The organism is Pseudidiomarina homiensis, assembly GCF_003987225.1.
Lineage (GTDB): Bacteria > Pseudomonadota > Gammaproteobacteria > Enterobacterales > Alteromonadaceae > Pseudidiomarina > Pseudidiomarina homiensis.
This window is the reverse complement of record NZ_PIPX01000001.1, coordinates 1,492,804-1,549,284: the sequence shown is the minus strand read 5'-3', so window position 1 is coordinate 1,549,284 and position 56,481 is coordinate 1,492,804. Positions and strand designations below refer to the sequence as shown.

General features: G+C 50.1%; 56 protein-coding genes (2 of these 56 cut by a window edge). 22 read left to right on the top strand and 34 right to left on the bottom strand.

Annotated features, from left to right (window positions below):
• Positions 1–233: the 3' portion of a YkgJ family cysteine cluster protein gene (locus CWI70_RS07415; RefSeq protein ID WP_126771907.1), read on the top strand. Its footprint begins 19 nt before the window's first position; only the last 233 of its 252 coding nucleotides appear in the window; the start codon falls outside the window, past its left edge; its stop codon occupies positions 231–233.
• Here the strand turns inward: CWI70_RS07415 and CWI70_RS07410 are convergent, their stop codons facing one another.
• The 3 genes from CWI70_RS07410 to gpmI are packed head-to-tail and all read right to left on the bottom strand — an operon-like array spanning position 234 to position 3,676.
• Positions 234–986, bottom strand: coding sequence for a divergent polysaccharide deacetylase family protein (locus CWI70_RS07410; RefSeq protein ID WP_126771905.1), 753 nt, complete (start codon positions 984–986; stop codon positions 234–236).
• Positions 987–2,147 (bottom strand): murein hydrolase activator EnvC family protein, encoded by a 1,161-nt coding sequence (locus tag CWI70_RS07405; RefSeq protein ID WP_126771903.1) that lies wholly within the window; start codon positions 2,145–2,147, stop codon positions 987–989.
• Entirely contained in the window at positions 2,144–3,676 is a 1,533-nt protein-coding gene (gene gpmI, locus CWI70_RS07400) for a 2,3-bisphosphoglycerate-independent phosphoglycerate mutase (protein ID WP_126771901.1), read from the bottom strand. Before gpmI ends, CWI70_RS07405 begins: the two co-directional genes overlap by 4 nt.
• Before the next feature lie 176 nt (positions 3,677–3,852).
• Here gpmI and CWI70_RS07395 point away from each other — a divergent pair, with 176 nt between their 5' ends.
• Genes CWI70_RS07395 through gpsA form a run of 3 tightly spaced genes read left to right on the top strand, consistent with a single transcriptional unit; the run spans position 3,853 to position 5,840 of the window.
• On the top strand, positions 3,853–4,281 hold the full coding sequence (locus CWI70_RS07395; RefSeq protein WP_126771899.1) for a rhodanese-like domain-containing protein: 429 nt from the start codon (positions 3,853–3,855) through the stop codon (positions 4,279–4,281).
• 35 nt (positions 4,282–4,316) lie between these two features.
• Positions 4,317–4,814: a protein-export chaperone SecB gene (secB, locus tag CWI70_RS07390; RefSeq protein ID WP_126771898.1), complete on the top strand. Its 498-nt coding sequence runs from the start codon at positions 4,317–4,319 to the stop codon at positions 4,812–4,814.
• A gap of 24 nt (positions 4,815–4,838) precedes the next feature.
• The gene (gpsA, locus tag CWI70_RS07385; protein WP_126771896.1) at positions 4,839–5,840 is read left to right on the top strand and encodes an NAD(P)H-dependent glycerol-3-phosphate dehydrogenase; all 1,002 of its coding nucleotides are present in this window, start codon (positions 4,839–4,841) and stop codon (positions 5,838–5,840) included.
• Here gpsA and slmA read toward each other — a convergent pair.
• Both slmA and coaBC read right to left on the bottom strand, forming a co-directional pair.
• Positions 5,832–6,413, bottom strand: a complete 582-nt coding sequence (gene slmA / locus CWI70_RS07380) for a nucleoid occlusion factor SlmA (protein ID WP_126771894.1) — start codon at positions 6,411–6,413, stop codon at positions 5,832–5,834. The two genes, gpsA and slmA, sit on opposite strands and share 9 nt — an antisense overlap.
• On the bottom strand, positions 6,413–7,654 hold the full coding sequence (coaBC, locus tag CWI70_RS07375) for a bifunctional phosphopantothenoylcysteine decarboxylase/phosphopantothenate--cysteine ligase CoaBC (protein ID WP_126771892.1): 1,242 nt from the start codon (positions 7,652–7,654) through the stop codon (positions 6,413–6,415). Before coaBC ends, slmA begins: the two co-directional genes overlap by 1 nt.
• Positions 7,655–7,790: 136 nt before the next feature.
• Here coaBC and CWI70_RS07370 point away from each other — a divergent pair, with 136 nt between their 5' ends.
• The 4 genes from CWI70_RS07370 to rpmG all read left to right on the top strand — a co-directional run bounded on the left by CWI70_RS07370 (position 7,791) and on the right by rpmG (position 9,417).
• The gene (locus tag CWI70_RS07370; protein ID WP_126771891.1) at positions 7,791–8,072 is read left to right on the top strand and encodes a putative periplasmic lipoprotein; all 282 of its coding nucleotides are present in this window, start codon (positions 7,791–7,793) and stop codon (positions 8,070–8,072) included.
• Between the two features lie 104 nt (positions 8,073–8,176).
• The gene (gene radC, locus CWI70_RS07365; protein WP_258239763.1) at positions 8,177–8,854 is read left to right on the top strand and encodes a RadC family protein; all 678 of its coding nucleotides are present in this window, start codon (positions 8,177–8,179) and stop codon (positions 8,852–8,854) included.
• 159 nt (positions 8,855–9,013) lie between these two features.
• Positions 9,014–9,250: a 50S ribosomal protein L28 gene (gene rpmB / locus CWI70_RS07360; RefSeq protein WP_126771889.1), complete on the top strand. Its 237-nt coding sequence runs from the start codon at positions 9,014–9,016 to the stop codon at positions 9,248–9,250.
• Between the two features lie 11 nt (positions 9,251–9,261).
• Positions 9,262–9,417: a 50S ribosomal protein L33 gene (gene rpmG / locus CWI70_RS07355; protein ID WP_126771887.1), complete on the top strand. Its 156-nt coding sequence runs from the start codon at positions 9,262–9,264 to the stop codon at positions 9,415–9,417.
• Positions 9,418–9,487: 70 nt separating this feature from the next.
• On the opposite strand, the gene CWI70_RS07350 is transcribed toward rpmG, so the two are convergent.
• A complete protein-coding gene (locus CWI70_RS07350) occupies positions 9,488–10,144 on the bottom strand; it encodes a 2OG-Fe(II) oxygenase (RefSeq protein WP_126771885.1) in 657 nt (218 codons plus the stop codon).
• Between the two features lie 67 nt (positions 10,145–10,211).
• Between CWI70_RS07350 and mutM the strand changes: the two genes are divergently transcribed.
• Positions 10,212–11,027, top strand: coding sequence for a bifunctional DNA-formamidopyrimidine glycosylase/DNA-(apurinic or apyrimidinic site) lyase (gene mutM, locus CWI70_RS07345; RefSeq protein WP_126771883.1), 816 nt, complete (start codon positions 10,212–10,214; stop codon positions 11,025–11,027).
• Here the strand turns inward: mutM and bioH are convergent.
• Positions 11,018–11,806: a pimeloyl-ACP methyl ester esterase BioH gene (bioH, locus tag CWI70_RS07340; protein WP_126771881.1), complete on the bottom strand. Its 789-nt coding sequence runs from the start codon at positions 11,804–11,806 to the stop codon at positions 11,018–11,020. The genes mutM and bioH overlap by 10 nt on opposite strands.
• Positions 11,807–11,837: 31 nt before the next feature.
• Between bioH and CWI70_RS07335 the strand changes: the two genes are divergently transcribed.
• Positions 11,838–12,536 (top strand): ComF family protein, encoded by a 699-nt coding sequence (locus tag CWI70_RS07335; protein WP_126771879.1) that lies wholly within the window; start codon positions 11,838–11,840, stop codon positions 12,534–12,536.
• Here the strand turns inward: CWI70_RS07335 and CWI70_RS07330 are convergent.
• Positions 12,533–15,145 (bottom strand): M14 family zinc carboxypeptidase, encoded by a 2,613-nt coding sequence (locus CWI70_RS07330; protein WP_126771877.1) that lies wholly within the window; start codon positions 15,143–15,145, stop codon positions 12,533–12,535. The two genes, CWI70_RS07335 and CWI70_RS07330, sit on opposite strands and share 4 nt — an antisense overlap.
• 144 nt (positions 15,146–15,289) lie before the next feature.
• Between CWI70_RS07330 and nfuA the strand changes: the two genes are divergently transcribed.
• Both nfuA and CWI70_RS07320 read left to right on the top strand, forming a co-directional pair.
• The gene (nfuA, locus tag CWI70_RS07325; protein ID WP_126771875.1) at positions 15,290–15,868 is read left to right on the top strand and encodes a Fe-S biogenesis protein NfuA; all 579 of its coding nucleotides are present in this window, start codon (positions 15,290–15,292) and stop codon (positions 15,866–15,868) included.
• Between the two features lie 78 nt (positions 15,869–15,946).
• Positions 15,947–17,341 (top strand): DUF4397 domain-containing protein, encoded by a 1,395-nt coding sequence (locus tag CWI70_RS07320; protein WP_126771873.1) that lies wholly within the window; start codon positions 15,947–15,949, stop codon positions 17,339–17,341.
• Here CWI70_RS07320 and CWI70_RS07315 read toward each other — a convergent pair.
• Complete coding sequence (locus CWI70_RS07315) at positions 17,309–18,676, bottom strand: MATE family efflux transporter (RefSeq protein WP_241967837.1); 1,368 nt, start codon at positions 18,674–18,676, stop codon at positions 17,309–17,311. The two genes, CWI70_RS07320 and CWI70_RS07315, sit on opposite strands and share 33 nt — an antisense overlap.
• On the opposite strand from CWI70_RS07315, the gene CWI70_RS07310 reads away from it, so the two are divergent.
• Positions 18,642–19,712 (top strand): polysaccharide deacetylase family protein, encoded by a 1,071-nt coding sequence (locus CWI70_RS07310; RefSeq protein WP_126771871.1) that lies wholly within the window; start codon positions 18,642–18,644, stop codon positions 19,710–19,712. The genes CWI70_RS07315 and CWI70_RS07310 overlap by 35 nt on opposite strands.
• Here CWI70_RS07310 and CWI70_RS07305 read toward each other — a convergent pair.
• The 5 genes from CWI70_RS07305 to CWI70_RS07285 are packed head-to-tail and all read right to left on the bottom strand — an operon-like array spanning position 19,709 to position 23,554.
• Positions 19,709–20,332, bottom strand: a complete 624-nt coding sequence (locus tag CWI70_RS07305; RefSeq protein ID WP_126771869.1) for an SCO family protein — start codon at positions 20,330–20,332, stop codon at positions 19,709–19,711. The genes CWI70_RS07310 and CWI70_RS07305 overlap by 4 nt on opposite strands.
• 23 nt (positions 20,333–20,355) lie before the next feature.
• Complete coding sequence (cyoE, locus tag CWI70_RS07300; RefSeq protein ID WP_126771867.1) at positions 20,356–21,264, bottom strand: heme o synthase; 909 nt, start codon at positions 21,262–21,264, stop codon at positions 20,356–20,358.
• 34 nt (positions 21,265–21,298) lie between these two features.
• Positions 21,299–22,282 carry a COX15/CtaA family protein gene (locus CWI70_RS07295; protein ID WP_126771865.1) on the bottom strand — a complete coding sequence of 328 codons (984 nt, stop codon included), beginning with the start codon at positions 22,280–22,282 and terminating at the stop codon, positions 21,299–21,301.
• A 4-nt stretch (positions 22,283–22,286) separates the two neighbouring features.
• Positions 22,287–22,832, bottom strand: a complete 546-nt coding sequence (locus CWI70_RS07290) for a hypothetical protein (RefSeq protein WP_126771863.1) — start codon at positions 22,830–22,832, stop codon at positions 22,287–22,289.
• Positions 22,829–23,554, bottom strand: a complete 726-nt coding sequence (locus tag CWI70_RS07285) for an SURF1 family protein (protein ID WP_126771861.1) — start codon at positions 23,552–23,554, stop codon at positions 22,829–22,831. Before CWI70_RS07285 ends, CWI70_RS07290 begins: the two co-directional genes overlap by 4 nt.
• 27 nt (positions 23,555–23,581) lie before the next feature.
• Here CWI70_RS07285 and CWI70_RS07280 point away from each other — a divergent pair, with 27 nt between their 5' ends.
• Positions 23,582–23,797 carry a DUF2909 domain-containing protein gene (locus CWI70_RS07280; RefSeq protein WP_126771859.1) on the top strand — a complete coding sequence of 72 codons (216 nt, stop codon included), beginning with the start codon at positions 23,582–23,584 and terminating at the stop codon, positions 23,795–23,797.
• Positions 23,798–23,829: 32 nt separating this feature from the next.
• Here CWI70_RS07280 and CWI70_RS07275 read toward each other — a convergent pair whose 3' ends face one another.
• From CWI70_RS07275 to lexA, 6 genes are all read right to left on the bottom strand, one after another.
• A complete protein-coding gene (locus CWI70_RS07275) occupies positions 23,830–24,711 on the bottom strand; it encodes a cytochrome c oxidase subunit 3 (RefSeq protein ID WP_126771857.1) in 882 nt (293 codons plus the stop codon).
• Positions 24,712–24,721: 10 nt separating this feature from the next.
• Positions 24,722–25,300, bottom strand: coding sequence for a cytochrome c oxidase assembly protein (locus tag CWI70_RS07270; RefSeq protein WP_126771856.1), 579 nt, complete (start codon positions 25,298–25,300; stop codon positions 24,722–24,724).
• Between the two features lies 1 nt (position 25,301).
• The gene (gene ctaD, locus CWI70_RS07265) at positions 25,302–26,891 is read right to left on the bottom strand and encodes a cytochrome c oxidase subunit I (protein WP_126771854.1); all 1,590 of its coding nucleotides are present in this window, start codon (positions 26,889–26,891) and stop codon (positions 25,302–25,304) included.
• Between the two features lie 13 nt (positions 26,892–26,904).
• Complete coding sequence (coxB, locus tag CWI70_RS07260) at positions 26,905–27,993, bottom strand: cytochrome c oxidase subunit II (protein WP_126772809.1); 1,089 nt, start codon at positions 27,991–27,993, stop codon at positions 26,905–26,907.
• Positions 27,994–28,322: 329 nt separating this feature from the next.
• Positions 28,323–28,739, bottom strand: a complete 417-nt coding sequence (locus tag CWI70_RS07255; protein ID WP_126771852.1) for an SOS-response cell division inhibitor — start codon at positions 28,737–28,739, stop codon at positions 28,323–28,325.
• Complete coding sequence (lexA, locus tag CWI70_RS07250; protein ID WP_126771850.1) at positions 28,736–29,356, bottom strand: transcriptional repressor LexA; 621 nt, start codon at positions 29,354–29,356, stop codon at positions 28,736–28,738. Before lexA ends, CWI70_RS07255 begins: the two co-directional genes overlap by 4 nt.
• Before the next feature lie 145 nt (positions 29,357–29,501).
• Between lexA and plsB the strand changes: the two genes are divergently transcribed.
• Entirely contained in the window at positions 29,502–31,949 is a 2,448-nt protein-coding gene (gene plsB / locus CWI70_RS07245; RefSeq protein WP_126771848.1) for a glycerol-3-phosphate 1-O-acyltransferase PlsB, read from the top strand.
• A 2-nt stretch (positions 31,950–31,951) separates the two neighbouring features.
• On the opposite strand, the gene ubiA is transcribed toward plsB, so the two are convergent.
• From ubiA to kbl, 6 genes are read right to left on the bottom strand one after another with little or no spacing between them, the layout of a single operon-like run.
• Complete coding sequence (gene ubiA / locus CWI70_RS07240) at positions 31,952–32,797, bottom strand: 4-hydroxybenzoate octaprenyltransferase (protein ID WP_126771846.1); 846 nt, start codon at positions 32,795–32,797, stop codon at positions 31,952–31,954.
• Positions 32,790–33,374: a chorismate--pyruvate lyase family protein gene (locus tag CWI70_RS07235; RefSeq protein ID WP_126771844.1), complete on the bottom strand. Its 585-nt coding sequence runs from the start codon at positions 33,372–33,374 to the stop codon at positions 32,790–32,792. The genes ubiA and CWI70_RS07235 overlap by 8 nt, the downstream gene beginning before the upstream one ends.
• Complete coding sequence (locus CWI70_RS07230; protein WP_126771842.1) at positions 33,374–34,222, bottom strand: rhomboid family intramembrane serine protease; 849 nt, start codon at positions 34,220–34,222, stop codon at positions 33,374–33,376. Before CWI70_RS07230 ends, CWI70_RS07235 begins: the two co-directional genes overlap by 1 nt.
• 2 nt (positions 34,223–34,224) lie before the next feature.
• Positions 34,225–34,548 (bottom strand): thiosulfate sulfurtransferase GlpE, encoded by a 324-nt coding sequence (glpE, locus tag CWI70_RS07225; RefSeq protein ID WP_126771840.1) that lies wholly within the window; start codon positions 34,546–34,548, stop codon positions 34,225–34,227.
• Positions 34,545–35,576 (bottom strand): L-threonine 3-dehydrogenase, encoded by a 1,032-nt coding sequence (gene tdh, locus CWI70_RS07220; protein WP_126771838.1) that lies wholly within the window; start codon positions 35,574–35,576, stop codon positions 34,545–34,547. The genes glpE and tdh overlap by 4 nt, the downstream gene beginning before the upstream one ends.
• A gap of 30 nt (positions 35,577–35,606) precedes the next feature.
• The gene (gene kbl, locus CWI70_RS07215; protein WP_126771836.1) at positions 35,607–36,800 is read right to left on the bottom strand and encodes a glycine C-acetyltransferase; all 1,194 of its coding nucleotides are present in this window, start codon (positions 36,798–36,800) and stop codon (positions 35,607–35,609) included.
• A gap of 115 nt (positions 36,801–36,915) precedes the next feature.
• On the opposite strand from kbl, the gene coaD reads away from it, so the two are divergent.
• Both coaD and pckA read left to right on the top strand, forming a co-directional pair.
• On the top strand, positions 36,916–37,410 hold the full coding sequence (gene coaD, locus CWI70_RS07210; protein WP_126771834.1) for a pantetheine-phosphate adenylyltransferase: 495 nt from the start codon (positions 36,916–36,918) through the stop codon (positions 37,408–37,410).
• Positions 37,411–37,536: 126 nt separating this feature from the next.
• Positions 37,537–39,138, top strand: a complete 1,602-nt coding sequence (gene pckA, locus CWI70_RS07205) for a phosphoenolpyruvate carboxykinase (ATP) (RefSeq protein WP_126771832.1) — start codon at positions 37,537–37,539, stop codon at positions 39,136–39,138.
• A gap of 32 nt (positions 39,139–39,170) precedes the next feature.
• Here the strand turns inward: pckA and CWI70_RS07200 are convergent, their stop codons facing one another.
• Positions 39,171–40,250, bottom strand: coding sequence for a diguanylate cyclase domain-containing protein (locus CWI70_RS07200; protein ID WP_157980882.1), 1,080 nt, complete (start codon positions 40,248–40,250; stop codon positions 39,171–39,173).
• The gene (locus tag CWI70_RS07195; RefSeq protein WP_126771828.1) at positions 40,231–42,243 is read right to left on the bottom strand and encodes a S9 family peptidase; all 2,013 of its coding nucleotides are present in this window, start codon (positions 42,241–42,243) and stop codon (positions 40,231–40,233) included. Before CWI70_RS07195 ends, CWI70_RS07200 begins: the two co-directional genes overlap by 20 nt.
• A gap of 110 nt (positions 42,244–42,353) precedes the next feature.
• On the opposite strand from CWI70_RS07195, the gene CWI70_RS07190 reads away from it, so the two are divergent.
• Positions 42,354–44,132: an SLC13 family permease gene (locus CWI70_RS07190; protein ID WP_126771826.1), complete on the top strand. Its 1,779-nt coding sequence runs from the start codon at positions 42,354–42,356 to the stop codon at positions 44,130–44,132.
• Here CWI70_RS07190 and fabR read toward each other — a convergent pair.
• The gene (gene fabR, locus CWI70_RS07185) at positions 44,098–44,721 is read right to left on the bottom strand and encodes an HTH-type transcriptional repressor FabR (protein ID WP_126771824.1); all 624 of its coding nucleotides are present in this window, start codon (positions 44,719–44,721) and stop codon (positions 44,098–44,100) included. The two genes, CWI70_RS07190 and fabR, sit on opposite strands and share 35 nt — an antisense overlap.
• A gap of 195 nt (positions 44,722–44,916) precedes the next feature.
• Between fabR and CWI70_RS07180 the strand changes: the two genes are divergently transcribed.
• A complete protein-coding gene (locus tag CWI70_RS07180; protein ID WP_126771822.1) occupies positions 44,917–46,059 on the top strand; it encodes an acyl-CoA desaturase in 1,143 nt (380 codons plus the stop codon).
• A gap of 67 nt (positions 46,060–46,126) precedes the next feature.
• Here CWI70_RS07180 and CWI70_RS07175 read toward each other — a convergent pair whose 3' ends face one another.
• The 5 genes from CWI70_RS07175 to CWI70_RS07155 all read right to left on the bottom strand — a co-directional run bounded on the left by CWI70_RS07175 (position 46,127) and on the right by CWI70_RS07155 (position 53,156).
• Positions 46,127–48,460 (bottom strand): Tex family protein, encoded by a 2,334-nt coding sequence (locus CWI70_RS07175; RefSeq protein ID WP_126771821.1) that lies wholly within the window; start codon positions 48,458–48,460, stop codon positions 46,127–46,129.
• A 50-nt stretch (positions 48,461–48,510) separates the two neighbouring features.
• Complete coding sequence (locus CWI70_RS07170; protein ID WP_241967836.1) at positions 48,511–50,430, bottom strand: LTA synthase family protein; 1,920 nt, start codon at positions 50,428–50,430, stop codon at positions 48,511–48,513.
• A gap of 164 nt (positions 50,431–50,594) precedes the next feature.
• Positions 50,595–51,083: a transcription elongation factor GreB gene (greB, locus tag CWI70_RS07165; protein ID WP_126771819.1), complete on the bottom strand. Its 489-nt coding sequence runs from the start codon at positions 51,081–51,083 to the stop codon at positions 50,595–50,597.
• Between the two features lie 13 nt (positions 51,084–51,096).
• Positions 51,097–52,482, bottom strand: a complete 1,386-nt coding sequence (locus CWI70_RS07160) for an ATP-binding protein (RefSeq protein ID WP_126771817.1) — start codon at positions 52,480–52,482, stop codon at positions 51,097–51,099.
• On the bottom strand, positions 52,479–53,156 hold the full coding sequence (locus tag CWI70_RS07155) for a response regulator (protein ID WP_126771815.1): 678 nt from the start codon (positions 53,154–53,156) through the stop codon (positions 52,479–52,481). Before CWI70_RS07155 ends, CWI70_RS07160 begins: the two co-directional genes overlap by 4 nt.
• Before the next feature lie 125 nt (positions 53,157–53,281).
• On the opposite strand from CWI70_RS07155, the gene CWI70_RS07150 reads away from it, so the two are divergent.
• The 3 genes from CWI70_RS07150 to envZ all read left to right on the top strand — a co-directional run.
• Complete coding sequence (locus tag CWI70_RS07150) at positions 53,282–54,952, top strand: isovaleryl-CoA dehydrogenase (RefSeq protein WP_126771813.1); 1,671 nt, start codon at positions 53,282–53,284, stop codon at positions 54,950–54,952.
• A gap of 194 nt (positions 54,953–55,146) precedes the next feature.
• On the top strand, positions 55,147–55,872 hold the full coding sequence (gene ompR, locus CWI70_RS07145) for an osmolarity response regulator transcription factor OmpR (protein ID WP_126771811.1): 726 nt from the start codon (positions 55,147–55,149) through the stop codon (positions 55,870–55,872).
• Between the two features lie 3 nt (positions 55,873–55,875).
• Positions 55,876–56,481 carry the 5' portion of a two-component system sensor histidine kinase EnvZ gene (gene envZ, locus CWI70_RS07140; protein ID WP_126771809.1) on the top strand. Its footprint extends 729 nt past the window's final position, so 606 of the gene's 1,335 nt are visible here — the first part of the coding sequence; it begins with the start codon at positions 55,876–55,878; the stop codon falls past the right edge of the window.

Sequence of the window (56,481 nt, the reverse complement as noted above, 5' to 3'; positions counted from 1 at the left end):
GCGGAGCATGTTGCATTGCACCGTCGATTAGCTCGCCAATACCAGGAATGCCAGCCGGGAAACCAGCTGGCATTCGTTGTATTCACCTGACCGAAAATAACCTCTGTGGTATCTTTCATCACCCCGATCGGCCAAAGGTTTGCGCGGACTTTACTGCGGAACGTTCGGTATGCGGTTCGACTCGCAAAGACGCACTGATCTTACTAACCCAGCTCGAACAAGAAACCTCTTAGTTATTCCTGCAGTAATTCTGAAAAGTAAACAAGTTCGAAGTTATCTACGTGCTGGTCTTTGAGCTGCTGTAAAAATGCCAAAGTGCTGGGATAGGGGTGGCCAATGACAATAGCATAGCCTTGTTTTTGGGCGATGTTTTCGGCCTGAAGCCACTGCTCGGTGATGGCTGCGGGGCTAGGGTCATTGTCTAAAAAAACATGGCGCCGATTACTTGGCACACCAAGTTTGCGCGCAGTAGCTTCGGCAACAGTTGCCACACTCGTGCGGCTGTCGAGAAAGTACATTTGTCGCTGCTTAAGCTCATGCATAAGCCAAGACATTTGTTCTTCTTCGGCAGTCATCAGGCTACCTTGATGATTGTTCAGCCCACTAGCTTGCGGAAGACGTGAAAACGCAGCACTGAGGGTAGCAATGAATTGTGCTTTAGTGTCCTGAATATCGAGAACTTCTTGGGTTTGCTCAGGCAAAGATTCGGGCTGCATGGGCATGTGGATCATAACTTCATGCCCCGCTTTGGTTGCCGCTGCGGCTAATTCCTCGGCCTTACGACTAAACGGCATGATGGCAAGTGTTAATGGGTACTTTAGCGCAACAAATGCGTGGTTGTCGGCGTGGTGGCCTAAGTCATCGATGACGATTGCAATTCGCGGTTTTGCCTGTGGAGAATCTACTGGTGGCGTCGCTGTTGTCGCTTCTTTAGCGGTTGCCACGGACAAGTTCAACAGCAGCAAAATGACAAGACAACGGTTCATTTAACGCATCCATTGGGTTGGGTTAACAGGGTCACCTTTGACACGGATTTCAAAGTACAAAGCTGGGCTTTCGCGGCCACCACTTTGCCCGACGCGAGCAATTTCCTCACCGCGGCGAACCACCTCACCAACGTTAGGTAATATCGTCTGATTATGGCCGTACAAACTCATATAGCCGTCCCCGTGATCGAGGACCAAGAGCAGACCAAAACCACGCATCCAATTGGCATAAATGACGCGGCCGTCGGCGATAGCTTTAACTGGGGTACCCTCGCTTGCGTCAATAAGAATACCTTTCCATTTCACACCACCACTTCGGGAGCGACCAAAAATGCGTTGTACGTTTCCTTGTGCCGGCCAGCTCAGTTGTCCCTTTAACCGTGTTAAACCGTTCAGTTGCGGTTCGTCTCGCAACGCCGCAATGATCGCCGTAAGGACTTCTTCTAGCTCACGTTGATCTTGCTCAAGTTGGGCGACGCGACTTTGATCTTGGCGCTGTTCTTGGTTGAGCTGTCTTACCAGCTTTTGTTGTTCAGCCTTTTGCGCTTCGAGTTGTTTACGTTGTTGTTCCTGCGTTGCTTTCTGCTGTGCAAGCGCCTGTTGCTCGCTGGTGACCTGTGCCGTGACTTGCGCCAGTTCACGCTGGGTCGTTTTAAGTGCATCAAGCTTTGCTAAGCGTGCTCGATTAAAGTAGCCGTAATAGCCGTGTAAACGCTCGAATTCGGCAGGTTCTTCTTGGTTGAGAATAAGCTTTAATAAATCATGCTCACCGATGCGGTAGGCCATATCGACTTGCTTTGCAAGCCACTGTTGTTGCTCCGCTTGTTCGTCAAGAAGTTGCCTTTGTTGTTGCTCTAAATCGTTTATGCGTTGCTGAGTGCGCCGCAAAGCGTCGTCGAGTTCGGCAAGTTTACTGGCAACAGCGGCAATTTTTTTATCAAGCTGTTGCACTTGTCGCTCGGTTGTACTGAGCTCACGGGCACGCTGTTGCATCGCCGCTTGGCGTCGTTCGAGTTCGCGCGCGATAGCGTCAATACGCGCCTGTGTTTCAGCCGCGCTCTCTTGACTGGAATCTTGGCTGGAATTCTGCCATGCATGGCTCGCTACCGCGGGAAGCAGCAGTAACACAATGAGCAACGCACGCATGGCTAGCTTCATCATTTCAGCGTGACGATGGGTGTACCGGTCATTTCTTCCGGCTGTTCAATACCAAGCAGGTGCAACATGGTTGGCGCCACATCTGAGAGCGTGCCACCATCACGAGCATTCGCATCGCGTCCAACATAAATAAACGGCACCAATTCGCTGGTGTGAGCTGTGTGTGATTGGCCTGTGTTGTGGTCTTGCATTTGCTCAGCGTTGCCGTGATCGGCAGTAATCAAGCATTCACCGCCAACCTTGCGGAGCGCTTCAACGACCCGTCCAATCGAGCGGTCGACAGCCTCAACGGCTTTCACCGCAGCGTCAAAATTACCAGTATGGCCGACCATATCACCGTTCGGGTAGTTGCAAATAATTACCTCTTGCTGGCCGCTTTCTATCGCCGCAACGAGTTTGTCGGTCAGCTCCTCGCTACTCATTTCTGGCTGCAAGTCATAGGTAGCCACTTGCGGTGACGGGACGAGCACGCGTGTTTCACCGTCAAATTCTTGTTCACGACCACCGCTGAAGAAAAAGGTCACATGCGCATACTTCTCGGTTTCTGAAATACGGAGTTGCGTATAACCTTGCTTCGCAAGCCACTCGCCAAGCACGTTATTCAACTCTTCTGGCGGAAAAGCGACTTGGCTGTGGATATCTTTCGCGTACTCGGTCAAGGACACAAAAGCCGAAAGCTGTGGCCGCCGGGATTGGGTAAAACCGTCGAAGCCTTCCGTTATAAAAGCATGGCTTAGCTCGCGTGCGCGGTCGGCACGAAAATTCATGAATACCACACTGTCACCGTCTTGAATTGGCGCAGCATCACCAATGCGCGTAGGCTTCACAAATTCATCACTTTCATCGCGTTCGTAAGCTTGTGCTAGGCCAGCTCCTGCGCTATCCGCTTGAAAAGCGGCTTGGCCTTCAACAATCACTTGCCAAGCCTGTTCGACACGATCCCAGCGTTTATCACGATCCATGGCGTAATAACGGCCACATAGGCTCGCAAAACGACCCACACCGAGCTTACTGAACAATTGTTCGAAGCGCTCGATGGTCGGTTTAGCCGAACGTGGCGGGGTGTCACGACCATCTAAAAAGGCGTGCACGTAGATGCGCTTCACGCCGCATTGCGCAGCGAGCTCGACCATTGCCAGCAGGTGGTCCTCGTGGCTGTGCACGCCACCGGGCGAGAGCAGTCCCATAATGTGAACTGCGCCATCATTCGTACGCGCGGCATCGACAGCATCGGTGAGTACATGATTTGTAAAAAAATCACCATCGGCGATGGCTTTGCTGATGCGAGTGAAATCTTGATACACAACGCGGCCTGCTCCAAGGTTAACATGGCCCACTTCCGAGTTTCCCATCTGTCCGTCGGGTAACCCTACCGCCATACCGGAACCATCCACCAAGGTGTGTGGATAACGCTGCCATAAGGCATCCATATTCGGTGTGTTAGCGGCAGCGATCGCATTGTCCGCTGCAGCTTCACGGTGGCCCCAACCGTCAAGAATTAAAAGGGCTAAGGGAGTATGCGGCTTCGCCATGAAACATCCTCGAAGTTGCTTGCTTTTAGGTTGTGCTTGATAAGTCGTTAGTTTATGCGATTTTCTGCCGCAACGCACCCGCTGTCGGTCGAAATGCCGCCAAATTTTACTGGTAACTGACATTTCAGACGGTATACTCTTGTGCTTGATTTTTTCAGTAGGAGTAGTGAATAACCATGGATCAACTTCTTGCTTTTGCCGCCGACCATTATTTGATGAGTATCTTATGGGTGGTTTTGTTGATTGCGATTATTGTCTCTTATGTTTCTGCAGCCACTTCGAAAGTGAAAGCATTGTCAGCACAGGAAGCGACGTTGTTAGTGAATCGTAATGACGGCGTGTTTGTCGATATCCGCTCGGTAGACGAGTATCGTAAAGCTCACATCCATGGTGCCATTAATCTACCTGCTGAGCGGATCCGGAAAAATGACACGGCTGCACTTGATAAATATAAATCCGCCCCCATCGTGGTGGTATGTGCAACCGGCATGACCGCAAAAGCAGCTGCTCAGCAGCTCACCAAAGCGGGCTATGAAAACGTTGCCTTATTACAAGGTGGAATCTCTGCCTGGCAGGGCGCAAGTTTTCCGCTCGTTAAAAAATAATTTGTCTTTTCGTATAGTTAATAGGAAGTAAAACCATGGCTGATGAACAGCAAGTAAACGGCGCCGCTCAAGACGAAGCGCAACAGCAACAAGCATTTGCAATCCAACGTATCTACACTAAAGACGTTTCTTTTGAATCGCCAAATGCACCAGATATTTTCCGTAAAGAATGGCAGCCAGAGCTGAACCTTGATCTGAACGTGAAAAACAACAAGCTTGAAGATAATACGTATGAAGTTGTGTTGAAAATCACTGCAACCAACAAGGTTGGTGATGATGTTGCATTCTTGGCAGAAGTTCATCAAGCGGGTATTTTCACCATCGCCGATTCGATCGAAGAAGCTCAGCGTGCTCAGCTGTTAGGTGCTTTCTGCCCGAACATCTTGTTCCCGTATGCACGTGAGTGCTTGTCGAGCCTAGTAAGCCGTGCAACGTTCCCACAATTGAACCTTGCTCCGGTAAACTTTGACGCAGTGTTTGCACAACACATGCAACAGCGTCAGCAGCAAGCAGCTGAACAAGCAGACGCGTAAGTTAGTTGGTTATTTAAGCCACTAATGAAAAATACTCAAGTTACAGTGCTAGGCGCCGGTTCTTATGGAACCGCCCTAGCACTTTGTTTTGCGCGCAAAGGCAGCCCAGTATGTTTGTGGGGGCGCGACGCTGAACAAGTTCAGTTGATGGCGACGGAACGCGAAAATCAACGTTATTTGCCCGGTATCAAGCTCCCCGAGGCTTTGCAGGTGACCAGTGACCTTGCAACTGCGGTCGAAGATGCACGTAACATTGTCGTGGTTGTGCCTAGTGGTGGTTTTGCCGAGGTATTACAAGAGATCAAGCCTCTGATACGCAGCGATGCGCGAGTAGCTTGGGCGACCAAGGGCCTAGAGCCTGGCACAGGCCGCTTGCTGTTCGAAGTTGCAGAGGAAATTTTAGGCCACGAGCACGCGCTAGCAGTTCTCTCCGGACCGACCTTTGCAATGGAAATGGCAAAGGGCTTGCCCACTGCAATTTCAATGTCGTCGACAGACCCTGCATTTGTCCAAGAGCTTTCAGACCTATTGCATTGCGATCGTAGCTTCAGGGTGTATACCAATGACGACTTTATTGGTGTGCAGCTCGGCGGGGTTGTCAAGAATGTCATCGCCATCGGAGCGGGAATGGCCGATGGTATTGGCTTTGGGGCCAATGCGCGGACAGCATTGATCACTCGAGGTCTTGCTGAGCTGACGCGGCTGGGTTTGAAGCTTGGCGCGAAGCCGGAAACCTTTACCGGTATGGCTGGCCTTGGTGACCTGATTTTAACCTGTACGGACAATCAATCGCGTAACCGGCGCTTCGGCTTAGCGCTTGGGCAGGGCAAGAGTGTCGATGAAGCAATGAAGTCGATCGGTCAAGCGGTTGAGGGCTATCGTAATACCAAAGAAGTTGTCATGTTGGCGCAGCGCAATGACGTGGAAATGCCTATTTGCGAGCAGATCTATGATGTTCTTTATGGGGATACCACGCCACAGCAGGCTGCGATGAACCTGCTGAGTCGGGCGAAAACGTCAGAGTAATTGGTGTGCAATGGTTTGCCATTGCGCATCAAATTCAAGCGTTGGTTTGAGCTTAAATTCCGAACGAACGAACTGCGCGATTTTACCATCGGCATAAGCCATCAGTAGGTTTGCAAGAACCGCCTCATCAAGTCGGCTTTGTACGTTCTCACGCATACGACGCTCACGTAGCGCCTGCTTTATGTTTGATTCAATTTTAGTGAACAAGTTTTGCACGCGTGAACGCAAGCGCTCGTGTTCGCCCATCAATGCATCGCCGGTCAATACCCGTGTAATTCCTGGATTCCGTTCGATAAAGGTGAGCACCACACGCAGCATCATTTCACAGCGTACCAAGGTGTCTTTTTCGACCTCCATGACCTGATTGATGCGGCTCAAAACAGCCTCTTCAGTGAATTCAATCAAGCCTTCAAACATACGGGCTTTAGAGGGGAAGTGGCGATACAATGCTGCTTCTGATACCCCCAGTTCGGCGGCTAAACTTTTGGTGGTGATACGCTGGCCAGGACTCGTTTCTAACATGTGCGCTAGAGTCGCGAGGATCTGCTCTTTGCGATTCGGTTTGGTGGTCATTAGTGTTTTCTCTCTCCGTATAATTCACTCACTTTACGCAAGATGGCTTCCGCTATTCTTAGTTTTGGTGCGCGCGTGAGTTCTTGTTGTTGTAGCGTGCCTTGAGTGTCTTGCCAAAACAGCGTCATCGCATTGTTGTCACTATTAAAGCCGATGCTGCGGTCACTCACATCATTGGCCGCAATTAAGGCGAGCTTTTTGCGCTTAAGCTTGTCCGCTGCATAGTGAGCGACATCGTTGGTTTCGGCGGCAAAGCCCACGCACATTGGGGGATGATCACGCGCTGCAATGGTGGCCAAGATGTCGGGATTCTTAACCAGCTCGAGTTGCATGTTGTCCTTCTTTTTCTTGATCTTGTCTGGCGCAACTGCGGCAAGTCGATAATCAGCGACGGCCGCACAGGCAATAAAAATTTCGGCATCAGCGACGCGTTGCTCAACCGCTTCTAGCATCTCTTGCGCACTTTCGACGGACACTAAGGTTACCCCTGGCGGTGCTGACAGTTGGGTTGGCCCGCTGACCAACGTCACTTTTGCGCCTAGTCGTCGTGCCTGTGCTGCGAGGGCATAACCCATCTTGCCGGAACTGTGATTACTCAAATAGCGAACCGGGTCGATGGCTTCGCGTGTTGGTCCGGCCGTTAACAGTAGCTGCAGCCCTTGCAACGGCGCATCGGCGGGCGCCAGAAGGTCAACGACGGCATCGCGCAATGCCAACGGCTCGGGCATACGCCCCGCACCTACGTCACCGCAGGCTTGTGAACCGCTGTCGGGCTCAACCACGTGGATCCCGAGAGCATGTAATCGATTCATGTTGTCTTGGACTGCTGGAGCGGACCACATTTGTTGATTCATTGCCGGAGCAACCATGATAGGAGCGGTCGTCGCTAAGCAAAGTGTGCTTAATAAGTCGTCGGCGAGTCCGTGCGCCAAACGCGCTAAAGTATTGGCACTTGCTGGTGCAATTAAAATAACATCGGCCCATTTTGCCAGCTCGATATGCCCCATGGCGGCTTCTGCCGCAGGGTCAAGCAAGTCATCATGCACCGGGTGACCCGAAACTGCCTGCAAGCTCAAAGGCGTGATGAAGGCATGTGCGCCTTTGGTCATCACGACTCGCACAATAGCACCTACTTCACGCAGGCGACGCACAAGGTCGGGACTTTTGTAGGCAGCGATGCCTCCGCTCACAGCCACCAGTACATGGCGACCAGATAGCGCTGTAGAAAGGCTTTCAGTCATAGTGAGTCCTTACGTAATCTTTACGCGTAACAATACCACGAGCCTCTTAAAATATGCGAATGAAATTGAATGTAAAGAACTTGTTTCCTTTTTGCAGCGGTGCTAGTGTCGGTGTCTTGATACTCTGGAGATAATTATGAAAAAGTATTTACTAACAATTTTTGCTGCGTTGTTGATTGCGGGTTGTGCATCAAACGGTGAGTCTGAAGTTCAAGCGAGCGCCGAAGAGGTGGGTACAGCTGAGGAAGTTATGGCTGGCGAGAAGAAATATTTTTGCAGTTCAGAACATGTGGTTGGTACCAATTTTAAACGTCGACGCTGCCGGACTAAGGCACAAATCGAAGAAGAGCGTGAGGTTGCACAAAAAGAGCTCTCTAGCATGCAACGCAGTGGCATGACTGCGCCGGTTGATAATTAAAATGAATTAGTGCAAAACGCACAAAAAGAGATGATTGCCATCGCAAAGAGCCACCGTTAGAGTGGCTTTTTTGTTTTCAGGACATAGAAGTTCAAGGAGGAACTGTGGCGACGGTGAAACAGTGGCCGGTGGGCGAACGCCCGCGCGAGAAGCTGGCGGAAATGGGTGTCACTGCTTTGAGTGATGCTGAATTATTAGCGATTCTGTTGGGTACTGGTGTGCGTGGTAAAGATGTTGTCACCTATGCCCGCGACTTGATGGCCGAATACGACGGGATTGGTGGCTTGCTTGCAGCCCCCGCCGAGAACCTTCTACAACAACAAGGCATGGGCCCAGCCAGGGTCATGCAGTTGCAGGTCGTCATGGAAATATCGCGTCGCTACCTTGCTTGGCAGCTGCGCCGCGACGATGGTTTTACGCAGCCGTCGATGGTGCGCGATTACTTAACCTCGCAACTGCGACACCAGCAGCGAGAAGTCTTCGTGGTATTGCTATTAGATAGTCAGCACCGATTATTGAAATACGTCGAGTTATTCCATGGCACAATCAATGCGGCGCCGGTGTACCCACGTGAAATTATAAAACTAGTCATGCAATTTAACGCGGCAGCGGTGATTTTAGCCCACAACCATCCTTCGGGAGTGGCAGAACCTAGCCAAGCAGATCAAAGAGTCACTGAACGGTTAAAAAAAGCACTTTCAATGATCGACGTGGCGCTGTTGGATCACTTTGTAATAGGCAGCGGGCAGCCAGTTTCGTTTGCCGAACGCGGGCTGTTGTAGTAAAGTAGCGCCACCATCCGAACGATCAGAAAAGATCAAAAAAAAGCGTCGATCACTTGATTACCGAGCCGGTTTACTGTATAAAATGCGCCCTCGGATTCAAGGCAAGGCCGCGATGGGCGACAGGCGAGCTTGAAGCAATTTTTGGAGTAAAAAACGATGTCACGAGTATGTCAAGTTACAGGAAAGCGTCCGGTTACCGGTAATAACCGTTCTCACGCGCGCAATGCGACCAAGCGTCGTTTCCTGCCGAACCTACAATCTCACCGCTTCTGGGTAGAATCAGAAAAGCGTTGGGTGAAACTGCGTATCTCTACTAAGGGTATGCGTATTATCGATAAAAACGGTATCGACACTGTGCTTGCAGAATTGCGCGCACGTGGCGAGAAAGTGTAAGGAGCTGAACCATGCGCGATAAGATCCGTCTAGTTTCTTCTGCCGGTACTGGTTTCTTCTACACTACCGACAAAAACAAACGCAACATGCCAGAAAAATTCGAGATCAAAAAGTTTGATCCAGTGATTCGTAAGCATGTCATGTTCAAAGAAGCGAAGATCAAGTAATTCGTTGTTTGAACAGAACGCGTTAAAAACCCAGCTTCGGCTGGGTTTTTTGTTTGTGCATAATGCTTCATTACGAGGTGGGGTCGACGAGGCCACCGATACTTGCGTTTAAACGGTACCAGCCGGTAATACTAAAACGGTCCCGCGTGCCTTTGAGCACTTCATGTATAAACACATCACTGAGAAAAACGACTAACTTACCAGCCTCGGGTAATACAGTTTCAAGAACCTGCCCTTCGTCGCCATAAATAACTAACTGCCCGCCATCAGCGTCATGCCATTCGGGATTTAAATAAAACACCGTGGTAAGAATTCGGTTGCTACGCCCTTTAAACGCATCAAGATGCTTACGGTAAAATGCGCCGGGGGGATAGTGCGCAAGGTGGCACTCATAATCAAATAAGCCCATGAACAATTCTCGGTTTAGCTGCGCACGAAGCTGATCCATCATCGTTAGGTACGCGTTCTCAAGTGGCTGCTGCGCACTTAACCAACGTATCTTATCCTGCCGAACTTCGGTGTTGGTTGTGTAGTTATCAGCACGCCCGATGCCAGCTTGTTGCCATGCCTGTTGAGGTAATTGCTGGGCGTACTGAAACAGCTCTAAACATTGGGAGCGTGGGAGAAAATTCGATACAATCACGTAACCCTGCGCTGCCAAGCGGTCGATATCAATTGCTTCGGTGGCGAAGTCATCGGCCTCAAGTTGAGCATCATGTTGGGTCATGGGTGTGGAGCCTCTGAAATTTCGGCGGAATATAATGAACCTCGAGCATAAATACAAGAGAAATTAAATGCCAGAACTACCGGAAGTTGAAGTCAGTCGAATGGGCATTGCCCCCCATTTAGAGGGGCAGCAAATAGCCCAAGCAGTGGTGCGCGATAAACGCCTGCGGTGGCCTATTCCAGATGCGGTTGTCAATTTCGCGGGGGCTTTCATCAAGCAAGTGGAACGCCGCGCCAAGTACCTTATTTTGCACACCGACAAAGGCTATCTTATTTTGCATTTGGGAATGTCTGGTAAGCTTCGCGTGGTACCGAGCGAAAGTTTGGTGGTGAAGCATGATCATTTCGACCTCCAACTGACCAACGGTCAATGTCTGCGTTTTAACGACCCACGCCGTTTCGGCTGTGTACTCATGAGTGCGACACACCCTGGCGTTGACCACCCACTGTTACGCGACCTAGGGCCTGAACCACTGACCGAAAGTTTTACCGCTGACTACCTTCACCGTCAATCGCGAGGTAAGCAACAATCGATTAAAACCTTCATTATGGATAACCACGTGGTCGTCGGTGTTGGCAATATTTACGCGAATGAATCGCTGTTCAAGGCTGGTATTCACCCAAAGCGCGCCGCCGGGAAAGTAAGCTTGGCCCGTTATCAAAAACTCGTGCCAATTATTAAGGAAATTCTAACCGCTGCGATTGCGCAAGGCGGCACAACCTTGCAAGACTTCACCCAAGCAGATGGCAGCCCCGGCTACTTTAAACAGCACCTGAATGTTTATGGTCGTGGCGGCAAGCAGTGTATGGTCTGCAAAAGCCTACTCAAGGAAATCCGCTTAGGCCAGCGCAGCACGGTTTATTGTACTACTTGTCAACGTTGACCGACGGTGCTGAAAAAAGCTAGCCAAGCCGCCATAAAGCCTTCCGGATCGCTGATGAACGGCGCATGGCTACAATGCGGGGCGCAATAGCTCTGACTGTTTGGAGCAAGTTGTGATACTTGCTCGTCAACGCGGGCAGGCACCAACGCATCAAGACGGCCATACATGCGAAAGTAGGGCATATTGATGTGCCGAACTTGCGATCGTAGATCAACCTGAGCCAGCATATCCAATCCCGCATCTAACACGTCAACATTCGCCATGGGTTTACTAAATAGCCACTCTTTGATGGCTTTAACATCGGCTTTGGCATGCGGACTCCCCAGCGATTGCAGGGCTAAAAAGCGCTCCACGGTACGCCGGAAGTCTTTGCTCAGTTGCTTACCAAATTGCTGCAAAATGTTGGGTTCGATGCCTGGCCAATCGGGATCTTCAGCTGGAAAATAAGGGGATGACGCGACGGTTGTTAAGCTGTGGAAACGCTCAGGGGCTTGGAGTGCAAGCTCGGTTGCCACTAAACCACCGAGCGACCAGCCGATGAGGTGCGAGCGTTCGGGCAGTGCTGCAAGGGTTAGCTCGCACAGTTTGGTGAAAGTAATCGCTTGGCCTGCTGGCCAAGGCGATTCACCGTAACCCGGCAGGTCTAGTCGTGTTAAGCGGCCGTGCTGACTAAGCTGCGATACGATGGGCGTCCAGATATTCGCATTCAAGCCCCAGCCATGAAGTACAACAATATCTTCTCCGGTCCCACAGACGTCACGCCAAACCTGATCTACCATTACCTGTCCTAACTCGCTCAAGGAGGAGCTAATGGTAACTTTCCGTAACCTTTTTGCCAAGCTACCCGTCGGTGGTTGCTGGCTGTGTTTGATGCCATTGAAGGCCACTGAGCACCATGGCTTTTGTCGTGCATGCTTCACTGACTTACCACGGTTACCTCCCGCTTGTTTGCATTGGCGTGGCGACCGTCGAGCGCAAAGCTATGGGCGACATTGGTTTGCGGCATTAGCCTGGCGAGCGGAGAGTAAACGATTAGTGCAGCAGTTTAAGTTTCAACGTGCACCAGAGTTAGTACGTTGGTTAGCACCATTAATGTCCGCTCACCTGATCGCATGCTACCAGAAGTATCAGTTACCATGGCCGGATCTGGTCGTGGCCATGCCGATGACGCGCAAGCGCTGGCAACACCGCGGTTATAATCAAGCTGGACTCTTGGCACGTGCCATAGGCACCCAATTGCAGATACCCTATGGTGTCGGGTTGTTAAAGCGTCTGCGCGATGAAGCTAAGCAACACAAGTTAAGTCGTCAGCGGCGCTGGCAGAGTATGCAAAATGCGATGCATTGTACGCGCGATGTGAGCGGTTTAACCGTAGCTGTGGTTGATGACGTTCTGACCAGCGGCGCTTCGGTCACCGCCGCCGCTGCGGCATTGCAGCGGCGTGGTGCAAAGACGGTTGACGCATGGACGCTATGTTATACCGAGCCCCATGCGGCAGGTCGTCTTTAATGACTTTCTTCTTCGGCCTCCGCTGCAGCTGCAGCAGCGTCTTCATCACTTTGCGCATAGGCTTCAATCGCTGGCGCTAGGTAGATGGCGTTGCTCAGTAACTTGGCGGTGCCCCAGAAAAACGCGCGGAAGTTCATGTCATCAGCAAAACCAATCACACGACCACCACCAAAGCGGTGTGCCACGATAGCGGCTTTCTGGCTGATGACTTCACGGTTTTCTTTGGCAGCATAACCGCTGAGTAGTGGCTCTTCCTGATAGCGGGCCACGGTAATGAATGGCGACTCCGGGATCTCCATTGCATTTAGACTGTCTTTGAATACAGGTAATTTAGTGCGTGGGAAGCCGAATGTTAACGGATGACTTAAGTCGAGTTCAGCACCAAAAATGGCACCAGCGACTCGGCGTTTACCGTAGTAACTATCGCGATCAGCATAGCTTAGGCTGCTACTATCAAATTTTTCGTCGAAAGCATCGCTAGCAACGAATTTCGCCGCTAACAGTTCTTTTTCAGCAAGCCATTTTGCGCCGCCTTGTTGACCGATAACGGTACCACCGGCACGAACCCAATCACGCAGACGTGAAACACTTCTGTCATTCAATGAACGGTAGCTACCGTCGACTAGTAAGATATGAGTGTAGCGTTTTAGGTCTACACGGTTGAAGCGGTCAGTGTCGATCATTGATACCGGAATATTGACGTGACGGTCAAGGTAATACCACGCCTCGCCGTTCTCATACATATTGGCACCATCGCCGACCAACATCATAACGCTTACCGGCTCGACAGGACGCAGATTGCGGCTGCCTAAGTCCATACCGTTAGGCGTTAGGCCAGAGCTGATACTGTGCAGCGTAATACCATTGCGGGTCGCAATTTCTAACAGCTGTTGTTGAACCTCTTGCCATGGCTGTTCTTGATAAGCTTTGGTGATCACCACAGCACCTGGTGCGAATTGGTGCTGGCCTTCGCTTACCTTAGCGGTGAAACCTTGGGCTGCTTGGCGTACGTGAATGTCTGCAGCTAAAAGCTCTTGCAATGCCCGTGGGGCAAAGTAGCTATGCCAATCAAAGCCATAAGCATAAGCATCGGCGGCTAAGTTGATTGCTGGCGCGTCGGCCGCTTGCCAAGTTTGGTCACTGTAACGCACACGGCTATCGGTAGCAGCAAATTCGACATTGAACGCTAACGGTAGGGTCCAACCTGAAACATCATAGAAGGTGTTGTCGAGGAAGCTCTGTTGGGTACTAAAAATGGCCCGAATTAAGCGGTATTGGGGTTGCTCAAGTGGCACGTAATAGCTTGAACCTGGTTTAAACGTTACACCGTTTTCTTTGACGTCAGAGGTGAGCGGATAAACTTGAATCTCGTGCTGCGCTAGAATTTCCAGCATTCCTTCGAGACGCGCAGGGTCAGTGCTATCACCAAAGACATAGCCATTAAAGTCAGCGTCATCGGCGAGCTCTAAACCACTATCGAAAAAGCGTTGCTGGTAATCTAGAAACGCGGCTTTGTTGGCGTGCGCGCCATACATAGTGGTCAGTGAGGTCGTGAACTGGTTTTGGATCGTGAACGGGAATTCAACGAGGCCATTGATCGAGTCTTGTGCATGACCCCGACTGGATGCCTGCTCAAATAGAATTCCAACGGCTCCTTGAACGTCAGGATAGGTTGAACCTTTACCTACGTAAAAATCATCGAAGGCTTCTTCGGTAAAGTACAAGCGGCCTTGTTCATCAAGCGCAGCGGCATGCCCTTCGGCAAGCTTAGCCGTTAGCGTCACATTTTCTTCTGGGGTATTTGGATTACGCCGTGTTGGAATCCCTGGCTGGAAGAAAAAGGTGCTATTCGTGCCCATCTCGTGGAAGTCAGTGAGTACATTTGGCTTCCATTTTTGAAAGTTCGCGATACGTGCACGTGACTCTGGGTGTTGTAGCAACAACCAATCACGGTTTAAGTCAAACCAGTAGTGGTTAACGCGCCCGCGTGGCGTACCTTGCACATGTTCGCGATGTTGTGGGTCGCTGACTAGGTTTTGACTGCGATGTTGATTGGCCCATTGGGCGAAACGTGCAAGGCCATCAGGGTTTAAGCTTGGATCAAGCAAAATGATAGTATCACGCAACACGGCTTCAATTTTTTCACCTTGCGCTGCAGCAAGATAGTACGCGTACAGGAGCGCCGCATTACTACCACTCGGTTCATCACCATGGATGCTATAACCCATGTAAAGCACAAGTGGTGCTGTTTCAGGATCACCTTGACGGGCGGGGTCAGCAATCGCAGTGTGTGCATCGCGCAAGGTATCGATGTTGGCATGATTTTCTGGAGTGGTGACGGTCAGTAACAGTAATGGCCGTTGTTCGTGGGTACGACCGGTGACCTCGATACTGAAGCGATCGCTTTTTTCTGCGAGAACTTCCATGTAACGAACGAGTTGGTCATGGCGAACATGCCACTCGCCGACTTCATAACCTAAGATTTCCTTTGGCGTCGGAATCGCTGGGTCGTAAGTTACATCGGTTGGCAGGTAATCTTTTAACGCGGCACCAAAGGCGCTTGTAGACGTAAAAAGTAGCACTGCTGCAAACATCTTGAGCAATCGCATAATTCTTTCCTAAATGATTGAAACACCGCTCTAAGCTAGCAAAAGACGTGCTGTAGCCCAAGCTGCTTACTATGCAATGACCGATTTTTGCGATAAGATATACCTTACTAAAACACTCAAGTATAGCAGTGAGGTGGTAACCCCATGATTCGTATTACTGAAAGCGCCCAAGCGCATTTTCGCAAATTGCTTGCCGAACAACCGGATAACACCAATATCCGCGTGTTTGTGGTGAACCCGGGGACGCCGTCAGCCGAATGTGGCGTTTCCTATTGCCCGCCTGACTCCGTTGAGCCAGATGATGAGACCTTGCCGTTTAGCGGCTTTGATGCGGTCGTAGACTCAGGTAGCGCACCGTTTTTACAAGACGCAGTCATTGACTTTGAAGAGCAAGAGCTAGGTTCACAACTAACGTTGAAAGCGCCGAATGCGAAAGCGCGTAAGGTTGATGACGATGCGCCATTGATTGAACGTGTCGAATATGTGATTCAAGCTGAGATCAATCCGCAACTTGCAAGTCACGGTGGTCGTGTCGCCATTAATCAAATCACTGATGAAGGTTACGCAATACTGCAGTTTGGCGGTGGTTGTAACGGTTGCAGCATGGTAGATGTGACCCTCAAGGAGGGTATTGAAAAAGAGCTTCTACAGCGCTTCCCAGAAGAGTTAAAAGGTGTGAAAGACGTCACTGAACACCAACATGGTGAACACTCTTATTATTAACATCTGATGAAAAAGTGATCCCAATCATTTTATTCCTGCGTATGTGGAATTTGCCTATAACACAACGAGGAACAAACTATGAATGGGATCACAAAATATAGTATACCCGCCGTCGCGGTGTTCATGCTAGCAGCTTGTGGCAGTGATAGTAGCGACCCTGATCCGGTTGTTGATATTCCAACGCCACCCCCTCAATCTACTTACGTCCGCGTTCACCATAGTGTTGCGGACGCCCCAGATGTAAATGTTTTGGTTGATGGCAATGCAGCGCTGGAAGGCGTTCCGTTTGGTGCATCTTCTGGTGTGCTGGAACTTGATGAAGGTTCCTACAGCCTGCAAGTCGACGGCATTCTTGCCGATGGTTCAACCGCTACCGTCATCGGTCCAGCTGATGTCAATCTAGGTGAGAACCTACGTTACGAAGTTTTCGCTGTCGGTAAAGTAGGTGACGGCTCGATTGAACCACTGATTTTCGCCAATGAGTTCGGTGACGTTACTGCGGGTAATGCCCGTGTCGAAGTAGTCCATGCAGCTCCCGATGCGCCTTTGGTTGATATCTATGTAACAGCGCCTGGTGCTGATTTATCGGCCGAAGCGGCACTTACCACGCTCGCGTACATGGATAACTCAGGGCAAGTAGAAGTACCTGCCGATGATTACCAAGTACGCATTACTGTGGCTGGTGAGCCCGCATCGGTGGTCTACGATAGCGGTTCAATCACTTTACCTGATGGCGCTGATTTAGTGGTTGCGGCAGTGGCTAACACCATGACCGGTAGTTCGCCAGTGATGCTCCAGATTGCCGATGGTGAAGGGGCAACTCTGCTGCCAGACGTTAACGCTGGCGCTGATATTCGCGTGGTACATGCAAGTGCTGATGCTCCAGCTGTAGACGTTGCCGTGAATAATGCTGCACCGGCGATCACCAACCTCGCGTTTACTGAAGCGACTGGTTTTATTAATCTTCCAGCCGATGACTACGTGGTTGATGTTAACGTTGCCGGCGGTGCTACTGTACTCGACGATGTACCACTGAGTTTAGCAACGAGCGATAAGCTCAGCGTTTATGCTGTGGGTGCGGTCGCTGACGGTTCGCTGACTTTAGCGGCAGTGACTGAAATGCAGCGTCGCATTGCGACTGAAGCGCAAATCCAATTAGTTCATGCTTCACCAAGTGCTGGTAATGTCGATATCTACGTCACCGCCACTGATGACATTAGCACGGCTGATCCTGCGTTTACCGATATTCCTTTTAACGCAGAAGGTTTGGTGTCTACTGGCTATGTGTCGTTACTGCCAGGTGACTATGTGGTCACGGTGACCGCGACTGGCACTAAAACAGCGGCGATTGGTCCAGTACCGTTGACGCTTGAAGGTGGCGGCATCTACACCGCCGCAGCAGTTGATGCGACGGGCGGCGGTTTGCCACCGGGCCTAATCTTACTCGATGATTTGGCGCCTGCGGGCGAGTAAGAAGAGCCATTGACTGACGCCTCTGGCTAACAGAAAGGCACTCAATGCCAACCACAAACCGTGGTTGGCATTTTCTTTTGTGAGCAAATTCTGCCCCAACCACCAAGCCGGAACAAAAACCCCGATTGCGCTAATAAGCATGGTGTCGCGCATTGCGTGTGTCCAACCCAGGCCAATGTAGACACCGTCGAAGTAATAGCTCCAATGCCCTAGCAATGGGAGTACAACGATCCAAGGTAAGTAACGATGTGCGGTATTAATAACATCAGGAAGGTCGGTTAACGCACCGATAATCGCCGCTCCTGACAAGGCAAAGGTAATGCTGTAAAGACAGGCAAAAATAACTGACCAAATGAGTGTCAGACGCAGCCAATAATTCACCTCCGCTTTACGTCGCCGTCCCACCGCAGCTCCGGCGAGTGCTTCTACCGCGTAAGCAATGCCATCCAAACCGAGCGAGATGAGCATTAAGAACTGCATTAATACCGTATTCACGGCCACGTAAAGGTCACCGAAGCGGGCTGCGTAACCGGTCATGGTGGCCATGCAGAGTTGTAGCACAAGGGAGCGGATAAATACGTCGCGATTCATCCCAAAGAAGCGCGCAAAGTAGGCCGTTTGCAGTTGCCAACTTTTCTTCAATTGCAGTAGCTGGCGTAACATGAATAGCCCAAGCGCAGCTGTACTTACCTCTGCGGCTACTGAAGCCCAAGCTGCCCCCTCGACATTGAGTCCAAGGCCAATAATCAAAATGACATCGGCGACAACATTCACGGCGTTGGTAAAAATCACCAACAACATGGCTTGGCGGCTTTGCTGACGACCGAGTAGTATTCCCAGTACGACTAAATTGATTAAAGCCGCTGGCGCAGCCCATAAACGAATTGAAATATACTCGGTGGCATAATCACGTAATTGCGTGCTCGGCTGGACTAACCAAAAAGCTAAGTCGAGCAACCATGGTTTGGCCAATATGATGAGTAAACCGAGGAGCAGGGCAAAACTAAGGGCGTGCATGCTGATCTGACGTTGTTGTGCGACGTCTTTGCGACCAAACGCACGCGCAATTTCACCTGTAGTGGTCATCCGTAAGAATACCGCGAGTAAAAAGATGAAACTGACAATCATGGCGCCAAGTGCAACCGCGCTCAGGTAGATTGAATCAGGCAGATGCCCTATGATGGCGGTATCAACAAGGCCTAACAATGGTGCGGCAATATTAGAAATGATCATCGGTAATGCGATGGCAAAAATCTTTTGATGTGCCGGCCATGTTCCCCACATTTTTCGGAGGTCGACAATGCGATTCGTGTTTGTGCTGTGTGTCTTGGTCATAGCTGTTGCGGTAGTTCCCTTACAAGCGAAAGAGGCGTCTGCAGAGCATGGCGTTGTGGTTTTGCAGTATCATCATATTGGCGATGATACACCGCGCGTGACTTCGGTAACAGCCGCAGAATTAGAAGCCCATTTTGAGTACCTGAAGGAACACGACTACCGTGTGGTTTCTTTGGCGCAAGCCGATGAAATCGTGCAGTCAGGGGAGGTTCCGGATAAGCTCGTGGCGATCACCTTTGATGACGGCTGGCGCAATATCTACGCCAACGGCGTAGAGCTATTTAAACGGTATCGCTACCCATTCACTATTTTCGTTAACCCGAAATTGATGGCTGAGACGCCGCGGCTTTATATGACCTGGGCACAACTTCAGGAGTTAGAACAATACGGTGCCAGCATCGCTAATCATTCGAACAGCCACGAGCACATGACTTGGCGGCGCGAAAACGAAAGCGAAGCAGAATGGTTAGCGCGCCAAGAGCACGATATTCTGGCCGCCCAAGAAGCGCTTGAACAAGGTATGGGGAGCAAACAGCCGCGTCACTTTGCGTATCCTTACGGCGAATACAATCCGGCCTTGGCGAACTTACTTGAAGAGCATGAATTCCTAGCTTTCGGCCAACACAGTGGCGCATGGGGTAAGTATAGCTTGCGTACACAAGTGCCAAGGTTCCCAGCTTCAGCGCAGTACGCCAACCTAAAGACGCTAGCAACAAAAATCGCGAGTCTGGCTTTGCCTGTTGATAAAGTGACGCCGGAGAACATGGTTCTCAGTAAAGCTAGCGATAGCCTCACGGTGAGCTTTGAAGTGAAGCATACGGACGACTATCGACCGACACAAATGAACTGTTTCTATCAAGGTGAGCAACTGCAGCCTCAGTGGCACAACGTTACCGCGCGGCTGACACTTACCGACATACCTATCGGTCGTTCACGGGTCAATTGCACGGTGCCTAGCCTAAGCCAAAGTGGGCGTTTTTATTGGTATTCGGTGCCTTTGGTACGCCCCAATGAGCAGGGGCGCTGGCCGGATTAGTTGTAGTGTTGGGTGATCAACTGGAAGTCTTGTACCATCTGATCCATATCAACAGTCGGTAGCTGTCCAGCATCGTGACTGGCCTTAAAAATGGCATGCCGTTCACCGTCTGGATTGACGAGAACAATAGCGGAACTGTGGTTAACGAGGTAATCCGTTTCACCCTCACTCGGAATGGAGTACATCAAACCCAAGCCGTTGACGAACGGATACAGGTTTTTGTGTTCCGCACGCACACCTAGGAATTCTTTACCGAAATAAGTGTTGTAGTCAGAGAGCTTCTGCAGTGTATCCCGTTTGGGGTCGACACTGATCATCCACACACGCACTGGGCGTTCCGTAAACGACGTTAACTGCGGCATGAACTTGCGCAAATCAGCCATGGTTGTCGGGCAAATATCAGGACACGATGTATAGCCGGTGAACAAGAAAGTCCATTGTCCAGTCAAGTCAGCATTACTAAGTTGTGAACCATTGTGGCCCTCAAGCATAAAGGGTTCGAGTGCACGCGGAGGGTTATAAACCAGAGCTTGAGGTTGTGGTTTTGGCAGGCTATTAAAAATAACTACCCCAGCAACGAGAGCGATAATAGCAACAACCGAGACTAATAATTTTTGCATTCCGAAAACCTCTTATCCTTTTGCTAGCCCGTCAGCTGAAGCGCTGGAGTAGCAACATAGTGGTCTACTAACAATAGCACAAACAAAGCCATTAGCTGCCAAATTGAAAAGGTAAACATGCGATAAGCCGTGTGCTTTTTCGGGGCAAACTTCAGCTTCCAAGCATAGACTAAAAACCAAATACTCAGGACGCTTGAACCAATCAGGTAAATTAAGCCAGACATGCCGACAATATAGGGTAGTAGGCAGATGATCGCGAGCAAAATGGTGTAGAGCAAAATACAGGTTTTGGTAAATTCAATGCCATGCGTGACCGGCAACATCGGAATTTCAGCTTTGGCGTAATCTTTTGCTCGGTGCACAGCAAGCGCCCAAAAATGGGGAGGTGTCCAAGTAAAGACGATCATAACCAGCAAAATTGCGTGCGGGTGAATGTCATTGGTCACTGCGGTCCAACCAAGCAACGGTGGAGCGGCCCCAGCTAAGCCGCCAATGACGATGTTTTGCGGTGTGGCGCGCTTTAGGTACATGGTGTACACGATAGCGTAACCAACGAGACTGGCGAAAGTGAGCCAAGCTGTGAGCATGTTGACCCATAGCGCTAACACAATGAAGCCGAGTGTCCCGATGACGGCAGCAAAAGTGAGCACATGGCGTGGTGACAAATTACCTGACGGTAATGGACGGCGTAGCGTGCGCGCCATACGAGCATCAATGTGGCGGTCGACGAGGTGATTGACTGCGGCTGCAGAGCCAGACATTAAACCAATACCGACCATCGCCGGCAGAACAATTTCCCATCCCACCCAGGTTGGACTGGCGAGACAAATACCTACTAATGCCGTTAACAGCAACAATAGTACTACTCGCGGCTTGGTGAGCTCTAAATAGTCACGCCAGTTGGCGTGACGCTTATACGTCATCTCGGTCATACAACTTACTTCCTTACGCACTGACTTGTTATTATTATGCGTGCCGTGCGATTTTATAGTTTAAGCCTACCAAACTCAGTAGTAGCAATGCACCCATTAAATTGTGAGCAACGGCAACACCAAGCGGTAGCATCATAACAACATTGCTGATACCCAACGCAATTTGCAACGTGAGTGCAACGGTAACCCAATTTAAACTTCCACGAATCACGCTGGACTGTGCTTTTTTGTAGCCCTGTACTAACAGAAGCCCGACGACGAGTAAGGTCAGAATGGCTCCGATGCGGTGGGCGACATGCATGGTCATACGCTCGGCGTAATCATGTGCGCCATATTGATAAGTAACGGCTTCTGGAACTGAAAAAGCGCCGGCGATATCTAGATTGGCAGACCAATCACCTTCGCAGATGGGTAGTTCAGTACAGGCCAATGCAGCATAGTTAGCTGCAACCCAGCCGCCTAAGGCGATTTGTGCGACCACAATGAATAGCGCGAACATGGCTAGCCCACTGAATGAACGTGCTTTTGGATCGCCCATGGGTAAATGAATGCGTTTCAGCCGCAGGCGCAATAAATACAATAATGACAAAGTTGTGAAACCACCTAGTAAATGTCCCATCACCACGAGTGGCTGCAAGTTCAGTGTTACGGTCCACATACCAAGCGCGGCTTGAAAAATAACTAACGCCAATAAGAACAGCGGTGACTTTACTGGTGTTTCAGCACGTTTACGTTGGCGTACCACGGCGGTAACCGCGATAACTAGGATAAAAACACCGAGCATGCCGGCGGCATAGCGGTGAATCATTTCGTTCCAAGCTTTGTGGTGCTCCAGCGGCGCATCAGGGAATAACGCTTGCGCCTGATTAATTTTGTCGGTGTCTGTGGGGACGGTAAGGTGGCCATAGCACCCGGGCCAATCTGGGCAGCCTAGGCCCGCATCGGTCAACCGAGTGTAGGCGCCAAGCACAATAACGACCAGGGCTAAGGCAATGCTAAAATTTACGAGAAGACGCATGGTATTATCCTACACGAGAAAGCTTTAACAAAGTTCGCAGATCGGAGAGCAGATTTTTAGCTTCAGCGCGCATTTGCTCTTCATCAGCAAAGGTCGGGTAATGCAGCATCACGTTACCTAAAGGGTCAATAATAAACAGCCGATAGGAAGGAAGATCGCTTAGGTTATCGATTATTTCGGTATCGTTGAATGGTTGCACCATAGGCGTTTGACTAAGGTCAAAAGCAAGCGGTTCGCGACTCAATACGATAGGCTTTACGCGGTCACTTTCTTTGCCTAAGGCGACATCGAGTTGGTTCATCGCATAGAGCCCCTGTTCGCACTGGGCGCCACAGTTATCATCCGCAATGAGTGCGACGTGCCAGCCTTCCGGTAAGCGTTGTTTCAGTTGCTCACCTAAAGCGATTGGCGGTACCAACATTGTGCCCTTATTGGTCGCCGCGCCTTGGTACCAGCTTTGGTCAAGTACGAACTTAGCACCGATAACGGGTAAGGCAAAAGCGAGCACCACACCAATCATGGTTGCACGAGATTTTTTTATTGAAGTCATGTCCCTTCCTTTTTTGTTTTCGTTATGGAACGGCGGACGAGAAGTACCACTATCAACAAGGCAAGTGCCAAAGAAAACCATTGCAGCGCATAGGCTTGATGTTTCTCCGGTGACATTACCTGCGGCTGCCACGACCTTGGCCAGCCATAAGCCTCCGCTTCGGAGAGTAGCACCACATTGGTAGCGATGGGAAGTTCAAGAGCATCGCTGATCGCTGATGCATCAAGCTGCTGGATGCGCCACGGCGGTCCGTTAGGTTCTACAATGCGTTTGGCAAGAGAAAAACCATCGGTATTAGGTTGGTAAAACCAACCTTTGACGGTAAGGACGTCGTTAGGTAACTCAAGCTGAGGTAATTTGGTGCGATCCAAGCCTACAGGTACCCAACCTAAGTTTACTGGAACAAGCTCGGGGCGTTGTTCAGTACGTAAAAGTCCGATGACGTGATAGCCGACTTTTCCTTGATAGACTTGGTTATCGAGCAGTAAGTAGTCATCTAAAAATTGTCCAGTTACCTGTACTGGTTGGTAACGTTCAGGCTCTTCGTTCATCGCGAAGAGGGGTTTAAACTTTAGTTCGTCGGCTTGCGCTTGAGCAGCAGCGAAATCGTCAAACAAAGCCTGTTTCTCCGCTGCCCGGTCAAGTTGCCATAAACCAAGCTTGACCAAAAAGCTAATTGCCAGCACAGTGGTGAGCGTAACTAGAACAGTGCTAATGCGCATCAGCTTATACCGAGACAGGAATTTAGAATGGTCGTTACCGCAAAAATCATTTTAGTACTACTCATGTTGTTCATGGTTTTTAACTTGATGCGCGCGTTGCTTGCAATGTTACGCGACGATCCAAGTAAACCATCTATGACACGCTATTTAGGGCGTCGTGTCGGCGCATCAGCTCTGGCTATTTTGATTATTATTATTTTATTAGCGACCGGTCTGTTGGACCCGAATCCAAGACCGTACTAAACCTTCGGTTTAGTACGGTCTGATACGACTCGCTAAAGTACATACACAAAGATAAACAAGCACACCCAAACCACATCAACAAAGTGCCAGTACCAGCTCGTCGCTTGGAAGGCGAAATGGCTTTCCGGGGTGAAATGTCCTTTTACGACGCGTAAGAACATCACAATGAGCATGATGGTACCTAAAGTTACGTGCATACCATGGAAACCAGTAAGCATGTAAAAGGTATTGCCGTAAATACCAGAATCCAAGGTTAGGCCCAGTTCTTCGTATGCATGCACGTACTCGGCGCCTTGCAAATACAAGAAGATACAACCAAGAATAATGGTGAGGCCCAGCCACGCGGTGAGCTGCTTACGTTTGCCCTTTTCTAAACCGACATGGGCAAAGTGACAGGTAAACGAAGAAATAATCAGGATAATGGTGTTATAAAGCGGTAAGCCGGTCCAACCCATAGCACCAGATTCAGTGCCACCAGGCGTTTCGGTTAACGGCCAAATGGCTTCGAATCCAGGCCATAGAACTTCGTTGGTCATGGCGTTATTACTGGCGCCACCGAGCCACTCCACCGCTATCACGCGAGCATAGAAGAGCGCTCCAAAGAATGCGGCAAAGAACATGATTTCTGAGAAGATAAACCATGCCATACCTTGCCGATAAGAGTGTCCAAGCTGTTTGCTGTAAAGCCCTGACATCGACTCGTTGATTTGGTCGCGGAACCAACCAAATAGCATGACCAAGATAACGGCGATACCGCCAAGTAATACATTGATACCCCAGCCGTCAGCGTCCTTACTCGCGTCGATGACGGTGTGTCCGGCACCAAAAGCAATAAGGCCTAAGCCGATTGCGCCAACAATTGGCCATGGGCTTGAGGCTGGCACGTAATATTTTTCGTGTTTTTGTTCTGCCATTGCAAAATCCTCAGTTCACTGGCTGCGCAAGCGCGGCCAGAGCATCAGGTTGAGCGTTTTCTGTCATATCGTACATTGTGTATGACAGGGTAACCGTATGAATATGCTCAGGAATCTCTGGGTCCAAATAGAATTGCATCGGCATTGCGGTGTCGCTGCCGGCAGCAAGTGGCTGCTGATTGAAGCAAAAACATTCGACCTTATTGAGGTAGAGCGAGGCCTCGCCAGGGGCGACCGATGGGATAGCTTGCGCTACCATATTCTTCCCAGTTAGGTTCTTGGCGAAAAAGTTGACTACCTTGGTTTCACCCGGATGCACACGCACCGACTGAACCTCGGGTTCAAAGCCCCATGGCATGCCTTTATTCACACGCGTAATAAATTGCACATTAATGGTTCGGCTAGTATCCACTGTTTTGGTGTTGGCGGCCGCCTGACCATCGGTAAAGCGGCCGTTAAAACCAGTGATATCACAGAACACGTTGTACAGTGGAACCAACGCAAATCCGAACGCGAACATCCCCACGACCGTCAGCAGGAGCCGACGGACGATGCGGGTGTTATCCGGTTGAGTTGGTCGTTCACTCATCTTATTTCACCTCAGGTGGCGTATCGAAGGTGTGATACGGCGCTGGCGATGGGACTGTCCACTCTAAGCCCTCAGCACCTTCCCAAGGCTTAGCTGGCGCTTTTTCACCACCTTTCACACACTTAATGACTACCCAAAGGAAAATCAATTGTGAAAGGCCGAATGCGAAGCCACCGATACTGACGATTTGGTTGATATCAGCAAAGGCGATCGAGTAGTCAGGGATACGTCGAGGCATACCTGCCAAGCCAGCAAAATGCATCGGGAAGAACAATACGTTTACTGAGATGAGTGAAGCCCAGAAATGCGTCTTCGCTAGCTTCTCGTCATACATATGGCCGGTCCATTTTGGCAGCCAGTAGTAGGCTGCGGCCATAATCGAGAAGATGGCCCCACTTACGAGTACATAGTGGAAGTGTGCAACCACGAAATAGGTATCGTGATATTGGAAATCCACAGGTGTAATCGCCAACATTAGCCCTGAGAAGCCGCCGATGGTAAACAAAATGACGAAGGCAAGGGCAAACAGCATGGGCGTTTCAAAGCTAATTGAGCCACGCCACATGGTCGCCACCCAGTTAAAGACTTTGACACCCGTCGGCACCGAGATCAGCATCGTACAGTACATGAAGAACAGTTCGGCAAAGACTGGCATGCCCGTAGTAAACATGTGGTGCGCCCAGACCAAGAACGACAACCCGGCAATGGCCGCGGTTGCATACACCATCGAGGCGTAGCCGAACAGTCTTTTGCGCGAGAAGGCTGGAATAATCGCCGAAACAATACCGAAGGACGGCAAGATCATAATGTAGACTTCAGGATGCCCAAAGAACCAGAAAATATGCTGGAACAATACTGGGTCACCGCCCCCTGCAGCGTCAAAGAAGCTGGTACCGAAATACTTGTCGGTAAGTACCATGGTCACCGCACCAGCGAGTACCGGCATAACGGCAATCAGCAGGAACGCCGTAATAAACCATGTCCACACGAACAGCGGCATTTTCATATAACTCATGCCCGGAGCACGCATGTTCATAATGGTCACAATCACATTAATCGCACCCATGATGGATGAGATACCCATGATGTGGACCGAGAACACGAATAGTGCGGTAGAGTCGCTACTGTAGGTGGTCGACAACGGCGCGTAGAAGGTCCAACCGAATGCCGGACCGCCGCCTTCCATAAACAACGACGCCAATAGAATCGTAAAGGCGAATGGCAAGATCCAGAAACTCCAGTTATTCATGCGTGGTAACGCCATATCAGGCGCACCAATCATCATTGGAATCATCCAGTTCGCTAAGCCGGTGAAGGCGGGCATAACGGCACCAAAAACCATGATGAGACCATGCACAGTAGTCATCTGGTTAAAGAAGTGTGGGTCTACCAGCTGTAAACCGGGTTGGAACAGTTCGGCGCGAATAACCATCGCCATAGAACCGCCCACCAAGAACATAATGAAAGAGAACCAAAGATACAGCGAGCCGATATCTTTGTGGTTCGTCGTAAATAGCCAACGGGTAATACCCGACGGCGCGTGATGATGGTGATCGTCGTGCTGATCAACTTCGCCAACAACAGTGCTCATAGTCAGGTCTCCCTTATTCGTTTATAAATGCGTTAACGTCTGCAGCTTGTACCGTTTCACCGGTATCATTGCCCCAAGCGTTACGCTCGTAGGTAATAACTGCAGCAAGCTCACGTAGGCTTAGCTGATTACCGAAAGCCTGCATCGAGGTGCCAGACTTACCGTTAACCACGATGTTGATATGGCCTTCCATATCATTGAGCGCCATAGGCGAGCCTTTGAGTGCAGGGAATACGCCAGGGATACCTTCACCGTTGGCCTGGTGACAAGCAGCACAACTGCCAAGATAAACGCGCTCACCGAGCTCCATCAGCTCATCCATGTCCATCGACATAGCTAGCAAACGTTGTTCTTCTTCTTTTTCACGTTGCGCGATTTGCTCTTGCTCAGCGATCCATGCGTCAAACTCCGCAGGCTCTTTAGCAATGACGACCACCGGCATGAAGCCATGGTCTTTACCGCAAAGCTCAGCGCACTGGCCGCGATAGATACCTGGTTCATCAACCTTGGTCCACGCTTCGTTAATGAAGCCTGGGTTGGCATCTTTCTTGACCGCAAAGTCGGGTACCCACCAAGAGTGGATGACGTCATCTGAGGTCACAAGAAAGCGAACTTTACGGTCGGTAGGAATAACGAGTGGGCGATCGACTTCGAGCAAGTAATTCTCGCCTTTGTCGAATTTGTTCTCAATCTGCTCACGCTGGGTGGCGAGCAAACTGAAGTACTCAACATCGCTATCTAAGTATCTGTAATGCCATTTCCATTGAGAACCAGTCACCAAAACCGTAAGTTCAGCCTCGGAAGTGTCTTCCATGGCGATCAAGGTTGAAGTGGCAGGAATGGCCATACCGATGAGAATCAAAAAAGGAACTACGGTCCAAAGGATTTCAACCTTCACGTTTTCATGGAACGTTGCTGGTTTGCGACCTTTAGATTTGCGGTGCCGAATCATTGACCAAAACATGGCCCCAAAAACGACTAAACCGATCACACAGCAGATATAGAATATCGTCATATGTAGATCGTAAACGCGATTACTAATCTCAGTGACCCCTTGTGGGAGGTTTAACTGAGAACGAGCTTGCGCAGCCATGGGGATCATGGCTGTTAGCGCAGTGATGAGTTTAATACTCACGCGACATCTCCTCTCATTCTTCCGACGCGGACGCTACCGCGAATACACCGAAGTGCGAGCCTGAAGAACAACGAGGTGAGCAGAAAAAGGAACAGCATTTCAGACAAGAAAATCGCTTTCCCTACTAACCCTTTGTTGTTTTGTATCAATAATTATTATTATTTATTGTGTTAGCAGTAAGCTGCCCGATCAAAATACCATGAGTAGCCGAAAAAGCCACCGCTAAAGTTAAGAAATTTTTAGCTATGGGCGAAAAAAAAGGCTGCCGAAGCAGCCTTGCAGGGACCTTCCCAATTTTAGTGGAGTGGGGATTGAGAAGGTAGAGAGCGGAATACAAAGCTGTGCGTTTGACTTACTTTGCTAGCCATTTTAAGACGCTGAGCGACCCGTGGTGAAGATAATGCATCTAAGAAACTTAAAACGACGCTCGAAGTACCCGCGAGTAGCGCTTGTTCAGTTGCCCATTCGCGTTGATCGGCGTCACGCCCAGCCACCCAACGAATACGTGACCGACTCACACCAGCGTTGACCAGTTGTTGAATGACATGGCGAGAACCGCCAATCACCGTGACCCATTGCTTAGTGCGTAAAGCAAGTGACTGGATACGTGGCATCATCGCCGAAAAATCTTCGCTCGACAGTGTACTTTCATCGGTAAAGTTGAGCGCTTCAACGGTGAGTTCGAGGCTTGCGTGTGGATAATTGTATCTCATAACCAGGCTCCATTTCGGATCACGCCGACCGCTAACCCTTCGATGGTGAAGTATTGTTGTGTGAGGTCGACTTGAATAGGTGAAAACTCGTCATTTTCTGGATGTAAGAGAATGATGTTTCCTTTGCGTTCGAAGCGTTTGACGGTAACGTCGTCCTCAACGCGGGCGACAATGATTTGGCCGTTACGAGCTTCGTGGGTTTTATGCACAGCGAGGAGGTCGCCATCAAGTATTCCAATGTCTTTCATACTCATGCCGTTGACGCGCAATAAGAAATCCGCATGTGGGCGAAAGAGGTTCTCGTCAACTTGATAATGACTCTCGATATGTTGTTGTGCCAATATTGGCTCACCTGCAGCAACTTGACCGATCAGCGGCAAGCCTTCAGGAATGTCTTCGTCATTAGCGCCGATGAGCCGAAGCCCTCGTGACATTCCAGGAAGCATTTCGATCACACCCTTTTTAGCGAGTGCTTTCAGATGCTCTTCCGCAGAGTTTGGCGAACGAAAGCCTAAGCGCTGAGCGATTTCTGCGCGTGTTGGTGGCATACCCGTTGCCTCAATCGTGTCTTTAATGAGGTCTAAAATTTCTTGCTGTCGTGGCGTTAACGGTCGCATTTCGATACCTGTTTATTCATACAGTAATACTGTGAGTATATACAGGTGTTTTCAGATCGCAACTTTTTTGTGCATTTTTTTTCTAACAGCAAATCAGCTTAATCGATGGTATCCTTTTACCGAGTAAAAATTGCGGGGGAAAAGCATGCGTTGGAGAGCCTTTGTCGCGAAGGTGTTGTATTGGCCGGTTCGTTGGTTGACGCGGTTCGAGACTATTTTTGACGAAAACATTAGTGCCGTGGGCGATCCGCAGCACGTGGTCTATGTGATGCGCTCGACATCGGTAACCGATCTGTTGGTAGCAAATCGTGCGCTGAAGCAAGCGGGACTGCCAAGTTTGATGGAGCCGCTCCTGATCAATGGTGAACGACATGCCCGCGTCATGTATCTCGAGCAAGCAAAAGCAGACACCAACGAGGCTGCGCTGGATGAATTTCTTCACTTACTGAAAAGCCATCAAAAAGAACGCCAACTCGATGTGCAACTTGTCCCTATGGGCCTATTTTGGGGTCGTAAAGCCGGACAGGAGCCGCGCGAAGGAAACACCATGGTCGCTGATCTGGATAATCCTGGCCGTTGGCGTAAGTTTTGGCTGGTCATGTTTTCCGGTCGTAATATCCTGGTTCGCGGGAGTCGGCCCGTCAGCTTAAGACAAATGACTGACCAACACGGAGCTGAGCGCAAGGTTGCACAAAAGCTCGCGCGCGTTGCGCGGGTGCATTTTGTGCGACTGCGTCATGCGGTGGCCGGACCTAAGGTCGCCAATCGCGAGCGGGTCATTCAAGAGCTCCTGCAAAGTGCAGCACTGCAAAAAGCGATTGCAGATGAAGCGCGCAGTAAAAAAATCAGCCACGAAAAAGCGACCAAACGTGCTTACGACTACTTAGATGAGATCGCGGCAAATTACAGCGATACCTTGGTGCGTATGCTTGATCGCATCATGGGTTGGATGTGGAGCCGTATCTACAACGGTATTCATATTGAAGGCGGTGACCGTATTCGTGCACTCGCCCAAGCGGGACATGAGGTCATCTATGTGCCGTGCCACCGCAGCCACATGGACTACCTGTTACTTAGTTATGTGATCTACAAAGAAGGGTTGGTACCACCGCATATTGCTGCTGGTGTTAACTTAGACTTTTTCCCAGCGGGTCCGCTGTTCCGCCGCGGCGGGGCATTTTTCATCCGCCGCAGTTTTAAGGGCAATAAACTCTATTCCGCGATCTTTCGAGAATACCTTGACCGCCTTTTCCAGAAAGGTTACCCAGTTGAATATTTCACTGAGGGCGGGCGCAGCCGTACCGGGCGCTTGTTACAGCCCAAAACCGGTATGATTGCGATGACGATTCAAGGCATGTTACGTGGCCAGCAACGTCCCATGTCGATTGTCCCTGTCTACCTAGGTTATGAGCACGTCATGGAAGTGGGTACTTACTTAAAAGAACTCAAAGGGAAGTCAAAAGAGAAAGAATCGATGTGGCAAGTGCTCTCGAGTCTTCGCCACTTACGCAATTTCGGCCACGGCTATGTTACCTTCGGCGAACCTATCAATGTTGGCCAAACCTTAGATAAATTAACGCCAAATTGGCGTGAGTCGATTACCTTGGGAGCAGAAGAACCCGCGCGACCGCGTTGGTTAACTCCGACCGTCAACTTGTTCGCTGAGCAAATCATGCAGCGCATTAATGATGCCGCCGGTATGAACAGTGTCAACCTGACAGCATTAGCGTTACTGAGTGCCGAACAACATACGTTGTCGCGTGAAGAACTTGTGGCGCAATTGGATGTTTACACAGCACTGCTGCGTGAAGTGCCTTACAGCAACTATGCTTACGTTCCTGCCGAGTCAGGCGAAGAGTTATGGCAATTGGCGAAACGCCACGACAAATTCACCGTGGTAAGCGACACCATGGGCGAAATGATCCGGCTGGATGGCACAACGGCGATTGCGATGACGTATTATCGTAATAACATCATGCACATGGTGATCGTTCCAGCGATTATCGCCGCTTTTGCCTGTGGTCACCGGACGTTTAAAGTAGAGCAAGTCAGTGAATTGCTTAGTCAGTTACAACCACTGCTAAAAGAAGAGTTGTTTTTAAGTCATGACGCTGAAGCCATGCCGTTGTGGACGCAAGCGATAGTGGAGCACCTAGTGAATGTTGGGTTGTTACATGCGCTTGATAATGAACATTATCGGGCGGCGTCGCGTGATACGACTGAATTCTTCCAATTGCAGCTTTTGGCGCGCGCGGCAAGCGAGACGTTGCAGCGTTATGCCATACTGTTTGAGCTGCTGCAGCAAGGCGAAGCGCAAGGTCGAGCGGCATTGGAACAGGCCGCAGTCGAATTAGCTGAGCGACTGAGTGCGATGCATGGCGTAAATGCGCCCGAGTTTTTTGATAAAAAACTGCTCAGTGCGTTGATTTCGACGCTGAAGCGCAAAGACTATATCGAGGTGAATAGTGACGGTAACTTCATCGCACATAGTAGCGTTGCGGCGTTAAGCGATAACATCGATCGCTTGTTAGATGCCGCAGTGTTGCAAACGATTCGCCAGTCAGTGCAACGTCGCCTACAGGCTTTACGTTAAAATTAATACCAATAGCTTGCGGCAATAGACGCCGCAAGCACCCATCCCACATGGTTATTGTGTAAGAACGCGTGAAAGCACTTTTGCGGTTCACGGTACCATATGAGTCGATGCTGCCAAGCAAACAGCGCAGCGATAATGATAAGCCCGCAATGAAAGTACCACGAGAGTTGTAGTTGATAGCCAAGCCACACCAGTAACCCTAAGGTACCCAGCTGCAATACCGCAATGGCCAGACGGTCATAGCCACCGAACAATATGGCTGTCGATTTAACGCCAATTTTAAGGTCATCGTCACGATCGGCCATGGCGTATTCCGTGTCATAGGCCACGGTCCAACAGATGTTGGCCGCAAATAAGAGCCATGCGCTTACTGGGAGGCCTTGGTCTAAGGCGGTAAATGGCATGAGTACACCAAAGCTAAAGGCCACGCCGAGCACAACTTGCGGGAGTTGAGTGAAACGCTTACAGAATGGGTAAAGAGTGGCAACACCAGCTGCGGCGAAGCTAAGTAAAATCGTACTTTTGTTGAACTGCAAGACGATCAAAAACGCAATAGCCAACAATCCGATGAAGAGTGTAACGGCGTGCCAACTTTTTAGCTCGCCGGTAGCAAGCGGTCGACTTTGGGTTCGCGTAACATGGCCGTCAATTGCACGATCAGCAAAATCGTTGATAACGCATCCAGCGGAACGCATCACAAAGGCGCCAAGCAAAAATAACACGACTACTTTTAATGGGGGATTGCCTGATCCTGCAATAACCAGCGCTGCCAGCATGGGCCACGCTAACAATAACGTACCAATGGGGCGGTCAGCGCGCATTAAGCGCCATAAAGCGTTAATCATTTGGTAGCTCCTGCGCTAACGGGGACGCGCCGATGAAAACCTCGGCAACTAATACGTGTTGACCAGCGGCCGTGAAGCGGCTGCGGCGTCCCCATAAGGTTGTTGCCGGGTAACCTAGCTGTTGATGAAGCTGGCCGACTTTAGTGGTCGGGCCGAAGCTTGAAACTTCTACTGCACTGCGCGTGAGGTCGGGTTGTTTAAACAAGTGCTCGCCAAGCGGCTTATCGCCAAGATCTTCTAAGCGCAGTTGCTGTTGTGCTAACGCGCTAAACGGAAAAACACTGCGTGCAAAAACCCAAGGTTGGTCGTCACACCAAAGAATAACTTCACGTACGATGCAGCTGCTTTGTTGCCCAAGCCACGGCTGCTCGTCGGGAAGTAAGGGCGCCTCGCGTTGACCGAGTAACTGCACCTGAAATCGTTGACAGCAAGTTTTGAGTTTAGCCGTCAGGGAGCTTGGATCCAATAGCCAGTCCTTTGCCATGACTGACCCGTCAGGGAGCAAAGCCGACTTACACCAAGCCGCTTCGCCGCCTTGCGTGACGACTGGAAAGCGAATGTTAGGAAAGCGTGTCATCAGGATAGCTGTTTTTTCTTACGGAAGTATTCAACGTAACGCAGTGCAATGCCTAACACGAGTCCGGCGATGAGTCCGGCCGAGTGTGCCGTGTTGGCAACGCTCACCCAAAGTAAGTCAGTGTAACCAAGAAGTAGCCAAACAAGCATGAAAACAATCAGCCCAACTGGCAGAAATAAGGGGTGACGGGGGCGTTGCCATGACACCACGACCGCAAGGCCGAATAATCCGTATACGACTCCTGATAGGCCACCAAAATAAGGGCCGCTAACCATGAACTGCATAACGTTCGAAAATACGCCGCAGAAGACCAAGGCAATGACTAAGTAGGTCGAACCGTAGAACCGTTCAAAACGACCACCGAGATACCACCACCAGAAGACATTAAATAAAAAGTGGAGCAGGCTGAAGTGCAGTAATACTGGTGTTAATAGGCGCCAAGGTTGGCTCCACGGCACATCTGTAAAGGTGTCGCTGATCCGCAAAGCATCAAAAATAGCAGTGGCGAGCTGTGTGTTGAGAAGTGCAAAAACTAAACTAACTAAGGCAGCGAAGACAATCGTCACAATGCCTGCCTGTTGCAGCAGCTGTTGGACCATTGAATCTGGTTTGCTGGCTACTTGCGGCTTACTCTGCGAGGCACTTTCAAGCTCAGCTTCTGCGGCTTCAGGGTCAGCCTTGAACTCGTTAATCAAGTCCTTGGCGAGCGCTTTATAGCTAGACTGTGTTAACCAGAGCTCAAGTTGATTGCCATGTTCGCTTACGGTGACTGGTATCCCGCGACGTTGAAGATAACTGTGCAGACGTTTCATCATAACTGCATTGCGGGTTACCAGTAATTTTTGCATGGTTAGCTGCGCTCCACGGCATCCGGATGTTGTTGTGCCCAAGCAGTAAAGCCACCATCCATACTGCTGACAGGTTCAATACCTTGGTGGGCGAGATATTCGGCGGCACCTTGGCTACTATTACCGTGATAACAAACCACAACGACTGGCTGGTCATCTTCGAGTTCGGCGAGAAAGTCATTTAGCGTTGCATCCGTGAGGTGCACGGCCCCCGGAATGTGTCCCATAGCATAAGAACGAGCATCGCGAATGTCAGCGAATGCCGCTTTTTTTTGCTGCCACAGCTCGAAAGCTGTGGCGACATTCATGTGGGTCCAGTCACTCATGCGTTTTCCCAATCCAAAACGACTTTACCCGATTGCCCGGAAATCATGATTTCGAAGCCTTTTTCAAACTCACTTACGGGTAGATGATGGGTCAAAATCGGCGATAAATCGAGGCCAGATTGCAGCAAGCTTGCCATTTTGTACCAAGTTTCAAACATTTCACGACCGTAGATACCCTTGATCGTCAAACCCTTGAAGATAACTTGGTTCCAGTCAATCGCAACGCTTTGCGGTGGAATTCCCAGCATCGCAATCTTGCCACCATGATTCATTGTTTCGAGCATCTGCGAGAATGCTGAAGGAACGCCCGACATTTCTAAACCGACATCAAAGCCTTCTTTCATACCGAGTTCGGTCATGACGTCTTTAAGCTTCTCTTTGCTAACGTCAACTGCACGTGTCGCGCCCATTTTTAAGGCGAGGTCTAAACGGTACGGGTTCACGTCGGTGATCACAACATGGCGGGCGCCAACGTGGCGTGCTACTGCCGCCGCCATGATTCCAATCGGGCCAGCACCGGTGATGAGTACGTCTTCGCCGACGAGGTCAAACGCTAAGGCGGTGTGAACTGCGTTGCCGAAGGGGTCAAAAATAGCGGCAAGGTCGTCGCTAATATCGTCTGGCAACTTGAACGCATTTTCCGCAGGAATCACCAAGTACTCGGCAAAAGCGCCGGGGCGGTTGACGCCTACGCCAACCGTATTTCGGCACAAGTGGCGACGGCCAGCGCGGCAATTACGGCAGTGGCCGCAGGTGATGTGGCCTTCGCCGGAAACGCGGTCGCCGATGGCAAAGCCTCGCACGCCATCGCCCATGGCCGCCACTTCGCCTACGTATTCGTGGCCTACGACCATAGGTACAGGAATCGTTTGCTGTGACCATTCATCCCATTTGTAGATATGCACGTCGGTGCCGCAAATCGCGGTTTTCTTAATCTTGATGAGTAGGTCGTTGTAACCGTACTCAGGTTTTTCGGCATCGGTCATCCAAATACCGGGTTCGGCATGCAATTTTGCTAAAGCTTTCATATATATTGCCTCCGCTGGCGGGGTGACCGCTTAAATAATACCTAAGTCTTTACCAATGCGAATAAAAGCGTCAATGGCACGTTGTAGCTGCTCACGACTATGTCCTGCAGACATTTGTGTACGAATTCGCGCCTTACCTCGCGGCACGACCGGGAACGAGAAGCCAATAACGTAAATGCCTTCGGCCAACAAGCGGTCGGCCATTTCCGAAGCTACTTTAGCGTCACCAATCATAACTGGAATAATCGCATGGTCGGCGCCGCTCAAGGTAAATCCGGCTTTCGTCATTTCCGTACGGAAGTAGTTCGCGTTGTCCCATAGGCGTTGACGCAATTCGTCACCCTCTTCAAGCATCTGCAATACGCGAATGGAAGCTTGAACGATCGCTGGCGCAACCGAATTTGAGAACAAATAAGGACGTGAGCGTTGACGTAACCAATCAATCACTTGCTTCTTACCCGAGGTGTAACCGCCTGATGCGCCACCTAAAGCCTTGCCCAAGGTGCCGGTGATAATATCGACGCGGCCCATGACGTCACAGTATTCATGAGTGCCTTTGCCTTTTGCGCCAAGGAAGCCGGTCGCATGACAATCGTCCATCATGGTGAGTGCACCGTACTGATCAGCAAGGTCACAAATGCCTTTCATATTGGCGATGACGCCGTCCATTGAAAACACACCATCGGTGGCAATCAAGATATGGCGTGCGCCGTCAGCTTTTGCTTGCTTGAGCTGTGCTTCTAAATCGGCCATGTCGTTATTCTTGTAACGATAGCGTTTGGCTTTGCACAGACGAATGCCATCAATGATCGAAGCATGATTCAATTCGTCACTGATGATTGCATCTTCAGGGCCCATTAAGGTTTCAAACAGACCGCCGTTCGCATCGAAGCACGATGAGTACAAGATGGTATCTTCGGTACCTAAAAACGCACTGAGCTTTTGTTCAAGCGTTTTGTGGATGTCTTGCGTACCGCAAATAAAGCGCACCGATGCGGTACCAAAACCGTGTTCGTCGAGCCCTTGTTTTGCCGCCGCGATGAGATCAGGATGGTTGGCTAAACCTAAATAATTATTGGCGCAGAAATTGAGCACTGACTGACCATCACCTACTGTGATTTCGGCTGCTTGCTCGCTGGTGATAATACGTTCTTTTTTATAAAGCCCTTCTTGTTGTAGTTCTTCAAGCTGGGCGTCGAGCTGTTGATAAAAATCGTTCTTCATGTAATTCTCCGAGCTTTGATCAAGCTTACGCAGAGGTAAACGCTAGAATTTGTTCTATAGTTTACCTGATTTGCGGGGCATCGCGCATCCTCATTTCTTGTGTTGGAGGAAATTCATGCACAAGCGTGCTATCTACCCAGGAACCTTTGATCCTATTACCAATGGTCATGCAGACTTAATTGAGCGGGCGGCAAGTCTGTTCAGTGAAATAGTCGTGGGGGTGGCGAACAACCCCAGCAAGAACCCAATGTTTACACTCGAAGAGCGTGTTGAACTGGTACGCGAAGTAACGGCAGGGTTGCCTAATGTCACCGTTGTGGGTTTTGGCGGGCTGTTGGTCGATTTTGCCAAAGAGTATGGTGCGACAGTACTGATTCGTGGTTTACGAGCGGTATCTGATTTTGAATATGAATTTCAGATGGCCAATATGAACCGACGTTTGTATCCAGGCCTTGAAAGCGTATTTCTAACCCCGTCCGAAGAGAATTCATTCATTTCGTCGACATTAGTTAAAGAAGTCGCCCTACACCACGGTGATGTGCGTCAGTTTACGGCTAAAAACGTTGCTGAAGCCCTACAGGACAAAATTGCAGCAAGACAAAAATCGTAAAGAAACCGATAAGTTAAATGGTGGTCTGCGCGGCAGGCTACCATTTTTGCGCTTTTCAAGGTAAAATCGCGGCCCGTTTTCGTTTCATTTTAATTTGCTCAGACCAGACCCGCAGGAGTCCATCACATGACTGATCTGGATTTAGGCCAATATGGCATCACAGACGTCACTGAAGTTGTCCACAATCCTTCGTATGATGTGTTGTTCGAAGAAGAAACCCGCAGCGATCTTCAAGGTTATGAAAAAGGCGTTGTAACCAAGCTTGGCGCTGTTGCTGTCGACACCGGTATTTTTACCGGGCGCTCACCCAAAGACAAATACATTGTGCGCGACGAGACAACCAAGGACACCTTGTGGTGGGCTGACCAAGGCAAGAACGATAATAAGGCCATTTCGCCAGAAGTTTGGGCTGACCTGAAAGGCACAGTAACCGAACAATTATCGGGTAAGCGTTTGTTTGTTGTAGATACCTACTGTGGCGCTAACGAAGATACGCGTTTGTCAGTGCGTTTTATTACTGAAGTGGCATGGCAGGCACACTTCGTCAAAAACATGTTTATTCGTCCTAGCGACGAAGAATTGCAAACCTTCAAGCCGGACTTTGTTGTCATGAACGGTGCAAAATGCATCAATCCAAAATGGCAAGAGCACGGTCTTAACTCAGAAAATTTCGTGGCCTTCAACCTTACCGAGCGCATCCAATTAATCGGTGGTACGTGGTACGGCGGCGAAATGAAAAAAGGTATGTTCTCAATGATGAACTACTTTTTACCGCTACAAGGCATTGCCTCAATGCACTGTTCGGCCAACGTTGGCCAAGCAGGTGATGTAGCGATTTTCTTCGGTTTGTCAGGCACCGGCAAGACTACTTTGTCGACCGATCCTAAACGTGAACTCATTGGCGACGACGAGCATGGTTGGGACGACGATGGTGTGTTCAACTTTGAAGGCGGTTGTTATGCGAAAACCATCAACCTTTCAGAAGAAGCTGAACCAGATATCTACAACGCTATTCGTCGCGACGCACTGTTGGAGAATGTAACCGTTCTTGATGATGGTACAGTTGATTTCGACGACGGCTCGAAAACCGAGAACACTCGGGTTTCTTACCCGATTTATCATATCGATAATATCGTTAAGCCGGTCTCTAAAGCCGGTCATGCTAAGAAAGTGATTTTCTTGACGGCGGATGCTTTCGGTGTGTTACCTCCAGTATCCAAGCTCACCAAAGAGCAGACCAAGTACCACTTCCTCTCAGGCTTTACCGCTAAATTGGCAGGTACTGAACGTGGTATTACTGAGCCCACACCTACTTTCTCTAGCTGTTTTGGTGCAGCGTTTTTGACCTTGCACCCAACGCAATACGCGGAAGTTTTGGTGAAGCGTATGGAAGCTTCGGGTGCCGAAGCTTACTTGGTGAATACCGGTTGGAACGGTACTGGTAAGCGTATTTCCATCAAAGCAACGCGCGCTATTATTGATGCCATTCTCGATGGCAGTATTGAAGATGCAGAGTTCGTTAATCTGCCGTACTTCAACCTAGCAATGCCAACCGCATTAGCTGGTGTAGAAGACACTTCAATTCTCGACCCACGTAACACCTACGAAGACGTGAATGAGTGGGATTTGAAGGCGCATGATCTGGCGCGTCGCTTTGTCGCGAACTTTGAGAAATTTACCGACAATGAAGAAGGTCAGGCGCTCGTCGCTGCAGGTCCGCAGCTGTAATCAAGCTACGGCAAATGTGTTCAAAAGCCTCGCTATACAGCGGGGCTTTTTTGTATCTCAAGATCCAGCTCGGTCACGGTACAATTGCGGCCATTTGCCTTAGCGGTGTATAACGCCTCATCAGCCCGTCGCACTAGCGTAGATTCATCATCCCCTGCGTGAAAGCTAGCAACGCCAATACTGATGGTGATACGAATATCGGCATGAAAAATAAAAGCGGCGACGGCATGACGAATTTTTTCAGCGAGTACTTTGGCCTGTTGACGGGAACAGCTTTCAGCGACGAGAAGGAACTCTTCGCCGCCCCAACGTCCTAGCGTATCAGAACCGCGAGTGTTACTGCGTAGAAGTTGTGCGAGTTCAATTAAAATGCGGTCACCGACTTGATGCCCATAAGTATCATTGACCCGTTTAAAATGGTCGATATCCAACAGGATGACAGCAAACGCTTTTTGCTCACGCTTGGCCCGTTGCAAGCCGCGGCTGAGCGCCTGGTCGAGGCGACTACGGTTGACCAATCCGGTCAAGGGATCAGTAATTGCGATGTATTCTAAGCGCTCGCTGTGATCCTGCAGGTGGTGAAACGCTTCAGAGCGTGTTTTTTCAATGTGCCGGAGTACTGCAAAGAGCGCAGCTAGTGCAATCACTATATTCAGTAAAGCATGAACTGTAAAAGGAGCCGGTTGCCAAGTCTGTGATGCATATGCGACATAAATCAAATTCCCACCGACGACCAAACTACTTAAAATATGGCCCCAACGCCGACCAAGCAGAAAAAAAGCGACCGGAGGGTAGAGCGCAAGCCAGAACAACGAATAATCGTGGCCTTCCATGACCACAATATAAGCAAAGAGAACCAAGGCACAGGTCACTACCACAGCCCATGACACCCATAAAACGTGATGCGGCGCGCGTCGATGCCAATAGATGAGCACCAAGTTCAATAGACTGGTGCCCCAATGCATAAAGGCAACCCATTCAACCTTATTGATGGCGTAGTTAAGACTGCCCAATACTAAAAAAGTAATGAACATGACCCAGAGCAGGGCCCAGAGAAATTGGACCCGCCGGTAAAGCGGGTCCTGAGGAGTATTATTTAAGTTGCTCGGCATGCGGAAGCTCATGGCTAGGCGCTTCAGTACCGCCGGCCATCAAGAAGTGATCCATCCAACGCATGAGGCGCATGCTGTAGTCCAACTGCGCTGCCACGCGACGGTTACCATGGCCTTCACCAGGATACAGTACTAAGCGCACCGGTACGTTGCCATGCGTTTTCAGGTAGCGGTAGAGTTCCATCGATTGACTTGGATGTACGCGGGTATCTTCTTTACCGTGCATGATCAAAATAGGTGTGCGTGCCTTTTCGGCATGGTAAATAGGGCTACGTTCCAAATACCACTGCCATTTTTCCCAAGGGTAGCTGCGGGCGTGAACGGCATGCATTTCTTTCGCAATGTCGGTGGTACCGAACTTGGAAATGTTATCGCTAATACCAACGAACATTACACTGGCAGCCCAATGTTCAGTTTGTGCTGTTGCGCCCCAAGCCGAAGCAAAGCCACCGTATGATCCACCGGTGATACCGGCTTTTTCGTTGTCGACAAGGCCCATTTCAACAAGATGGTTTTTACCGTCGACAATGTCGTCGAACTCTTTACCGGCATAGTCATTTTGGCCGAGTTTCGAAAACTCAACGCCGCGACCTGTGCTACCGCGATAGTTAGGGAAAAACAGTGCATAACCCTGCTGCGCAGCGTATTTAACGGGGCTGCCATAACGGTCTAACCAACCATTGCTGTAATGAGACTCTGGGCCACCATGCACAACGGTGATTAACGGATAACGCGTACCTTCCTGATAATCAGTTGGGTAGACGAGGATGCCTTCAAGCTCAAGGCCATCACGTGCTTCGTAGCTGATGGTTTCTTGACGTGGCATAGTGATGTCAGCCAGCCAAGGGTTCGAATCGGTAAGGCGAATCAGGCTTTGGTTTTCAATGCGGAACAACTCAGTAGGGTGTGTCGCACGGTGAGCGCGAGCGTAGACCCCTGCTTGCTGAGGCGTTGCTTCAATATCGACCACAATAGCTTGGCCTGGCTCGAGCAATGTGCGAGTTTCGAGCCATTGCATGGTGATGGCACGTACTTCGCTTTCAGTACCCATGTGGCCTAAGTAAATTAATTCGTCATTGCGACGCCAGTCGATGTCTTGTACGTGACCAGGATAGTCAGGTAGTACTTCACGGACAGTATTTTGATTTTGTAAGTCAAATACAAATAGTCGGCCATCGGCTGGATCGTTGTAGTCTGCCGATCCAATCACCGCTAAATAGCGGCCGTTTGGAGAGAACTCGGCTTTGCCCAGCTTGCCTACAGTTTCAAAAGCGCTTTCTTGCGCACCAGCGTAGGACACGAGTTCATACTGGCTACTCATGTAGTTATCATCAACCAGAGCGGTCGGAGCAGTGCGCAACAGTAATTGTTCATGGCCAGGACGGAAGGCAACAGAATACACCTGACGGCCATCGGTAATTTGCGCCGCCATTGGCTCTTCGTTCGTCAAGTCCACCAACCAAGCATGAGTGAACTCGTTTTCTTCTTCGTAAACCTCAGCTTTGAAGCCTTTTTTAGCTAAGTCTTTGGTTTTTTTATTAGCTTCAGTCTGTGCGCGGAAAGCCAAGTAGCGGCCGTCGGCGCTCAGGGTATAGCTGTAGATGCTGTTGTCGTGGCTGAAAACCTTTTGCGCTTCACCACCATTCAGGGAGATTTTGTACAGACTTGTATGGTCGTCACCGTCACGTTTGCTGGTGAAATAAATGAAGTCGCCGTGGATACTTACATCGCCCACACCGTGTTTATCGGTGATAAATGGGACCGGCTCTTGCTCGCCGCGGACAACCAACAACTCAACGTAGTTACTGCCATCTTCATCAACATAAGGGGTACGCGGCACCACACGGGTGAAAGCAGCCACTTGGCCATCTTCACTAACAGCAACGCTGTTGATTGATTGCGTGGTAACGGTTTCTTGCAGCGTAATATCGCGCGCAAAGACTGACAAACTTAGGCTCGCACAGAGCGCTGTGAGACCGATTCGAAGGAACATCTTTCTCTCCTATAGTGTTATTTTTCTTCAACATAGTAGCAGCAAAATGGTTGACTTCCCACGAAATCAAGCCACTCTAAGCAAGACTAAGAATAATAAGGAAACTTAGTATGGCCGATCAAATCTGGATTGGGGTGATCCTCGTCACAGCTTTGGTGCTTTTTGTGATCGACCGTTGGCGTTATGACTTTGTCGCCATGGGCGCGCTGTTCGCTGCTTATATTGTGGGCCTTATCCCACGCCAAGACGTGTTTTCAGGTTTTGGTAATGCCGCGGTTATCACCGTCGCTGCAGTATTGGTAATCAGCCATGCGTTATGGCGTTCGGGGGTTGTCGATACGATGGCCAGCGGCGTCAAGCAAATGGGTGATCGGGTTTGGCTACAAATGATCGTCTTAACCAGCCTTACCACCTTTGTTTCGGCCTTTATAAGCAATACTGGGGCGATGGCGATTATGATTCCCGTTGCTTTACAGCTATCGCGGAATGGTGCCGGACATGCTTCGCTAATGCTAATGCCGATGGCGTTCGGTTCCTTACTCGGCGGTACGATCACCATGATCGGTACACCGCCAAATATTATCATTTCAGACATCCGTGCGAGCCATGGCGCCGAGCCCTTCGGGATTTTTGATTTTACCCCAGTTGGACTAGCGGTTGCAGTTGCTGGATTGGTGCTCATGTGGCTTACGGCGCATTGGCTGGTGCCGCGTAATAAAAGTCGTGACACTTCGACGTCTCCGTATGACGTCAGCGCTTACTTGACTGAACTTTACCTACCTGAGGGAGCAACACTGGTTGGGCATACGTTGTTTGAGTTTGAGTCCAAAATCAAAGAAAACTTTGCCGTGGTTGCGCTTAAACGTGGCAAACAGATGATCACTGCACCACCTCGTTATCAGCGTTTGCGGGCCGAAGATGTGCTCATTGTCGAGGCCGACGCTAGCACTTTGCAAGAAATCCTCGATGCCACAAAGTTCGAACTGAACGCTGAGGAAGAAATCGATACTCGGTTCTTGGTTTCCGACGAAATAAAGGTGATCGAAGGTATTGTTGGGCATGACTCACGTTTAATTGGCCGATCTGCCGCGGACTTGCGGTTACGCCATCGGTTTGGGGTAAACGTTCTCGCCGTAGCGCGAGAAGGACAGCCGTTAAAACCAAGCCTCTCTGATGTGCGTTTTAAGCCGGGAGATGTTTTGCTTCTGCAAGGTGACGCAGAGGTTTTGAACGATGTATTTAACCGTTTTGGCTGTTTTCCTTTAGCGCAACGTAGCTTACGGCTTGGCAAAAAACGCCAACTGATCATGCCGCTGGGTATTTTTGCCGGAGCGGTGTTGGCCAGTGCCTTTGACCTTTTAAGTGTGCCGGTGGCCTTTAGTATGGCGGCGGGACTGATGGTCTTGGCTAATGTTATCCCCATACGTGAGCTATACGAACACATTGAATGGCCGATTATTGTGCTGTTAGCGGCAACCATTCCGCTCGGCGGTGCATTGGAGCGTAGTGGTGCTGCAGATACCTTAGCGAGCATGGCTTTGTGGGTAAGTCAGGACGCTCCTGGGATGGTTGCGATAAGCCTGTTATTGGTCGTTACTATGCTGCTTTCGAATATTATTAATAATGCTGCCGCTGCAGTATTGATGGCGCCAATTGGGCTCAGTATGGCAAACACGTTAGAGGCGTCGCAGGACCCTTTTTTAATGGCGGTTGCGATGGGCGCATCATTGCCGTTCCTAACGCCAATTGGACACCAATCAAACATACTGGTCATGGGCCCTGGCGGTTACAAGTTTTCTGATTATTGGCGTTTAGGCCTGCCCTTGTCGGTGGCAATGGCGGTGGTGGCGTTGCTTATGATTTCGTTGACTTGGCCAATGTACGGGTAACCGCAGCGCCTCGTGCAACAATGCGCACTTGCGCTATGGTCGTTTCCAAAAGTTCGTGGCGTTCTGCTGCAGAGGCATCGAGTGCATCAGCACCGACACTGAACACGATGCGTACGATAGCGTCGGCGTGTAGCTCAGCAAGACTGCGTTCAAAGTCCTGCTCGTCGACGAGGTAGTCGACGAGTTCGGCTGTAAAATGTTCGACTTCACGTTGTACAGCAAGACGAAATTCACGCGAGTTTCCCGATTTTTCCTGTAGTAACAAGCGGAAGATAGCGGTGTTGTTAGCAACAAACTCCATAAACGTGGTGACCGAAGCGCGGATAATCGAACCACCTTTGGCAATCTGTTGGCGTGACTGGCGTAGTAATTGCCGCAAAGCGAGACCACCTTCATCAACCAAGGTCATACCTAGCTCTTCCATGTTTTGAAAATGGCGGTAAAACGACGTTGGCGCAATGCCGGCTTCCCGCGCAACTTCACGCAAGCTCAACGACGCATAGCCATGCTCAGCACTGAGCTGATTCATTGCCGCTTGGATCAGCGCCCGTCGCGTTTTCTCTTTTTGCGCGGCTCGTACACCTGCCATGACTGAACTTCCTTCGCGTTGGGTTGCCTAAAGTCGTGATTATGTCAGTGAACGCTTGTGCACGCAATTCGTCGATTTAAGGCAAATAATAGTTGCAAGGTACGGCAAAGATGCGTAAATTCAGCGTACACATGTTCGCTTAAAGTTTTGTGCTTACGAAATGCGAACATGCCGATTTTTTAATATAGGTTTTTTATGTCGAAGTCTTCAGTTGCAAAGCCAAAAGTCATTTGGCTCAATACCCTCGTTTTTGCTATCACTTTTCTCGTTGCTGCAGTAGGTGTGCCTTGGTATGGCCTAACGCAGGGTTTCTCCGCAGGCCTATGGTTTGCGCTCATTGGCACTATTGCTTTTGCCGGTATTTCAATTACTGCTGGCTACCACCGTTTGTGGTCACATCGCGCTTATGATGCGCATTGGTCACTGCGTGTGTTGTTTGCACTGGGTGGTGCATTAGCCGTACAAAACAGTGCGTTGCACTGGTCGTCAGATCATCGCGAACATCATAAGCATGTTGATGACAACGACAATGACCCGTATTCAGCTAAGCGCGGCTTTTGGTATTCGCACATCGGCTGGATGTTGCGCGAGTATCAAGCATCGCGTTATCACGACTACAACAATGTCAAAGACTTGCAGAATGACCGAGTGGTCATGTGGCAGCACCGCCATTATTTGACGCTGACACTACTGACGACAATCGGTTGGCCTGTCGCAGTTGGTTTGATGCTTGGTGACGTTTGGGGGGCGATTATCTTAGTCGGCTTCGCGCGCTTGGTGATCAACCATCACACGACCTTCTTTATTAATTCGCTGGCGCACATATGGGGTAAGCAAACTTACACCGACCGAAATACTGCGCGAGATAATGGCGTGTTGGCGTTACTTACCTTTGGTGAGGGCTACCATAATTTCCATCACATCTTCTCAGCGGATTATCGCAACGGCATTCGTTGGTGGCAGTTTGACCCGACCAAATGGCTCATTCGCAGTTGTTCGTGGTTAGGCTTAACGCGCAATTTGAAGCGTACGAATGGCTACCAAATTGAAAAGGCTAAGCTGGAAATGCAGTTCAAGAAAGCCAAAGCAACAGCGGCGATTGGTTGCGAGACAACCTTGCAGAAACTGCATGACGAGTATGATGCATTGATCTTGCGCTTACGCGAGTACTATCAAGCGCGCAAGCAATTGCTAGATAGTAAAACCAAAGCTTTGGCGGATCATGTACCAACGATGGATGACATGCATGCGAAAGTCGCAGAGTTACGCTCCGCTTTTGAAGAGCACAAGCGTAATTTCAAACAAATGCTGCGCACTCCACAGCTCGTTCAATCGTAAAAAAAGCGAGGCTGTACAAGCCTCGCTATGATTTTTCTAAAGTAGCTCTACGTGGTTTCGCGTAGAGCTATTTTTTTGCCTTCGCAAATGCTTCTGCAAATGCTGAGCCCATGGCGGAGTTTGCTGCAGGTTGAGGGCCTTTTGTTGTCGACCGTGGCTTATGACCTTTGTCGCCTTGTCGTGCCTTGCCCTTTGCTACTTCGGCTTTCTTGGCACTTGGTGCTGGCGTTTCGTCTTGCAAGCGCATGGTCAAGCTGATGCGCTTTCGCTGCACATCAACTTCAAGAACCTTCACTTTCACGATATCGCCAGCTTTAACAACTTCGCGTGGGTCGCTGACGAAGTTATTGGAGAGCGCACTAACATGGACAAGCCCGTCTTGATGCACACCAATATCAACAAATGCGCCGAAGGCAGCAACGTTGGAAACAACACCTTCAAGCGTCATACCGGGGCGTAAATCCTGCAAGGTGTCGACACCCTCTTTGAAGGTGGCGGTTTTAAACTCGGGACGCGGGTCACGGCCCGGTTTATCGAGTTCGCGAAGAATATCGCGAACCGTCGGCAAACCAAATTTTTCATCGGTGTAGCTTTGTGCGTTCAAGCCGCGTAAAAATTGACCATCACCAATCAGTTCTGTCACTTGTTTGTTATGGTCTGCGGCAATCTTTTCAACCAGAGGGTAGGCCTCAGGGTGAACCGCTGAGCGATCGAGCGGCTGATCGCCGTCCATAATGCGCATAAAGCCGGCGGCTTGCTCAAAGGATTTCGGCCCCATGCGCGCCACATCGAGGAGTGCCTTACGATTGGCAAAGCGACCGTTGCTGTCACGATGAGCGACAATATTCTGCGCGAGCGTTTTGTTCAAACCTGCGACGCGCGCAAGCAAGGCGACCGATGCGGTGTTGGCGTCGACCCCAACGGCGTTAACACAGTCTTCGACAACAGCATCAAGGCTTTGCGCCAATTGTGCTTGACTGACGTCGTGTTGATACTGGCCAACGCCAATAGATTTCGGCTCGATCTTGACCAGTTCGGCAAGTGGATCTTGCAGGCGTCGGGCAATAGAAACTGCGCCACGCAGCGAAACGTCGAGATCTGGGAATTCTTGCGCAGCTAACTCTGATGCCGAATAGACGGATGCGCCTGCCTCGTTAACAATGACCTTGTTCACCTTTAGATCGCTGTTGGCTTTCAGCATATCGCTGACCAATTTGTCGGTTTCGCGTGAATGAGTACCGTTGCCAATCGCAATCAGCTCGACTTTGTGCTGTTTGCACATGCCAGCTAAGGTACGCATTGCTTTATCAACCTGATTTTGTGGCTGAAACGGGAACACGGTATTGGTGCCAAGTACTTTGCCGGTACTGTCGACCACCGCGACTTTGATGCCGGTGCGTACACCCGGATCGAGACCCATGGTTGTTTTTGCGCCAGCTGGTGCGGCCATCAATAAGTCTTTAAGGTTATTCGCAAAGATCTTGATGGCATCCGCTTCAGCACGCTCGCGCACAGTGCCGAAGAGCTCGGTTTCCATGTGCAGCAACAACTTGATACGCCAAGTCCACTGAATGGTTTGCTGTAACCAAGCGTCAGCCGCACGGCCGGCAGGCGCAAACCCGAGGTGGTCGGCAACAAGTTGTTCGCCATAGCTACGTGCTTTGGGATCTTCTTGCTGCGGGTCGGCATCAAGTTTCAGTTGCAAGATGCCTTCATTGCGGCCTCGGAACAGCGCTAATGCGCGATGCGAAGGGATTTTCTTCAAGGCTTCGCTAAAAGCAAAGTAATCACGATATTTGGCGCCTTCTTGCTCCTTGCCGTTGGCAACAGTGCTCGCGATCTCGCCATTATTCCATAGATAATCACGAACTTTCTTCAATAATGCGGCATCTTCGGCGAAACGCTCCATTAGGATAAAACGCGCACCTTCGAGAACTGCTTTACTGTCGGCAAAACCTGCGTCGGCATTGAGGTACTCACCGGCGAGCGCCTCTGGATCTTGTGTCGGATCTTGCAACAGGGTGTCGGCAAGGGGTTCAAGACCCGCTTCAATGGCGATTTGCCCCTTCGTACGACGCTTTGGCTTGTAGGGTAGATACAGGTCTTCCAACTCAGTTTTTGACTGCGTCGCCAGAATGGCCTTCTCAAGCTCTGGGGTAAGCTTCTCTTGATCGCGAATGCTCGCCAAAATTACTTCGCGGCGGTCATTCAACTCGCGCAAATACGTTAGGCGTTGAGCAAGGTTACGTAACTGGGTGTCATCTAAACCGCCGGTTACCTCTTTGCGATAACGGGCGATGAATGGCACCGTAGCGCCTTCATCAAGCAGTGCGATTGCTGCTTGAACTTGTTGTGCGTTAACCGCTAACTCGGTCGCGATTTGCTGAGAAATCGAGCTCATAAAAAGTCTCTCTTGGTTACATCCTTTTGAGTTGCCGCGCAGTATAGCAGTCATTTTGCGCTGGTTGCGACCTCCTTACGTTGATTTGTCATGGTAGTTGCGGCGAGTGGTACATAGTAGCGTTGCTCGCGATAAAGCCACGAAGGTAACAAGGCCCACGCCAAGGCGCGCTTAGCTTCTTGTGGCGAGGCCTCGGCGAGGACGCCGAAACTGCGGTGCTCCAGTTCGTAAGTCGTTTGACGAGGGGGAGCATTAGGTTGCAAGACCGTAAGCTTTGCTGGTGTCGTAGCACCATCTAGGTACGCAAAGGTTTGATTAAATTGTAAAAATGCTCGATTTGCAGGTTCTGTAGTTGCGCTCAAGTCTTGCCCAAGCGTGGGTATGTAGGCAGACACACCTGCGAGTGACAGTAACGTAGGCGCTAAGTCTACTTGGCTGGTAACGCTGGTGAGTTTCCGCGGTTTTAGATCCGCGCCGAGAATAAGTCCAGGAATATGAAACTTGTCGACAGGGACTAAGGCATCACCGTAAACGCGGTTATCATGATCAGCAACGACTAAAAACAGAGTGTTTGACCAATAGTCGCTGGCTTTGGCTTGGTCGAGAAATTGGCCGAGTGCATAATCAGCATACTTAACCGCGTTTTCGACACTTTGTTGGGGAGCGTTAGCGGCCGGCGTGATTTTATTCTCAGGCAACTCAAAGGGCTCGTGATTGGACGATGTAAAAACCAATGAGAAAAAGGGTTGCTGCTGTTGCTGCAAGGTAACGAAGCGCTCGTGCGCTTTACTAAATAAATCTTCGTCACTGACGCCCCAACTGGATACAAAAGACGGTGCAGGGTAGTCGTTTTCATCGATAATGTGAGTAAAACCGTTGCCGGTGAAAAAGCTCCGCATATTGTCAAAGTGGGATTCGCCACCGTAGATAAATTCGGTGTGATAACCATTACGTTGCAAGGCATCAGCCAAGGTAAAGAACTTCTGCTGTGAACGGCTTAGTTTTACGGTGCTGCGCGCCGGCGTTGGCAAAAAGCCTGCCACCACAGCTTCGATGCCACGCACGGATCGTGTCCCAGTTGCGTAAAGTTGTTCAAACCACCAACCGGCTGCGGACCAACGCGCTAGTTCCGGTGTTAAACCACGTTCATAGAAGCCATAACCTAAGCTCTCTTCCAAAATAACCACAATATTCAGCGGTTGTTCACGCTGCACCGAAGCTTCTTGCCAATGTACTGTCGGGTAGTCCGCAAAGGGGAAGTTCTCACCTTGAAAATAATCGACTTGCTGAACGAAATCACGCAACTCAGTTTCACTCAACTTGCCATATTGCTCACTCGCAGCGTCCTCGTATTGCATATTGTACAGCGCGAATTCGACGGAATACGCAGAGCTAATAATGAGTGAGTTCACCAAAGCATCGCTGGTGCGGGCAAAAAATGCTGGATTAGCGGGCCGATGATCAAGAGTTGAGCGTATCGCTACAAGGGTGAGTATCAACAATAAAGGCCACACAAGTATGGCACTGCGATAGTTCGCAACCCTTGGTTGTGAACCTGCTGATCGTGCGAGCTTAATCAACAAAACGAATCCGCCGACGGTGAGTGCGATGGTAAGCAACAGCCAGCCTCTAAAGCCATACCAAAGTGTACTCATGACTTCTTTCGGGTACAGCAGGTATTCGATAAAAAGACGATTCGGGCGCACGTCGTATTGCGCGATAAATGCCGGCGTGGCGGCTTCCATAAAAAATAAAAACAGCAGGCCTATAACCAGCCAGATACGCAAGAAAGTTGTCCACCAGCGACGTAGTACCGGTAACAAGAGCAGCGGAGCAATAAGTAAAGGTATCGAGAGTAGGTAGCCAATAACGATGAGATCGGCACGAATACCACTTAATAAAAGTGTCGGCCAGTCAGGCATAGTGCTTACGCGCTCAAAATAAAGCCAAAAGAGCAAGAGCCGACTCATTGTTAGGCCCACAAGTCCGAGGCCTAACATGATGAACAGCGGGCGGTATGCGGAGAGGCCACGATGGATTGTTAGTACGCTCTTGTGCACGATGTTGCTCCTGATGAATGCTAGAGCAAATTGTGCAGTGGTAAGCTTAAGTGAAACTTAAGACGATAGCGTGGTTAATTCGCTTTTGTGCGCACGTAGTCGATGTCGGTGATGTACCAATAATGATGACCAGTGGGGGTGGTGACTTTAAACTCGTCATCGACCGACTTGCCAAGTGCAGCGCGTGCCATCGGGGCATCAATGGAGACCACAGTTTTGTCATCGTAGATTTCATCGGGGCCGACGATGGTAAAGGTCTTTTCTTCGCCGTTTTCGTTTTCAACGGTCACGGTAGCACCGAAAAAGACTTTACCTTCTTGAGCAGGGGCATAATCGACAATTTTAAGTACTTCGAGGCGCTTACGTAAAAAACGAATGCGGCGGTCTATCTGTCGCAGTTTTTGCTTGTTGTATTTGTAGTCAGCATTTTCCGAGCGATCGCCAAGGCTTGCCGCCCAAGCGACCTTTTCGGTAGTCTCGCGACGTTCGACACGCCATAAGTGATCCAGCTCAGCTTGCAGTTTTGCGAGGCCGATACGCGTGATCAGGTTGGTTTTTGCCATGATGAATACGATCTCAGTTGGGTGCGATGACGCTAAACAGCAGTCTTACACTTAATCCCTGTTGTGTGGAGCTTTCGAAAGTCACCGTAATAGTATGAAGATCGGCGATGCGTTTGACAATGGAAAGCCCAAGCCCGGCGCCTTCTAAGTGTCGGGTTTCGGGGTGGCGGAAGAAGCGCTCGCCCAAGCGTTGCAAATCATTAGCAGGCACGCCCGGGCCATTGTCACGGATGATCAACTCGACGCCGTTAGCGTGCTGTCGCGAAGTCACTTCAACTACGCCATTGTCGGCAGCGTATTTAGCCGCGTTCTGTAATAAGTTACGAATCATCACTGTGAGCAGAGTAGGTAGGCCTAGAACGGCAGGAGTTTGCGCGAGATTTAGCCGCCATTCGCAATGCGCACTCAAAGGTTCAGGGAGCTCCGCTAATGCTTCGTGGACTACCGCTTCAAGTGAAACCGTTGCTAACTGATCGTGACTGAGTTGCGTACCGTCAAGCTTAGTGAGCAACAGTAGTTGATTGACCAAATGGGTTAAACGCTCAGTGGCATGTTGCACAGCTTCAATGCTCTGTGGGTCGTTAGGATTAATTTGGTCTGCATGCAAGCGCAGTGCGGCGAGTGGGGTGCGAAGCTCATGAGAGGCATCGGCAATAAAGTTCTTCTCGCGTTCTAAATAGGTATGTATACGAGCTAAAAGTGAATTAATGTTGGCTTGTATGGGTCTCAGCTCGCTGGGTAGCCGCGCTTGAACAGGACTAAAATCACCTGCGTCACGTTGTTGTAATTGTTGAGCGAATAAGCGTACAGGGCGCATGAACCAGACAATGCTAAGCAAGATCGCGAGTGACAATGGTAACCACGTTAGTAGCACTATCCAGCGTTGATTTGTGGTGATGTAAGTCGATAACTCACTGCGGACGTCCTCGCGCTGAGCCGTGTAAATCCATGTTTGTGTGTGCTCGTCAAAGTAACTAAAACCAATCCACTTAAAATCTCCACGCTGTAGCTCGTGGTAGCCTGGAAGTGGTTTAGATAGTGGTGCGCCGAGCGCATTTTCGCTGGCGAGTAGTAACTTTCCATCAACTCCCCAGACCTGAAAAGCAAGCTTTCGTTCATAGGGGTGACCGTCGGATTGTCGCTCATCGCCTTCTTCCGCATAAGTACTTGGCAGTGGAGGCAATTCTATTATTCTGGGTTCGCCGAGTCGGTCAAGAAAACCAGGGTCATGAATAAGGCTTTTTAAAACGCGGGTGGTCTGTGCCAGTTCAGCATCAAAAACTTCATCCAGTTCATGCAAGGTTATCCGGTAATTAAGCCAGGCGCCGAGCACGAGTACCGCAATGACGACACAATTTGTGCTGAGTAGAAGTTGACGGCGCAACGATAGTGACTTCATGCCTCTTTACCTTGGTAGTCCTGATTCAATATGTACCCCACGCCTCTTACGTTACGTAGCAGAGTGCGGCCAAGCTTTTTGCGTAAGTGGTGAAGGTGGACTTCAATAGCGTTACTTTCCACTTCTGAATCCCAGCCGTATAACACCGACTCTAGGTGTTCGCGTGACAAAATGCGTTTAGGGTTAAGCATGAATTCTTTTAACAGCAGCCATTCGCGGCGCGTTAAGGTAATGGCTTCATCATCAACACGTACATCTTGCGTGGCAAGGTCGATGATTAAATTACGCCATTGCAGCTCGTCGGATTGTCGGCCTTGGTGGCGCCGAACAAGAACGCGAATGCGAGCTTCGAGTTCGCGCAAGTCAAACGGCTTCACCATATAATCATCGGCCCCTGCGTCGAGCGCTGCCACTTTTTTATCGACATCGTCCCAAGCAGTAAGCACCAAAATGGGGGCGTTAAGGCCAGCGGACTTTACCTTTGCGATAAAAGGAATCGCTAAACCATCAGGAAGACCCAGATCGAGAATTAATAACTGAAAAGTATCAGTACTCAGTGCACTTGCCGCCTGGCTCTGACTGGTGCAATGCTCAACATGGTAGCCCAATTTCTTGAGGCCAGAAACAATGCCTTCGGCAATTAATCTGTCATCTTCAATGAGCAATAAACGCATAGGTTGTCCATGAGTGAAACTTTGAGATAAGAATGGTGCATTTTAAGACTTAAGCCAACCTTAATTTGACGCGAAGAATCACGTAGCTTATAGCTTACAGTTGTTCGTCTATTACCGAGGTTGCAATGACACAGTGGCATAAAGCAGAACAATTGATGGCAAGTACGCATGAGGTGTTGAATCAGCCTCCAGCGCTTGAAAACTATAATGTGTTACACGCGGATACGGCGCTACAAGAAGCTATAGGGCGTGGTCAAGCCAGTTGGGCGCAAAAAGAAATCGCAGCTGTCGGTGCGCTCGCTGGCAATGCACAAACCATCCAACTCGGCTTTTTGGCCAATGCACATAAACCACAATTCCAGTCGCATGATCGTTTTGGCCACCGTATCGATCTTGTTGAATACCATGATGCCTATCATCGCTTAATGACCATCGCTACTGAGCATGGCTTACATGCGTCGCCTTGGGCGAAGCCTCAGCAGGGGGCACATGTCGCACGGGCGGCGAAATACTACCTGCACACGCAAGTTGAAGCTGCGCATGGTTGTCCGATCACCATGACCTTTGCGGCGGCGCCGGCGTTGCAGCACCAACCAGATATCGCCGCTGAGTGGTTGCCGAAAATGTTGCAGTATAGTTATGACCCAAGAAATGTGGCGCACACCGAAAAAGCAGCGGTGACCATCGGTATGGCGATGACAGAAAAGCAGGGTGGTTCTGACGTACGTGCAAATACGACGCATGCCTACCCAATCGGCGCAAAGGGCCCAGGACAAATGTATGAATTAGTCGGACACAAATGGTTTGTGTCTGCCCCTATGTGCGATGCTTTCTTGGTTCTGGCGCAGTCTGAACAGGGCTTGAGTTGCTTTTTGTTGCCCAGATGGCGCCCTGATGGAACCAAAAACCCATTACAAATTCAGCGACTTAAAGACAAAATGGGAAATGTCGCAAACGCCTCGAGTGAAGCCGAACTGCGTGGCGCCATGGCTTGGATGATTGGTGAGGAGGGCAGAGGTGTTCGCACTATCATCGAGATGGTCGCAATGACACGTTATGACTGCATGATTGGCTCATCAGCCGGTATGCGGCAAGCAACAGCGCAAGCAATACATCATTGCCAACATCGGTCTGCTTTTGGCGCTCATTTGATCGATCAGCCGCTGATGCAAAATGTGCTTGCCGACTTAGCTTTGGAAAGCGAAGCGGCGCTGACGTTGACGATGCGCATGGCACAGGCGATGGATCAACGTGATGATCCTCATGAACAAGCGCTTGCGAGGATTGTGGTGCCAGCCGGCAAATACTGGATCTGTAAGCGCACAGCAGAGCATGCGTACGAAGCGATGGAAGTTATAGGTGGGAGTGGTGTTATGGAAAACTGCATCATGCCACGTTTATATCGTGAAGCTCCGATCAATGCGATTTGGGAGGGTAGCGGTAATGTGCAATGCTTGGATGCCTTGCGGGCGGTGCAAAAGCAGCCCGAGTCATTTGCTGCGTTGCAAACCGAGCTAATGCGCGTTAAAGGTGTGAACAAAGCGCTCGACGCAGCGATTGCAAGATTGCCTCAGCTATTACAACAGGCAAAAGAGCAACCTTTTTATGCCCGACAGTGGGTTGAGTTGATAGCCCGTACGATGCAGGCCGCATTATTGCAACAACATGCCCCGCATGAAGTTGCCGATGCGTTTTGTCAGAGTCGTTTGGGCGACGTAACGCATCTGGGCTATGGTAGGCTGACAAGTCCATCAGCGGCGCAGGCGATTGTGCGCCGAGCGTGGCCGCAAAAATAAGAAAAATAAGGACTGATGATGACGATTTACCAAATGCTGGAGAGCAACACCAAAAGAAAAATACTTATATGGAAGCGTAGCTAACTAACATATTTCGATACAAAAACGCGAAGCGCTCACGCGGCTTTGCGTTGGCAAAAAGCACACCATCTTTTATAGTGACAACAATAAGATAACTTTGGAGCATGGCTCGCATGTCACAAGAAACCTTTAAAATTTTAGTGGTCGATGATGATGCCCGACTACGTGGTTTGCTAGAACGTTATTTGACCGAGCAGGGTTTTTATGTGCGTTCGGCTGCGCAAAGCGAACAGATGGATAGGCTGTTAGAACGCGAAAACTTTCACCTCATGGTGTTAGATTTGATGTTGCCAGGCGAAGATGGCTTGTCGATTTGTAAACGTTTACGCCATGCCAACAACGATATTCCCATTGTGATGCTCACCGCGAAAGGTGATGAGGTTGATCGCATTATTGGCTTGGAATTAGGCGCCGATGACTACCTTGCCAAACCGTTTAATCCACGCGAATTGCTTGCGCGTGTACGGGCTGTTTTGCGCCGACGCGGCAAAGAAATTCCTGGAGCGCCGAGTGCGGATGATGAAGAAATTGCGTTTGGCGAATTTCGCTTAAATCTTGGCACCCGTGAAATGTTCAAAGGTGATGAGCCCATGCCGCTAACCAGCGGTGAATTTGCGGTGTTGAAGGCCTTGGTAACCCACCCACGCCAGCCGATGTCGCGAGACAAATTGATGAATCAAGCCCGCGGCCGCGACTACAGCGCCCTAGAGCGGAGTATTGATGTCCAGGTGTCGCGCCTGCGGCGCATGCTAGAAGTAGACCCGGCTAGCCCGCGTTATATTCAAACGGTCTGGGGCCTCGGCTATGTTTTTGTGCCCGATGGCAGTAAAAAAGTCTAAACCATGAAGCTTTTTCCGCGTTCAGCGTTTGCTCGCACCGTCGCGCTGATCGCGTTTTTGTTACTGATCAACCAAGTCGTATCCTATGTCATGGTTGGTTTGTATGTGGTGAAGCCGAGTCTGCAACAAATCAGTTCCGTGGTTGCGAAACAGGTACAGGGAATTATTGTTCTTGACCGCTGGCTCAGCGAGCGCGACATGTCGACCGCCGAAAAACGCATTCTCGCCAAGCGCTACACTGATGCGGTTGGAATTGACGGTTTCACCGAGCGAGAAGCACTCGCAAATGACTTGAGCAATGCCTCCACCTATAATTTTCTCTCGGACCAAATGAGTCAGTACCTCGCTGCTGATACCGAAGTGCGCATCGCCCAAGGCGAAATTTACTACGTTTGGATTCGTACCGCTTCGTTAGAAGGGTACTGGCTGCGCATCCGTCTTGATACCTTTGATGAAGCACGTTTCTCGCCCTTGCTCTTTTACCTTATCCTGATTGGTGGTTTGAGCGTGCTCGGTGGTATGTGGTTTACTAATTGGCAGAACAAACCGTTGAAGTCGTTAGAGGCGGCTGCGGCCCAAGTCGGGCGCGGCGAATACCCTGATGAGCTG

Excerpts from the sequence above, each read along its gene's own strand:
- CWI70_RS07410 (WP_126771905.1), bottom strand. The coding sequence starts at position 986 with ATGAACCGTTGTCTTGTCATTTTGCTGCTGTTGAACTTGTCCGTGGCA.
- CWI70_RS07405 (WP_126771903.1), bottom strand. The coding sequence starts at position 2,147 with ATGATGAAGCTAGCCATGCGTGCGTTGCTCATTGTGTTACTGCTGCTT.
- gpmI (WP_126771901.1), bottom strand. The coding sequence starts at position 3,676 with ATGGCGAAGCCGCATACTCCCTTAGCCCTTTTAATTCTTGACGGTTGG.
- CWI70_RS07395 (WP_126771899.1), top strand. The coding sequence starts at position 3,853 with ATGGATCAACTTCTTGCTTTTGCCGCCGACCATTATTTGATGAGTATC.
- secB (WP_126771898.1), top strand. The coding sequence starts at position 4,317 with ATGGCTGATGAACAGCAAGTAAACGGCGCCGCTCAAGACGAAGCGCAA.
- gpsA (WP_126771896.1), top strand. The coding sequence starts at position 4,839 with ATGAAAAATACTCAAGTTACAGTGCTAGGCGCCGGTTCTTATGGAACC.
- slmA (WP_126771894.1), bottom strand. The coding sequence starts at position 6,413 with ATGACCACCAAACCGAATCGCAAAGAGCAGATCCTCGCGACTCTAGCG.
- coaBC (WP_126771892.1), bottom strand. The coding sequence starts at position 7,654 with ATGACTGAAAGCCTTTCTACAGCGCTATCTGGTCGCCATGTACTGGTG.
- CWI70_RS07370 (WP_126771891.1), top strand. The coding sequence starts at position 7,791 with ATGAAAAAGTATTTACTAACAATTTTTGCTGCGTTGTTGATTGCGGGT.
- rpmB (WP_126771889.1), top strand. The coding sequence starts at position 9,014 with ATGTCACGAGTATGTCAAGTTACAGGAAAGCGTCCGGTTACCGGTAAT.
- rpmG (WP_126771887.1), top strand. The coding sequence starts at position 9,262 with ATGCGCGATAAGATCCGTCTAGTTTCTTCTGCCGGTACTGGTTTCTTC.
- CWI70_RS07350 (WP_126771885.1), bottom strand. The coding sequence starts at position 10,144 with ATGACCCAACATGATGCTCAACTTGAGGCCGATGACTTCGCCACCGAA.
- mutM (WP_126771883.1), top strand. The coding sequence starts at position 10,212 with ATGCCAGAACTACCGGAAGTTGAAGTCAGTCGAATGGGCATTGCCCCC.
- bioH (WP_126771881.1), bottom strand. The coding sequence starts at position 11,806 with ATGGTAGATCAGGTTTGGCGTGACGTCTGTGGGACCGGAGAAGATATT.
- CWI70_RS07335 (WP_126771879.1), top strand. The coding sequence starts at position 11,838 with ATGGTAACTTTCCGTAACCTTTTTGCCAAGCTACCCGTCGGTGGTTGC.
- CWI70_RS07330 (WP_126771877.1), bottom strand. The coding sequence starts at position 15,145 with ATGCGATTGCTCAAGATGTTTGCAGCAGTGCTACTTTTTACGTCTACA.
- nfuA (WP_126771875.1), top strand. The coding sequence starts at position 15,290 with ATGATTCGTATTACTGAAAGCGCCCAAGCGCATTTTCGCAAATTGCTT.
- CWI70_RS07320 (WP_126771873.1), top strand. The coding sequence starts at position 15,947 with ATGAATGGGATCACAAAATATAGTATACCCGCCGTCGCGGTGTTCATG.
- CWI70_RS07310 (WP_126771871.1), top strand. The coding sequence starts at position 18,642 with ATGCGATTCGTGTTTGTGCTGTGTGTCTTGGTCATAGCTGTTGCGGTA.
- CWI70_RS07315 (WP_241967837.1), bottom strand. The coding sequence starts at position 18,676 with ATGACCAAGACACACAGCACAAACACGAATCGCATTGTCGACCTCCGA.
- CWI70_RS07305 (WP_126771869.1), bottom strand. The coding sequence starts at position 20,332 with ATGCAAAAATTATTAGTCTCGGTTGTTGCTATTATCGCTCTCGTTGCT.
- cyoE (WP_126771867.1), bottom strand. The coding sequence starts at position 21,264 with ATGACCGAGATGACGTATAAGCGTCACGCCAACTGGCGTGACTATTTA.
- CWI70_RS07295 (WP_126771865.1), bottom strand. The coding sequence starts at position 22,282 with ATGCGTCTTCTCGTAAATTTTAGCATTGCCTTAGCCCTGGTCGTTATT.
- CWI70_RS07290 (WP_126771863.1), bottom strand. The coding sequence starts at position 22,832 with ATGACTTCAATAAAAAAATCTCGTGCAACCATGATTGGTGTGGTGCTC.
- CWI70_RS07285 (WP_126771861.1), bottom strand. The coding sequence starts at position 23,554 with ATGCGCATTAGCACTGTTCTAGTTACGCTCACCACTGTGCTGGCAATT.
- CWI70_RS07280 (WP_126771859.1), top strand. The coding sequence starts at position 23,582 with ATGGTCGTTACCGCAAAAATCATTTTAGTACTACTCATGTTGTTCATG.
- CWI70_RS07275 (WP_126771857.1), bottom strand. The coding sequence starts at position 24,711 with ATGGCAGAACAAAAACACGAAAAATATTACGTGCCAGCCTCAAGCCCA.
- CWI70_RS07270 (WP_126771856.1), bottom strand. The coding sequence starts at position 25,300 with ATGAGTGAACGACCAACTCAACCGGATAACACCCGCATCGTCCGTCGG.
- ctaD (WP_126771854.1), bottom strand. The coding sequence starts at position 26,891 with ATGAGCACTGTTGTTGGCGAAGTTGATCAGCACGACGATCACCATCAT.
- coxB (WP_126772809.1), bottom strand. The coding sequence starts at position 27,993 with ATGATCCCCATGGCTGCGCAAGCTCGTTCTCAGTTAAACCTCCCACAA.
- CWI70_RS07255 (WP_126771852.1), bottom strand. The coding sequence starts at position 28,739 with ATGAGATACAATTATCCACACGCAAGCCTCGAACTCACCGTTGAAGCG.
- lexA (WP_126771850.1), bottom strand. The coding sequence starts at position 29,356 with ATGCGACCGTTAACGCCACGACAGCAAGAAATTTTAGACCTCATTAAA.
- plsB (WP_126771848.1), top strand. The coding sequence starts at position 29,502 with ATGCGTTGGAGAGCCTTTGTCGCGAAGGTGTTGTATTGGCCGGTTCGT.
- ubiA (WP_126771846.1), bottom strand. The coding sequence starts at position 32,797 with ATGATTAACGCTTTATGGCGCTTAATGCGCGCTGACCGCCCCATTGGT.
- CWI70_RS07235 (WP_126771844.1), bottom strand. The coding sequence starts at position 33,374 with ATGACACGCTTTCCTAACATTCGCTTTCCAGTCGTCACGCAAGGCGGC.
- CWI70_RS07230 (WP_126771842.1), bottom strand. The coding sequence starts at position 34,222 with ATGCAAAAATTACTGGTAACCCGCAATGCAGTTATGATGAAACGTCTG.
- glpE (WP_126771840.1), bottom strand. The coding sequence starts at position 34,548 with ATGAGTGACTGGACCCACATGAATGTCGCCACAGCTTTCGAGCTGTGG.
- tdh (WP_126771838.1), bottom strand. The coding sequence starts at position 35,576 with ATGAAAGCTTTAGCAAAATTGCATGCCGAACCCGGTATTTGGATGACC.
- kbl (WP_126771836.1), bottom strand. The coding sequence starts at position 36,800 with ATGAAGAACGATTTTTATCAACAGCTCGACGCCCAGCTTGAAGAACTA.
- coaD (WP_126771834.1), top strand. The coding sequence starts at position 36,916 with ATGCACAAGCGTGCTATCTACCCAGGAACCTTTGATCCTATTACCAAT.
- pckA (WP_126771832.1), top strand. The coding sequence starts at position 37,537 with ATGACTGATCTGGATTTAGGCCAATATGGCATCACAGACGTCACTGAA.
- CWI70_RS07200 (WP_157980882.1), bottom strand. The coding sequence starts at position 40,250 with ATGCCGAGCAACTTAAATAATACTCCTCAGGACCCGCTTTACCGGCGG.
- CWI70_RS07195 (WP_126771828.1), bottom strand. The coding sequence starts at position 42,243 with ATGTTCCTTCGAATCGGTCTCACAGCGCTCTGTGCGAGCCTAAGTTTG.
- CWI70_RS07190 (WP_126771826.1), top strand. The coding sequence starts at position 42,354 with ATGGCCGATCAAATCTGGATTGGGGTGATCCTCGTCACAGCTTTGGTG.
- fabR (WP_126771824.1), bottom strand. The coding sequence starts at position 44,721 with ATGGCAGGTGTACGAGCCGCGCAAAAAGAGAAAACGCGACGGGCGCTG.
- CWI70_RS07180 (WP_126771822.1), top strand. The coding sequence starts at position 44,917 with ATGTCGAAGTCTTCAGTTGCAAAGCCAAAAGTCATTTGGCTCAATACC.
- CWI70_RS07175 (WP_126771821.1), bottom strand. The coding sequence starts at position 48,460 with ATGAGCTCGATTTCTCAGCAAATCGCGACCGAGTTAGCGGTTAACGCA.
- CWI70_RS07170 (WP_241967836.1), bottom strand. The coding sequence starts at position 50,430 with ATGAGTCGGCTCTTGCTCTTTTGGCTTTATTTTGAGCGCGTAAGCACT.
- greB (WP_126771819.1), bottom strand. The coding sequence starts at position 51,083 with ATGGCAAAAACCAACCTGATCACGCGTATCGGCCTCGCAAAACTGCAA.
- CWI70_RS07160 (WP_126771817.1), bottom strand. The coding sequence starts at position 52,482 with ATGAAGTCACTATCGTTGCGCCGTCAACTTCTACTCAGCACAAATTGT.
- CWI70_RS07155 (WP_126771815.1), bottom strand. The coding sequence starts at position 53,156 with ATGCGTTTATTGCTCATTGAAGATGACAGATTAATTGCCGAAGGCATT.
- CWI70_RS07150 (WP_126771813.1), top strand. The coding sequence starts at position 53,282 with ATGACACAGTGGCATAAAGCAGAACAATTGATGGCAAGTACGCATGAG.
- ompR (WP_126771811.1), top strand. The coding sequence starts at position 55,147 with ATGTCACAAGAAACCTTTAAAATTTTAGTGGTCGATGATGATGCCCGA.